Origin of the sequence: Mammaliicoccus sp. N-M50, from assembly GCF_022386995.1 — a bacterium.
GTDB classification, from domain to species: Bacteria; Bacillota; Bacilli; order Staphylococcales; family Staphylococcaceae; genus Mammaliicoccus; species Mammaliicoccus sciuri_A.
This window is the reverse complement of sequence record NZ_JAJNJA010000008.1, coordinates 57,672-115,342: the sequence shown is the minus strand read 5'-3', so window position 1 is coordinate 115,342 and position 57,671 is coordinate 57,672. Positions and strand designations below refer to the sequence as shown.

Here is a 57,671-nt window from a genome sequence, read left to right as displayed (position 1 = left end):
GACCTTGTGCTTTAAAGATGTTGCCCACTTTATTTGAATTTTGTATAAGTTTAGCGTACGTAATCGTTTCTACGTTGCCATCGACATCTTCGAATATAATGGCTTCTTTCGTTTCATCTGCTGCATGTCTTTCGATTTCATTAACAATATTGTATGTTTCTGGTGCTATTAAGTCTGATCTATTCATGTTAATCTCCTCGTTTGTTTAATATATTGTTTTATTCTAACAGTGAATAATCATTAATACGAATAAATGAAACTATAGAATATTTTAAATAGTCAAACTATTGACATTTGTTGAAAATAAATATATGTTATTAAAGTATATAAAATTTCATAGCATCTAAACTTTAGCAAGTGGCTAATCGATATTGGTTAATTGAAAAAGTAAAAACGGTGCAATGACTTACTATTAAAAATTTCAAAAAGATTACATATAAATAATAAGGAAGCAATTAAAATAACGGTAAGCGTTAGTTTGATTGAAGCCGACAATTAAAGCAAATCTACACGAGAGGTTTGTTTTAAATTGTCGGCTTTTTTTATTGCTTTTAACAGAAAAGGAGCAACCGACATGACAGCTTTATTAGTATTATTTTTTATTTCAATTGGATTAGCGCTTATAAGTAGCATCATATATTTAGCACCAAAAGTGGCAAAGACATATATTAATGTTCACTTAATAATCGCATTTATACCAGTGCTTATCGCATTAATTGGCTTATGTATAACAAGTGGAAATGTATATATAGGATTTTGGCATTTAGATAAATTGTCATGGTTGCTCGCACTATTTATTTTGAGTATAGGTCTTATTATTCAAAGATTTTCTGTACGTTATTTAGATGGAGATGCACAGTATCGTAAATATTTTTCATTATTTACATTTCTAACGGTGTTTGCTTCAGTTGCTTGGTTAAGTAATGATTTAAGATTAATGGCGATATTATGGGGGTTAACGTTATTTTGTTTAACGCGTTTAATCGGTTTAAACAAACAATGGCACATTACGAAACGTTTAGCGAAAAGTACTAGCATGATCTTTATCGTTAGTTGGATCGCTTTAGTAATCGCGATTTTGCTGACATACAATGTAACGGGTGAATGGCAACAGTCTACTATTTTTAGTAATGGTCATCGTGACCAATTTGATTCATGGCAAGGTGTGGTTATTCAGTTGATGTTAGTGTTATCGGTCATCATTCCAGCAGCTCAGTGGCCATTTCACAGATGGTTAATAGAATCTGTAGCGGCTCCAACACCTGTTTCAGCGATTATGCATGCCGGTATTGTCAATGTTGGTGGTGTAATTTTAACGAGATTTGCACCGATTTTTACAAATGAATGGATAATTGGGTTGCTCATCATTATCGCAACGATTTCAGTATTGATGGGAGCTGGCATCAGTTTAGTACATGTGGATTACAAAAGACAGTTAGTAGGTTCAACGATTGGACAGATGGGCTTTATGCTTATCCAATGTGCTTTAGGTGTTTATTCAGCAGCTATCGTTCATCTGATGTTACATGGACTATTTAAAGCGACATTATTTTTACGTTCTGGTTCTGCTGTAAGAACTTTTGATATGCCTTCAAGAATGAATGAAAGTGTGTCGTATATATGGGTTCTTGTTGGTCGATTATTATCCATTATGATTGGTATTATCTTTTGGCTAATGGATCCGACAAGTAGTTACCAAATCATTAGTGCGCTTATATTAGCTTGGTCATTATCTGTTTCATGGACGCAACTGGTTGCATATGGTGAAGGTAAATTAGGTAGAATCATTGGATTATTAGCACTGTTAATTGTTGGTTTATCTTACTTTGGTGTACATCATTTATTCCATGATTTGTTACATCAGTACGCAACAAATGTGAATCATACACCTATATTTGCAGTCATTATCATGATTGTATTGCTGTTAATAGGAAGTGCACTGAACTTGTGGGTTGCAAGAAATCATTCATCTAAAATCGTCACGATTATATATTTATGGATTGTACATTTAGGTGAATCGAAAGTGCAAAATATTGAAACACATCCACGCTATTTGAAAAATCATACGTTTAAAGGAGGTTATCAGCATGACGCAAACAATTGAATCACAAAATGACATTACATATTCAATTAAAGAGGCGAGTCGTGTCATAACACCACTTTCTCCTATTAATATATTTGCAGCAAGACATCCTTGGGCGGGTTTAGAAGATCGTACTTTTGAAGATGTTGCGAGATGGTTTCAAAAGGTACAGAATGTCGATTTGTATCCGAACAAAAGTTTACTATTTGCTGCAATTGAAAATGGAGAAATTAAACAGGAATATATAGAAGAACGATTATCGGCATGGCTATCGAACGATAATACGCCATTAAACAAAGTGATGTTAAGAGAATACGCTGAAAGCATCTTGTTTAATAGAACTCACAAAGTAAATCTTACAGAAAAAGAGCAACAACAATTAAGAACGTCATTAGAAAATGTTGCACTAAATAATCAACAAGATGATGACATTATTTTAAGTACACGTATTGAACAATATTCTGGACAGGCGTATTTAGATAATTTGAATGCACAAGTGATTAAGTGGAGTAAATTATATCTTGATGATAATCAATCAGGATGGGCAATCCATAAAGATGGTAAAGGTTTCTTTAAAAACTGGAAGAGGTTAGCTCATTTGGATCCATCTTTATCGAAGGCAGAAAGGCATAAAATAAAAATGCTACCATCAACATCTATTGAAACAATAGAAAGCTGTTTAGACAAACTTGGTATATCAGAAGCACAAGTACAATCATATCTTGAAATACACTTGTTGGCTTTACCAGGATGGGCAGGTATGATGCTTTGGAAAGACGAACGTTTAAACTTGCTGACGGATTTTTTAGCCATAAGATTAGCTTTGGAATGGACGTTGATGAGTGAGCATGCTCAAGAACAACAACATACTGACTATGACATTTCTCAAGTGCGATCTTGGTTTGAAAGTGGCATTTTAACGTTGGAAAATTGGTTCGCATTATCTCAAGGTGAACGAGAAGATTATATAGCATTTGCACATCAATTTGATCGTATTACACAACATAAATTATTGCTAGAAGCTTGGGAAGATACGTATGCGTCACAACTACAAAGTGAAATTCAATCTCATATCCATCATGAAGATGATAAAGCACCTGTCGAGGCACAGCTCGCTTTTTGTATAGATACGCGTTCGGAACCTTTTAGAAGACAATTAGAAATGGAAGGTCCTTTCGAAACAATTGGTATTGCAGGATTCTTTGGACTACCAATTGAAAAGTGTGAACTCGGACATCAACATACACATAATGCTTTACCAGTAATGAATAAACCGCAACATAAGATTTATGAATACGAAGATGCACATCAATCCAATCATTACGTTGAAAAGAAAAAAAGTGTTTCGTCAATATTTTATACATTTAAAAAAATGAAACAAAATGTATTACCAAGTCTATTACTTCCAGAATTAACAGGCTCATGGCTAAGTGTACAAACGATTGCGAGAAGCTTTATGCCTAAACGTACGGGAGATTTGGTCAATCGATTTAATAAAAATCTTATGAATAAACCGGATACGAAACTTTCTATAGATTATGCGCCCAATCGGTTTGGTGATTTACCTATTGGGTTTACGAAACAAGAACAGCTTACTTACGCACGAGAAGCATTGAAATTAATGGATTTAACGGAAGATTTTGCGCCGTTAGTGGTCATATGCGGACACGGTAGTCATAGTGCAAACAACCCTTATGCAGCTTCATTAGATTGTGGCGCGTGTGGTGGTTCAGCGAGTGGTTTCAATGCGAAAGTATTAGCGACTTTATGTAATTTGCCTGAAGTTAGAGAAGGTCTCAAAAGCAATCACATTATAATTCCTGAAGAAACCGTATTTGTTGCAGCTCAACATAGCACGACAACTGATCAATTAGAATGGCTATATGTGCCACAACTTTCAAATCAAGCTGAGCGTGCTTTAGAAAAATTAAAATCAGCTTTGCCTAAAGCTGGACATCAAGCAAATCGTTTAAGACTTGAAGAGATTCCAGGTATGGAACATTCAAACGAACAATCGACAACTAAAGCAGAACAATTGGCAAGTGACTGGAGTGAAATTCGACCAGAATGGGGATTAGCTAGAAATGCAACATTTGTTATTGGTAAGAGAACATTAACAGAGCAATCTCAATTAAATGGTCGCGCATTCTTGCATAATTATGACTGGACGAAAGATCATGACGGTGAAATTTTAAATACGATTTTAAGTGGGCCGGCGACAGTTGCTCAATGGATTAACTTACAATATTATGCTTCAACAGTAGCACCTTACTATTACGGAAGCGGCAATAAAATCACCCAGACGGTGACGAGCGGCATAGGTGTTATGCAAGGAAACGGTAGTGATTTACTGACAGGTTTACCTTGGCAATCAGTTATGAAAGCTGATGGGGAATATTATCATGCACCGATTCGATTATTAGTTGTGATACAAGCGCCGAATGATTACATTCGTAAATTGCTCAATGAAAATACTGCGCTTAACACAAAAGTAAAAAATGATTGGTTATTGCTATCAAGTATAGATGAAAATGGTGAATGGCATAAATGGTAAATAAATGAGCAGGACAACAATTTATGTCCAAGACTCGAGAGGATGTATAATATGAATGATGAAAAAAATATACTCATACTATCTGATTTAAATACACATCTAGAAAGCCAACTTGTTGAATCTTTAAATTTCAACCCAAATCATGTCATGTCGATACAAAGCTTTCAGGCAGAAATTGCGCATGCATATGGTGATGTGATGCGATCTATTATTATCGCGATTTACGAATATGATATAGAGCATGTATATATCATTAGAAAGTCAGATGATAAACAAGTAATCGCATTACCTGAAAGTGTCAAAAGTCATACAGAAAAAATTAAAACACTTGATTACTTATTTGAAAATTGTAAGCCTGAGTTTAGTAGTGACAATATTCATGAATGGTTAAATGGTGAAAGTGATATTCATCAAAGTATTAAACAAAGCATTCATCAAGTGTCTAATCATCCACTTATACCATCTGGTATTACAATAAACGGTATGACCATCAATCAAAACAATATTGAAACAATTGCTGAACATTTAACATAAAGCAAAATTAGCATTAAGGAGAGACAAATATGGAAATGACTAAAGGAGCATGTGAATCAAAAATTAGTAAAGCCATTACGCAATGGGAAAAAGAATATCTAGGTAGAGGCTCTCTATCTGTTAAGACAGATATTTTAAGAGATATGATTATTGTTGATTTACAAGGTGTCCTTACACCTGCAGAATATAGCGTATGTGAAACACAAGAAGGTTTATTGAGTATAAAACGTACACGTTCAAAATTAGTAGAATCAGACATGGATCATTTATACCAAATGATATTTGATATTACCCAACAAGACGTCAAAAGTTTCCATACAGATTTAAGTTCAAGAACTGGTGAACGTATGATGATTTTTAAAATGCATCATAATATTGAAGAACTTTTTAATAAATAATTGCCAGAAATCGATATGAAAACCCTTTAAAAATAAAAAATAGAAAGATAATCATAATTTTAATAAAAGTTAATTAAAAATTTACATTAGCTTAACAATTATAGTTTATTATTCACAATGGTTACAATAACTTTAAAGAGGTGTGTTATGGAACTCTCGGCATTACAAATGATTTTTACATTCATCGGTGGTTTAGGTATCTTCCTATACGGGATTAAACAAATGGGCGATGGCTTACAAGCAGCAGCAGGCGACAGATTAAGAGGTATATTAAATAGATTTACAAGTAATCCTATTATGGGTGTACTTGCAGGTATGATCGTGACAATTTTAATACAAAGTAGTTCAGGAACAACAGTTATCACAATCGGACTCGTAAGTGCTGGATTTATGACGATGCGACAAGCAATAGGCGTTGTTATGGGTGCCAATATCGGTACGACGGTCACAGCGTTTATTATTGGGATTAACATTGGTGAATATGCTTTACCAATACTAGCATTAGGTGCGTTTTTAATTTTCTTCATTCAAAAAAGAAAAGTTAAAAATATTGGTATGATTTTCTTCGGATTTGGATCGCTATTCTATGGTCTAGAATTAATGAGTGGCGCGGTGAAACCACTTGCTAATTTAGAAGGCTTTAAACAAATTATGTTAGATATGTCTTCTACTCCGATATTAGGTGTACTTGCAGGTACATTTGTGACGTTAATCGTTCAAAGTTCAAGTGCAACGATTGGTATTTTACAAGGTTTCTATGCCAATGATTTAGTATCATTGCATGGTGCATTACCTATCTTATTAGGTGATAATATTGGAACGACGATTACAGCTGTATTAGCAAGTTTAGCAGGCTCTATCGCCGCTAAGCGTGTTGCGATGGCGCATGTTATGTTTAATGTTATAGGTGCAGCAGTATTTCTATTAATATTACCATTCTACGAAATGACGATGGAATGGATTCAACACGCTATGAATTTAAATCCAAAAATGGTTATAGCATTTGCACACGGCACATTCAATGTAACAAATACACTTATACAACTACCATTCATCTTCGCATTAGCTTGGATTGTAACGAAAATCATTCCAGGTGAAGATGTAAATGAAAAATATAAACCGAAATATCTTGATAATAATTTAATTAATCGAGCGCCTAGTATCGCGCTTCAAGAGGCTCAAGATGAAATTCAAAATATCGGTAAAATGACTGTTTCAATGTTGAATAATGTTGAAAATATTGATGAAAAAGCAATTAAAAAGCATAAAGATAAGCACCTTGCAGTAGATAATATGTATGATAATGTACGTCAATATTTAAATAAATTATCTGAGAAGAAACTATCAGCTAAAGATGCTGAAAGGCTATCTGTTTTATATGATGTTAATAGAACAATATTGAAAGTATCTACATTAACAGAATCATACTTAGAAGAATTGCAGAAGAAACAATCAGCGGATATTCAAATTTCATCAAAAGCAGAAGAAAGCATCGAACGATTATATGATCACGTAAAAATTTCATATGAAAAAACGTTTGAAGTATTTGATGTTTATGACAATTTGAAAAAAGACGAAGTTGTGAAACGAAGCCAAGATTCATATGTACTAGAGCATGACTTACGTAAAAAACATATCAAGAGATTAAGCTCTGGAGAATGTTCACCAGAAGGTAGCCTTGTATATATCGACATGATATCAATCCTTGAAAGAATTGGTTACCACTCACGAAATATATCAGAATCTATGATTAACCTCGGAGAACATTCATACACACAAACAACTGAAGTGAAAATATAAATAAGTACCACCTCATTTCGCTGATTTAATCAGGTAGAAATGAGGTGGTATTTTTATAATATGCGATTTTGTTTGTGGTCATTTATTTCATATAATTCAGTTGTTTTTCTATTTATCATACTGAAAATATTTTTAACTTATGAAAATATATTCAGATGTAAAATATAAGTGTCTTTACAAGTGTTATTCGTTGGTGTTTATTGTTTTTTATTTTAACATAGTTATATAAACAAAAATGTAAGCGATTGCTTAATATTATTAACTGTCGCATAAATACATAAAAGGGGTTGTACATATGAGTTTGAATGTAGGAATTATTGGTTGTGGTGGTATTGCGAATGGTAAGCATTTACCGAGTTTACAAAAAATAAGCGAAGTGAACATTGTTGCTTTTTGTGATATTGATATTGATAAAGCACAAGCAGCAGCTAAGGAATACGGTACGGAGAATGCGAAAGTTTACGAAGATTACCAATCACTTTTAAAGGATGATGCTATTGATGTCATTCATGTATGTACACCGAACAGTTCTCATAAGGAATTAACGGTTGCGTCATTAGATGCAGGTAAACATGTTATGTGTGAAAAACCTATGGCTAAGACGACAGAAGAAGCACAAGAAATGATTGAAGCGGCTAAACGTAATGGCAAGAAACTTACGATTGGTTATCAAAATAGATTTAGACCTGACAGTCAATATTTACATAAAGCAACAGAGCGTGGTGATTTAGGGGATATTTATTTCGGAAAAGCACATGCTATTCGTCGTAGAGCAGTGCCGACTTGGGGTGTCTTCTTAGATGAAGAACAACAAGGTGGAGGTCCTTTAATTGATATTGGGACACATGCACTCGATTTAACGTTATGGATGATGGATAATTACGAACCAGAATCAGTAATGGGTTCAACTTTCCATAAGTTAGGTAAGAAAGAAAATGCAGCTAATGCATGGGGACCATGGGATCCTGAAAAGTTCAAAGTAGAGGACTCAGCTTTCGGTTTTATTAAGATGAAAAATGGTGCGACAATCATGCTTGAATCAAGTTGGGCGTTAAACTCTTTAGAAGTAGATGAAGCAAAATGTTCATTATCTGGTACTGAAGGCGGTGCCGATATGAAAGATGGCTTAAGAATCCACGGAGAAGACTTTGGTTCTTTATATACAACGCAAGTAGAACTTGAAAATAAAGGCGTTGACTTTTATGAAGGTGAAAAAGTAGACGAAGCTGAAGTAGAGGCACGTAGTTGGATTGACAGTATTCTTAATGATACAGAGCCTGTTGTGAAACCAGAACAAGCAATTGTGATTACACAAATATTAGAAGCACTTTATGAATCAGCTAAGACTGGTAAAGCAGTATATTTTGACTAAGAAGGGGTTTTATTAATGAACATAACAGTATGGAATGAATATAGACATGAAGTAGAAAGTGAAGAAATTAAAGCAGTTTATCCTAATGGTATTCACAATGTTATTGCTGAATTTTTAGGTGAAGAACATGACGTTAAAACAGCAACATTAGATGAAGCGGAACACGGATTAACGGATGAAGTATTAGCTGAGACTGATGTCTTGTTATGGTGGGGTCATAAAGCACATGATGAAGTGAAAGATGAAATCGTCGAAAAAGTAAAAGCACGTGTACTAGATGGTATGGGTCTTATCGTGTTACATTCTGGACATTTCTCTAAAATATTCAAAAGTTTGATGGGTACGACATGTGATTTGAAATGGCGCGAAGCAGATGATAGAGAGCGACTTTGGGTAGTTGATCCAACACATCCAATTACAGATGGATTAGGGCAATATATTGAATTAGAAAAAGAAGAAATGTACGGCGAACACTTTGATATACCGGCACCAGATGAAACTATATTTATTAGTTGGTTTGAAGGTGGAGAAGTGTTTAGAAGTGGTGCAACATTTAAGCGCGGAAACGGAAAGATTTTTTATTTTAGACCGGGACACGAAAGTTACCCTACTTATTATAATGAAGAAATTCAACAAGTTATTAAAAATGCTGTTAAGTGGGCGAAAAATGACCGCACACCAAAACATCAATATGGTAACGCACAACCTTTAGAAGAAATTAGTAAGAAATAAAATAGGAGATTATATTTATGGATAAACTTAAACTAGGTGTTATAGGTGTCGGCGGTATCGCACAAAACAGACATATACCAGCTTTACAAAAATTAAATCACTTAGTTGAAATTGTGGGTGTACAAGATATTAATGAAGAACTCGCTAAAAAAGTGTCATCACAATTTCAAATTCCAAATGTCTTTTCTGAATATGAGGAGATGTTTAATAGTGTAGATGCGGTCGTCATATGTACACCAAATAAATTTCATGCAGAAATAACTGTTGCAGCGTTAAATGCAGGTGTACATGTATTTTGTGAGAAACCAATGGCTATGAATCGCAAAGAATGTGATGCAATGATTGAAGCGGCAAATCAATCCGGTAAAGTGCTCGCAATAGGCTATCATTACCGCTTTACAGATGCCGCAATAACAGCTCGTCGTGCAATTGATGAAGGTGTTGTAGGTGATGCGCTTGTAACGAGAGTACAAGCATTGCGTCGAAGAAAAGTGCCAGGTTGGGGTGTGTTTACAAATAAACAACTTCAAGGTGGCGGCAGTCTAATTGATTATGGATGCCATTTATTAGACCTTGCTTTATGGTTACAAACGGATGCGAAACCAGTCGAAGTATTAGGTAAGACGTACAATCGTTTGAGTAAGACACCTAATCAAATCAATGATTGGGGAACGTTTGATCATGAAACGTTTGAAGTAGATGACCATGTATCTTCATTTATAACATTTGAAGACGGTTCAACGATGCAGTTCGAATGCTCATGGTCTGCGAATATTAAAGAAGATAAAATTCACTTAAGTATGTCTGGTGTAGATGGGGGTATTAACCTTTATCCATTTGAAATTTATCAACCTCGATTTGGTACATTTTTCAACGAACAAGCATATGCTGAACATAATGAAAATATTGCTGCAGAACGTCAGACTTTAAACTTTGTGAATAGTTGTTTAGGACTAGAGTCGTTAGTCGTGAAACCTGAAGAAGCTAGACGCGTGAGTGCATTAATAGATGCAATTTATGAAAGTAGTGAACAAGGAATGAGTGTTAAAATAAAATAAGGGGTGTTACATATGAAAATTGGTGTATTTACAGTACTTTTTCAAGATAAAACGTTTGAAGAAATGTTAGATCATGTTGCAGATTCAGGATTGAAAATGGTCGAAATCGGTACAGGTGGGAATCCGGGTAACCATTTTTGTAATGTAGATGAATTGTTAGAAGATGAAAGTAAAAGACAATCATTTATGGATGCTATCAAGAAACGTGGATTAGAAATCAGTGCATTTAGTTGTCATGACAATCCTGTTTCACCAGATAAAGAACATGCTAAACAAGCACATGAAACATTTATTAAATCGGTAAAATTAGCTTCGATTCTAGGTGTCCCAGTTGTTAATACATTTTCAGGTATACCAGGATCAGATGAAGACGCTAAACATCCAAACTGGCCAGTAACACCTTGGCCAACAGCATACTCAGAAATATTAGAGTGGCAATGGGAGAAGAAGTTGATACCTTATTGGAAAGAAGCGGCGCAGTTTGCTAAAGACCACAACGTTAAAATAGGTATTGAACTACACGCTGGATTCTCAGTACATACACCACATACACTTTTAAAACTTAGAGAAGCGACAAACGATGCGATTGGTGCGAACTTAGATCCAAGTCATTTATGGTGGCAAGGCATTGATCCGATAGCAGCTATTAAAATTTTAGGTAAAGCTGGTGCGATTCATCATTTTCATGCAAAAGATACTTATATCGACCAAGAAAATGTCAATATGTACGGATTAACAGACATGCAGCCGTATAGTTCAGTTCAAACACGAGCTTGGACATTCAGAACAGTCGGTTATGGACATAGCCCACAAGTATGGGGAGATATTATAAGCGCATTGAGAATCAACGGATATGATTATGTCGTGAGTATAGAACATGAAGACCCAATCATGTCAGTAGAAGAAGGATTCCAAAAAGCAGCACATAATTTACAAGCAGTAAATATAAACGAATCATTAGATAATATATGGTGGGCATGAAGAAAACCATGGTTTCAGCTTGAGGGCTGATACCATGGTTTTTATTTTTGAGGGGGGTGAATCTAGGGGGATGGGGTCTGTGAGTGGAGGGCGACGATTTTGAGGTAAAAATCTTAGTTAACGTCGAAATATACTCACGAGAGCCCCGAAGATGTGAGTTAAAGTTGAAATAAACTCACGAGATTCGTAAAAATGTGAGTTAAAGTTGTAATAAACTCACGAGATTCACAAAGATGTGAGTTAAAGCTGAAGTAAACTCACAAGATTCGCAAAGATGTGAGTTAAAGTTGAAATAAACTCACGAGATTTGTAAAGATGTGAGTTAAAGTTGAAATAAACTCACGAGATTCGTAAAGATGTGAGTTAAAGCAGAAATAAACTCACGAGATTCACAAAGATGTGAGTTAAAGCAGAAATAAACTCACGAGATTCGCAAAGATGTGAGTTAAAGCAGAAATAAACTCACGAGATTCACAAAGATGTGAGTTAAAGCAGAAATAAACTCACGAGATTCGTAAAGATGTGAGTTAAAGTTGAAATAAACTCACGAGATTCACAAAGATGTGAGTTAAAGTTGAAATAAACTCACGAGATTCACAAAGATGTGAGTTAAAGTTGAAATAAACTCACGAGATTCACAAAGATGTGAGTTAAAGCAGAAATAAACTCACGAGTTACAAACAAACATACATTTTAGTTGCCTCATAAGAAGTATCGGTACATATAATCACCTTCTTTCTTAAAATATTTATTACATATTTGCCTAATTGCCCATTTATCCCCACCACACCACAATTCTGCTTCTTTCAATGTAAATGGCCCATTCTTTAATACGTATAATTCTTTTAAATTTTCTAAGTAGAGTAACTGTCTCTGTATATGTCTTGAGCAATACATACAATGACCGAATCGCATTCGTTTATCTAATTGTATTTGGTTGATATTACGGCAATGTGGGCATCTTAAGCCTGGTTTGATTTGTTCGAATGGAATTATATGTCTAGGGTAGGTCTTCGAAAAATCTTGTTTAAGTGTTTTGATTTTATTGAGGATGGCTCTATTTTCGTCTACTTTAAAATTATTAAATAACTTAGGAATTTTGTGTAACTCTGTTGGTAACAGTACCTGTTTACGATTAGGTATGTCAGAGTGAAGTGTAAATGTGGGGTTTGTAAATACGAGATAAGATATAATATCTCGTTTAATATTGAGATGTGATTTAATCAATTCGAGTTCATATTCGGCTCTTTTCATTTGTGAAAAGGGGGTTTGGAATATGTTCCCGTAACTATTTTTCATTTGATTATCGATGATATAATAGTCGCCTTTATAGTGTTTGACTTCTAAATTAATCATCTTATCATCATCTACAATGAGGAAATCGAGTTGAATTTGGTTCTTTATATTTAATTCAATGTTATGTACATAATTTAACTTAAGTTCTTTATCTAACATTTGTTGTACAATTTGTTCACCTTCTTCTCCTTGGATTTGTCGATAAATTTCCTGGGTGTCTTGATTGGCATCTATTCGACCAAAGATTGCCTTATTATATCGTGTGAGTACCATCTATCAACCTCCTATTTTTTTACATTTATTATATATAATATTCCACTAAAATACAAATAAAAACATTTTAGAAACCGATTATCTTGATTTCCAAAATGTTTTTATTATAACTTATTTGAGTTTTTCTGCTAATTCGATATAAATACCTTCTGGACCTTTGATATAACACAATTTGTAGATGTCTTCGAATTGCGTAATTTCTCCAATCACTTGAGAGGATGTTGTGGCCAATTGTTCTACAACTTGTTCAATATTTTGAACTGAAAATGCAAAATGACTAGCACCTACATTTCTTGGGAAATGTATAGATTTGTTGGTCGTTGATGATTGGTCACGAAATTGTATGAGTTCTATAGCTGTTTCATCGTGAGGAACTTTCATCATAGCAATGCTTGCTTCTAAAGCATCTACACCATAAATATTGCCGATCCATTCACCGTTAATATTTTGTTCTCCAATCAGTTCCAATCCTAACGTACTAAAAAATGCTTTAACAGATTCTAAATCTTCAACGATTATACCTACATGGTCCATTTTATTTAATTTCATGTTTACATCTCCAATTCAGTTAATAGTTATATTATAACTATTATATCTGTTGAGACGGTTATTTCCTAACAGCATGAACAATATAATTCATATCTTTTTTATATCGTTTCATTGTTTTAAACATATTAAAGAACATAGAGCGATTTTCTTTTTTTAAGGCATTTTTTATAATTTTAAGCGTACCCAATACACCTTCATCTCGTATCATGCCAGCTGGCGTCATCAGTGTTAACGCGCCAATGTGCGATTCTATTTGTTTGAAGCCAGCATCTTGATAAAGTTTATACCATTCTGCTGTTGGTAATGGGGTTACTTTAACGTTAATGGCATCACTTAAATGATGGATAATTTCATCTTTAGATTTAACATTAATAATGGCGATATCATGTGTTAATACGATGCCACCTGGTTTCAAGACGCGGTAATATTCTTTTAATGCTTGTTCTTTCGCTTTAATCGGCAACATTGTAAGCATCGCTTCATTTAATACGATATCAAATTGTTCATCTTCAAAAGGTAAGTTCATGGCATTAGCTTTTTGAACATTTATTAAATGAGATAAGTTTGCAGATGATACATTTTTAATACCTTTTTCTAAAGCTTTAGCATTTAAGTCGACACCTTCAATTCTACATCCGTAAGTTTTCGCAATTTGCATAGCTGTTGTACACATATTGCATCCAACTTCTAATACATATTTATCTCTCGTGAAATGGCCTTTTTTAATAAGCCAATCTGTCGCAATTTTTCCACCAGGTCTTAATCTTTTCTTACCTAACTTCGCTAAAAATGTATGTCCAGCTTCTTTTTTCATAATGAATCATTCCTTTAAAAAGTTTTTAAAGTAGATGTTTGTATTTTTTAAATAATACGTGGTTTTCTAAATGAACATGTTCATGTGTGTCGCGTTCTAATTGTTCTAAACGTTGATAGACAAGTCTCCATGTACCACATGCTTCTAGAGGCGGTTGGTAATCGTTTGTGATGGCACGTATTTCTCGTAATAATTGTCCAGCTTCATCATGTTCATCAACTAAAGATGTAATGGTTTCATTTAATTGTTCAACTTGTTTACCTGCTGATACATCTAAAAGTTTAGGGAACGACTGATGATCTTCTTCGTCAATATGTTCTAATAATGCAGACTTCAATTTAGTATATAAGTCCTTTAGTTCTAATAAATATGGATGACTTGGACCGTGAACTTTAGCCAACTTTGTAACATAAGGTGTTAAGTTTTGGAACTCAGTTCTCAATCCTTCATGATATCGAGATTGAATGTACTGAATAAGTGAAGCAGCATCTAAATATTTAATATCAATTCCGCCATTTTGTTGATCGGCAGGTATGCTATTGAGTTGATTTAACAATGTTTCTAAATCGACCTTTTTATTATTAGACACGGCTTCATCAATGGATACATCACCTCCACAACAAAAGTCGATACCGTATTTACGAAAAATATCAGCAGACTTTGGAATATCTGTTACGACATCAGCAACATGACGCTCTTTAGTAATCATGTAATGACCTCCTTTAAAATATTTACCTTCTATATATCTCAATTATATTATATGAGAAACATTCTCAGTATTAGGGAATTCCATGAAAATTACATAAAATTGTAAAAAATATGGTATGAAAAGATGTCGATAAAATTTATTCCGATATATCGCTTGGCTCTTTTCGATATATCGGATAATATAACGATATATCGAAAAGGAGAAAGGTGATTATATGTTTAGAAGAAATTTTGAGGGAAGATTTAACAATCACAGAGGTCATATGATGAATCGTGATGGCTTTGATTTTGGCAGAGGTTTTGGCGGACATCCGGGAAGAGATCGTTTCTTTAAGAAAGGGAACTTACAATTTATTATTTTAAAAATGTTAAAAGAAGAACCAAAACATGGTTATCAAGTCATTAAAGATTTAGAAGAAAGATTCAAAGGATTCTATGCACCAAGTCCAGGTTCAGTTTATCCAATTTTACAAATGTTAGAAGATAGAGACTTTGTATCAATTTCTAAAGATGGTAATAAAAAAGTTTATACAATTACAGATGAAGGCGAAACATTTTTAAATGAAAACATCGATCAAGATGAATTTACGAAACGATTAGAAGGATTCCAAAATGTTGATATTAAAGCGATGGAAGATGCACGAAATCAACTTAGAGATTTATTTAAAGAAATTATGTTAGCGGGAAGAGAAGCAGTGGAAGATGATGAGAAAAAAGCGAAATTCGAATCATTTATAAATGAAACAAAAGAAAAAGCGAAAAACTTATATAAAAAATAAAAAGAAGGTAAACATGTTGAATAGCAATAAAAATAATAAAGTCGCAATTATAGGTGGAGGTCCTGGTGGCTTAATGCTCGGTTTGTTATTACAGAAACAAGGGATTCCATTTACGATATTTGAAAAAGGTGAGCGCAATATTAATGGCAATAGAGGGGGTTCGTTAGACATTCACGAAGAATCCGGTCAATTGCCGATTAAAGAAGCTGGTCTTATTGAAACATTTAAAAGTATGGCAAGATTTGAAGGCGAAGATACAAAAATACTAGGACCAGATGGCACATTGTATTTTGAAGATGATGCAGAAGGTGAGGGTGGAAGACCAGAGATTGACCGTGGTGAACTTTGCGATATGATTCTTAACGAAATCAATCCAGAAAACATCCGCTATCATTATGAATTTAAAGCAATAGAAACGTTAGATAATCATAAAGTTAAAGTCACTTTTAATCATAATATGAGTGAAATCTTTGATGTTGTAGTTGGTGCAGATGGATCATTTTCTAAAGTGAGACCATTTATAACAGAGCAAGAAATCAGCTACACAGGTATTTCAATGGTCGAACTAAATATTTCTGATGTGAAACAACAATTTCCAGATTTAGCTGCTTTTAATAAGAATGGTAAAATCATGGCGCTTGGCGGTGATCAAGCTATACTCGGGCAATTGAACGGTGATGGATCAATTAAAGTTTATGTCACTTATCGCATGCCTTATAAAGATTTAGATACGTATAAAGCTTTGTCTTCTGAACAACTAAAATTACGTTTATTACAAGATTTTAAAGATTGGGATAAAGACCTTTTAAAATACATTTCATACGCTGATGATCAAGCTTTATTTAGAAGAATTTATAAATTGCCAATTGGTTTCAAATGGAAACGTCAATCGAATATCACATTATTAGGTGATGCCGCTCACGTTATGAGTCCATTCGCAGGTGAAGGTGTTAATACAGCTTTATATGACGCGTATTTATTAGCACATGCATTTAAAAATCATGACAACTTAGAAGATGTCATAAAAGCTTACGAAGATGAAATGTACAAAGCTTCTGAAGAACATGCACAAGAATCTCAAGATAATTTAGATTTAATGTTTTCGGATAATGCTGCTGAAAAAATGGGCAGTATATTTACAGATGTAGAACAAATGTCATAAAAATTCTTACTGTGTAGATGATTAATTTACGTTATACTTCAATTAAGGAAGAACTGAATGGAGTGATAACATGGTCAAACAAAGAGATCAATGGTCATCTAAGATAGGATTTATTATGGCATCAGCAGGTGCTGCAATCGGTATTGGCGCAATATGGAAGTTTCCTTATGTTGCAGGTCAATTCGGTGGTGGCGCCTTCTTATTGTTATTTATTATATTTACATTATTTATTGGATTACCGATGTTGATTTCGGAATTTATCATTGGACGTGCAACAAACAAAGAAGCTGTTGCGGCCTATGATACGCTAGCACCTAAATCACCATGGAGAATAACGGGAAGACTTGGTGTTATTGGATGTTTCTTATTATTATCCTTTTATAGTGTTGTAGGTGGTTGGATTACAATCTATACAGCATTGGGATTAACAGGCAATCTTATATCAGATGGCACAAACTACGGTAAAGTCTTTGAACAGATTATAGGAGAGCCTTTTACTGTATTAATCGGTGTGTTTGTCTTTATATTGATGAATGTTGTTGTGTTAAACTTTGGTATTAAAAAAGGTATTGAACGTGCCAATAATGTATTAATGCCTTTATTATTTATATTCTTTATTATTCTTGTTGTGAGAGCAGTAACTTTAGAAGGTGCGTCTGAAGGATTATCGTTCTTCTTTAGTTTCAACTTTGAAGACTTCTCAGCTGAAGGCGTATTGTATGCGTTAGGTCAGTCATTCTTCGCGTTAGCTGTTGGATTCTCATGTATGGTTACTTATAGTTCGTATTTAAGTAAAAAGGAAAGCTTACCAACGTCAGCTATGTCGGTATCGATTATGAATATTATCGTGTCTATATTAGCGGGAATGGCGATATTCCCAGTTGTATTTGCTTTTTCATTAGAACCTACTGAAGGTCCTGGATTATTATTTATCGTATTACCTAATGTATTTGGCCAAATGGCATTTGGTTCAATATTCTTAACGTTATTTTTACTGTTATTCTTATTTGCGACATTGACTTCTTCATTTAGTCAATTTGAAATTATCATTTCAGCTTTCGAAAAAGAAGGCAAAAGATCACGTTCGAAAATAGTGTGGATATTAGGATTACTGACATTTATCGCTTGTATTCCATCATCACTGTCATATGGTGTTCTTGCAGATGTTTCGATTTTTGGAAAGTCTATATTTGATGCTACAGATTATTTAGTGAGCAATATATTATTGCCAATTGGCTGTTTACTAATTGCTATATTTATTTCGTTTAGAATGGATCAAGCTATTGTAAAAAGAGAATTCCAAATGGGGAATCAACTGTCTTTAAAATGGTTTAAATTATGGAAGTTCTTAATGAGATATATCATTCCAATTATTATACTTATCGTATTTATATGTTCGCTTTAATTCTGTCATGAAATTCATGAAATGAGGTATAGCAAATGGAGTTTAAACAGTTAAAATATTTTGTGGAAATTGTTAGAAATGGTGGTATGACCCAAGCTGCAGAACATTTATTTGTAGCGCAATCTACAATTAGTAAAGCTGTGAAAAATCTTGAAAATGAATTTGATGTCACGCTGTTTGATCGTTCACAAAAACACATTAAACTAACAGATACTGGCGAAGTATATTACGATAAAGCGGTAGAATTCTTAACATTATTTGATCATTTGACGCTCGAATTGAATGATATCTTTGAAGTGCAACGTGGACATATTAGATTAGGTTTGTCGCCTATGATTAAAGTGGATCTTATAACAGATAGTCTCGAGAATTTTCATGGTAAATATTCTAACGTCACATACGAAGTTACTGAAGGTGGCGGTAAAGCGGTAGAACATTATATTAATAAAGATGAAGTAGATATTGGTGTGACGACATTACCAGTAGACTCATCTAAATATAACAGCGTGCCACTTTATAAAGAGGAATTGTTTTTAGTAGTGAATAAGTCACATAAACTTGCCAAGAGACATCAAGTATCAATCAGTGAATTAAAAGATGAAGAATTTGTCTTGTTTCACGATGACTATTATTTAAGAGATATGATTATTGAGAACTGTCGGAAAGAAGGTTTCTATCCAAAGACAGTTGCTAAAATATCACAGCTTACCTTTATCAGCAATATGATAGAAAGAGGACTTGGTCTATCTATTGTGCCACAAAGTATTGCTGAACAAATGAGTGATGATGTAACAATGATTGAACTTGAAGGTGAAAAGATATATTGGCATCTCGGATTAATTTGGAAAAAAGGTGCCTATGTTAACAGAGTTACGAAAGAATGGATATTATTTCTAAAAGAATCATTAATCAAGAAGCAGGCCGGAACATAATGTTCTAGCCTGTTTTTTGCTTTGAGCAGTAATGACATGTTTAAACTATTCCAATACAGAATATGTTAAATCGATAATATGTATTTTATTAATACTTTGAACCGTCCTATAATATTGTCTATAAGTCTTATTAAAAGGATGAGCGCATATGATCAAATTGTTTATAAAGATACTATTTCAAGTATCTCTCATATATATGATTACTCAAATTGGTAAATGGCTTCAAGAAATATTACATATACCAATTGCAGGTAGTATTGTTGGACTAGCATTATTATTTTTATTACTTCTAACAGGTATTTTACCTGAACGATGGATAGAAGTCGGTGCTAATAAATTAATTAATGTTATGATTTTATTTTTCGTGCCTTCCATCGTAGGCATTATGGATATTGCAGATCAGATTGGACCAGGTTATATCATTATGATCGTGTTACTCATTGTGAGTACAAGTTTAGTAGCACTGTCATCTGGTTATGTTTGTGAGAAGTTTTTAAATATTAATAAACCGGATAAGGAGAATGCATCTTGATTATACAATCTTTATTGATGGTACTTTTAACATTAGCTTGTTTTATCATCGCTAAGAAACTACAAATTAAATATAAACATCCTATACTCAATCCAGCACTGATTGCTTCAATTATGATTGTCACAATTTTATTAGTGTTAGGTATGAATTACAAAGACTACATGGTAGGTGGTTCATGGATTCATCAATTTTTAGATTGTTCAGTTGTGAGTTTAGCTTATCCGTTATATAAATATAGAAAGTTGATTGTTGCGAACTTCAAAATTATTATTTCAAGTGTATTAGCTGGTATCATGGTTAACTTTGTCCTCATTTATGGCGTTCTATATATAATGGGATATCCGAGTTCAACGATTGTCACAATTTTACCTAGATCGATGACAGCAGCAGTAGGTATTGAAGTGTCTCACCAAATGGGTGGAACAGATACAATAACGGTAATGTTTATTATAGCAACAGGCTTAATTGGTAGTATTTTAGGTAATTTTTATATTAGTAAAGCGAAGTTTACAAGTGATTTAGCAAAAGGTTTAACGTATGGTAATGCTTCACATGCGTTTGGTACAGCAAAAGCTTTGGAATCTAATATTGAAGCAGGTGCGTTTAGTACAATTGGTATGATTTTAACAGCTGTACTCAGTGCGATTATGTTACCAGTACTTTATTTAATGACCACTTATATTTAATGAGATATAGAAGGAGATATGGCAAAATTCATGTCATATTTCCTTCTTTTTTATATAAATTTATATTCATAAAACATGTATAAAAATACATAATAAAAGTACGTTAGATTTGTTATGTTCGTTAAATTTTAACTTAACACAACCGTTGTAGCAATATTTATAATGATTATAAAATGCGTATTATATATATTTATTCATAAGTAATGATGCTTTTCATTGTATGTAATTTGCATTTTTATTAAAACTTCTATATCGTCTTCATTGTGATTTAAATCATCGTGTTCATTAAAAATGATTATTTAACGATGTACATTAATCGACAACGAGGAGTGTTCAGAAGTGAAGAAACATAAAGTAATGGACTGGTGGACATTTTATGGGACGGTTGCAGTATTACTTATCGCTGTTATACCGATGATGGTATTCCCTAAAGCTAGTCAAGAAGTCATCACAAGTATCAATGATATTATTTCGGATTCATTAGGTGCATGGTATCTATTACTTGGATTGATTGTTTTTGCATTTGTATTATACATAGCGTTTGGGAAATACGGGAATGTCACTTTAGGTAAAGCAAGTGATAAACCTGAATTTAATAATTTTAGTTGGATTTCGATGCTGTTTTGCGCGGGTATCGGTTCAGACATTCTATACTGGGGTGTCATCGAATGGGCATACTATTATCAAGTGCCGCCGTATGGTGCGGGTAGTATGACAGATGAAGCACTCGAGTATGCAACAATGTATGGCATGTTTCATTGGGGACCAATAGCTTGGGCGATTTATGTGTTACCTGCTTTGCCAATTGGTTATTTAGTATTTGTTAAGAAGAAACCAATCTATAAAATCAGCCAAGCATGTAGACCAATTTTAAAAGGTCAAACGGATAAATTACTCGGTAAAATTGTAGATATTTTATTTATTTTTGGATTGTTAGGCGGTGCAGCGACATCATTAGCACTAGGTGTGCCAATGATTTCTGCAGGGATAGAGCGACTCACAGGACTTGACGGTGAGAATATGGTTATGAGAAGTATTATCTTACTCATCATTACGGTCATCTTTGCATTTAGTTCTTATACAGGTCTGAAAAAAGGTATACAAAAATTAAGCGATATTAACGTTTGGCTAACATTCTTAATTTTAGGAATCGTACTGATTGTTGGACCAACGATATTTATTATGGAAACGACTGTATCAGGATTAGGAAATATGTTGAAGAATTTCTTTAGAATGGCTACATGGTTAGAACCATTTGGCGGTATTGGTGATAGAAAAGAAACAAACTTCCCTCAAGATTGGACGATATTCTATTGGTCTTGGTGGTTAGTATATGCACCATTTATTGGCTTATTTATTGCCAGAATTTCCAAAGGTCGTACGTTAAAAGAAGTCGTATTAGGTACAATTATTTATGGGACTTTAGGGTGTGTATTATTCTTTGGTATCTTTGGTAACTATGCAGTGTTCTTGCAAATTTCAGGACAATTTGATGTCATTCAATTCTTGAATCAACATAGCGCTGAAGCCACTATAATAGAAGTGATGCATCAATTACCATTTCCAAAAGTAATGATTGTCCTATTCTTAATCTCAGCATTCTTATATTTAGCAACAACATTTGATTCAGGATCATATATATTAGCAGCAGCAACTCAAAAAGAAGTTATAGACGAACCATTAAAAGCAAATCGTTTATTCTGGGCGTTTGCATTATGCTTATTGCCATTTTCATTAATGTTAGTAGGTGGAGAACGCGCCTTAGACGTCTTGAAGACGGCATCCATATTAGCGAGTGTGCCACTAACCGTTATATTTGTGATGATGATGGTTTCATTTATCCGGACACTAGGCGGAGATCGAATTAAATTAGAAGAACGAGCTGAAAAATTAAAAGCAGTTGAACGACGATCATTAAGAATCGTTCAAGTACGAGCAGAAAAAGAAGACGATAACTTATAAAGAAAATTCCAACAAAATCACATGATTTTGTTGGAAATTTTTATATCTTAATTTTGTTAATAGCAATTTTAGTGAGAAATGTGAATAACGACATGAGTAGTTACAAATTGGAGTAGTTTTGTAACTAAGGGTGCCGTTAGTAACAAATTCAGGGAGTTTTGTAAATAAGGAGCCCGTTAGTAACAATTTCAAGGAGTTTTGTAAATAAGGAGGCCGTTAATAACAAATCCAGGGAGTTTTGTAAATAAGGGTGCCGTTAGTAACAATTCCGAGGAGTTTTGTAACTAAGGGTGCCGTTAGTAACAAATTCAGGGAGTTTTGTAAATAAGGGTGCCGTTAGTAACAAATCCAAGGAGTTTTGTAAATAAGGGTGCCGTTAGTAACAATTTCAAGGAGTTTTGTAAATAAGGGTGCCGTTAGTAACAATTCCAGGAAGTTTTGTAAATAAGGGCGCCGTTAGTAACAATTCTAAGAAGTTTTGTAACTAAGGAGGCCGTTAGTAACAAATCCAAGGAGTTTTGTAAATAAGGGTGCCGTTAGTAACAATTCTGAGAAGTTTTGTAACTAAGCTCCTCAGTTAAAACAAACTAACACTGAAGTGTTCGCAACAACTATCATTTTGAGTGAATAATTTCTTCATTAAATTGACTGAAAATTTAAAAAGAACAGTTGACATCATATGCTGTATCGGGTATGCTAATCATCATAATTTATTATTTCTTAGTAAACTTATCTGTTTAAAATAAATTCTGTTAAAAACATTGATTTTAAACTTAAAAAGCTTGTAGAAATAAGCATAAGGAGGACGTTATATATCATGGCCGAAGTGTTAACATATGAACGTTTTGACACTGATCCTTTTAAAGATATTGATATTGACGATGAAACTAAAGGTGCATATCAAATAATTAAATGGGCGTATGAACATTATGGAGATTCTATCGTATATTCATGTAGTTTTGGGGCAGAGGGTATGATTTTGATAGATTTAATATCAAAAGTTAAACCAGATGCCAAAATTGTTTTCTTAGATACTGACTTACATTTTCAAGAAACATACGATTTGATTGACCGTGTGAAAGAAAGATATCCAACATTAAATATTGAACTTAAAAAGCCAGATTTAACGCTAGAGCAACAAGCAGATCAATATGAACCGGCACTATGGACAAGTGACCCGAATCAATGTTGTTATATCAGAAAGATTAAACCGTTAGAAGAAGTATTATCGGGCGCTACTGCTTGGGTCTCAGGATTAAGAAGAGAACAATCTCCAAGTAGACAAAATACCGATTTTATTAATAAAGATGAAAGATTTAAATCTATAAAAGTTTGTCCTTTAATTTATTGGACTTGGGACGATGTATGGGCATATATCGAACACCACGATTTAACCTACAATGAACTTCATGACTTTAATTATCCAAGTATTGGATGTATTCCGTGTACAGCTCAAGTATCTTCTTCAGGTGATTCACGTGAAGGAAGATGGACGAATTTCAACAAAACTGAATGTGGTTTGCATACAGTAAATAATAAACCTAAGTAATCTAATTAAGAGATTTATTAATCTTTTTTTAGCATAAATCAGACTATTCCCATAAGAATAGTATTTAAAACTTAAATAATTGGACAGGATGAGGTGACATCTTTGGAATTATCAGTAACAAATAGCCCTTTTAATCAAGAGCAGTCAGAAAAGTTAAATCAAGTATTTGCAACACTTACAAATGAACAAAAGATTTGGTTGAGTGGTTACTTATCGGCGTCAGTCGTACAAGGTGGTCAAGCAAGTGCGCCTGTAGTTGAGCAATCTACGGCAGTGAGCAGTGAACCTAAGTTTAAGAAAAGAGATATTACGGTATTGTTTGGTTCTGAAACTGGTAATGCTCAAGGTTTAGCTGAAACGTTAGAAAGTAAATTAAAAGAAAAATCATTCAATGTCAATCTTGCATGTATGGAAGATTTTAAGACAAAAGATTTAAAGAAAGTAGAAGACTTATTTATTATCACAGCGACTCATGGAGAAGGAGATCCACCAGATAACGCAATTACGTTCCATGAGTTTTTACATAGTCGTAAGGCACCTAAGTTGAATGATGTAAGATTCTCAGTGCTAGCACTTGGAGATGAATCGTATGAATTCTTCTGTCAGACTGGTAAAGATTTTGATAAGAGATTAGAAGAGTTAGGTGCAGAGAGAATACATCCAAGAGTAGATTGTGATTTAGACTTTGATGAACCTGCTGAAAAATGGATGGAAGACATTTTAAATTCAATTGGCCAAGTATCAGGTCAAACAGCAGAAGAACCCGTTAAATTAGAAGCTGAAGATTTATCAGCTACTCAAACGTATTCACGCTCGAATCCATACGAAGCAGAAATTTTAGAAAATATTAACTTGAACGGTAGAGGTTCAAATAAAGAAGTTAGACATATCGAACTTTCTTTAGAAGGTTTCAATGATTCATTTGAACCAGGTGATTGTATCGGCATATTCCCGAAAAATGATCCTGAAATTGTATCAGAGTTAATTGAAACACTCGTTTGGGATCCTGAAGAAATCGTACCAATTAATGATTCAGGAGATACGTTAACTTTACGTGATGCATTAACTAATCATTTCGAAATTACTAAATTAACTAAACCAATCGTCACTAAAGCTGCGAATATCTTTGGTAATGGCGTGTTATCTGAAAAAGTTAAAAAAGATCGATGGATATATGGTTACGTTGAAGGTCGTGATTTTATAGACTTATTAAACGATTTTCCACCTGAAGATTTACAACCAGATGCTTTACATCAAATATTGAGAAAATTGCCAGCTCGTGAATATTCAATCGCAAGTAGCCATCAAGCAGCACCTGATGAAGTACATTTAACGATTGGAGCAGTTCGTTACCATTCTCATGATAGAGATAGAAAAGGTGTTTGCTCAGTACAATTTGCAGAACGACTACAACCTGGTGATACAGTACCAATTTACTTGAAGAAGAATCCGAACTTTAAGTTCCCTAAAACAAGTGAAACGCCAGTTATTATGATTGGTCCAGGTACAGGTGTTGCACCATTTAGATCATATATTCAAGAAAAAGAAGAATTAGAGCTTACTAATAAAGCTTGGTTATTCTTCGGCGAACAACACTTTACGACAGACTTTTTATACCAAACAGAATGGCAAGGTTGGTTGAAAGATGGCGTGCTTGATAAATTAAGTGTCGCCTTCTCGAGAGATTCAGAAGAAAAAGTATATGTACAACACAGAATTGAAGAAAACAGTAAAGAATTTTATCAATGGATTCAAGAAGGTGCAGCTATCTATGTATGTGGAGACGAAAAACATATGGCTAAAGATGTGCATCAATCCATTTTAAATGTCATTCAAAAAGAAGGGCATTATAACGAAGAAGAAGCAGAAGCATTTTTAACTGAATTGAAAAAAGAGAGAAGATATCAAAGAGATATTTATTAAGAGGGGGCAATATTGTGAGCACTCAAACTAATTTATCCGACAAATTAGATGAAATGGAACACATTAAGAATAGAAGTAATTATTTAAGAGGAACAATTAAAGAAGGTTTAGCAGATGAAATAACTGGTGCAATAGCTGAAGACGATACTAAATTACTTAAATTCCACGGTAGCTATATGCAAGATGATAGGGATATTCGTGATGAACGTCGTAAACAAAAATTAGAACCAGCATATAGTTTCATGATTAGAGTAAGAGTTCCAGGTGGTACGGCTACTGCTGATCAATGGATTGCGATGGATGATATTTCAACAGAATACGCTAACAACACAATCAAATTGACAACAAGACAAGCATTTCAATTCCACGGCATCTTAAAAAGAAACTTAAAAAGTTCAATGCAAAGTATCCACCATGCTGTCATGGATTCATTAGCAGCATGTGGTGACGTTAACAGAAATGTCATGTGTAATCCAAATCCATATCAATCAGGCGTGCACAAAGAAGTAGATACACTTGCTACAAAAATAAGTGATCACTTATCACCTCAAACTGGTGCGTATCATGAGATTTGGTTAGACGATGAAAAAATAGTCGATACAAAAGAAGAAGTTGAACCAATGTACGGTAAGACATATTTGCCAAGAAAATTCAAAATAGGTATCGCTGTACCACCATCAAATGATATTGATGTTTATTCACAAGATATCGGATTGATTGCAGTTATTGAAGATGATCAATTAGTCGGATTTAATGTGACAGTCGGTGGCGGTATGGGTATGACACACGGTGATACGAAGACATACCCTCAAGTAGGACGTCTATTAGGGTACTTCCCTAAAGAAGAAGCGGTAGATGTTTGTGAGAAGATTTTAACTATCCAACGTGATTATGGTAATAGAGAAAACAGAAAGAATGCACGATTTAAATATACTGTTGATCGTGTTGGTGTTGATTTTATTCGTGAAGAATTGAATAAACGTTTAGGTTGGGAAATTGAAGAGGCGAAACCATTTGAATTTAAACATAATGGTGACCGATACGGTTGGACTGAAGGAAGCGGAAAATGGCACTTTACATTATTTATTCAAAATGGACGTGTCAAAGATACTTCTGATTACAAATTGAAGACAGCTCTTAGAGAAATAGCTGAAATTCATACAGGTGACTTCCGTTTAACGCCTAACCAGAACTTAATTATTGCCAATGTTGCCAAAAGTAAAAAACAACAAATTCAAAAAATTATTGATCAATATGGCATAACAGATGGTGAACATTATACAGGACTTAGAAGAAATTCAATGGCATGTGTAGCATTTCCAACGTGTGGTTTAGCAATGGCTGAATCAGAACGTTACCTTCCAACACTGATCAATAAAATTGAAGGACTTTTAGATGAAGCAGGTTTAAATGAAGAAGAAATTACGATTCGAATGACAGGTTGTCCAAATGGATGTGCAAGACCAGCATTAGCTGAAATTGCATTCATCGGTAAAGCGCCAGGTAAATATAATATGTATCTTGGCGGCGGATTCACTGGAAATCGTTTAAATAAATTATTTAAAGAAAATATTGGTGAAGATGAGATTTTAGAAAGCTTAAAACCAATTCTGATTCAATACGGTAAAGAAAAAAATGATGGAGAACACTTTGGAGACTTTGTTATCCGTAAAGGCATAATTAAAGAAGTGCAATCAGGGCAAGACTTCCATAGTTAATCAGAAAATGGGGTGTAAGAATGGGGAAAGTATTCTTGGTTGGTGCTGGACCGGGCGATCCAGATTTAATAACGGTTAAAGGTATTAAAGCCATTAAACAGTCTAATGTCATATTATATGACCGACTCGTCAATAAAGCATTATTAGATTATGCAACTGAAGACACAAGAATGATTTATTGCGGTAAAAGTCCGAATAAGCATTCTTTAACTCAAGATGAAATTAATGAATTGCTCGTAAAACTTTCTCTAGAAGGTTACACCGTAACAAGACTTAAAGGTGGCGATCCATTTATCTTTGGTCGTGGTGGCGAGGAAGCAGAAACATTAAAGAACTATGATATTCCGTTCGAAGTGGTTCCAGGTATTACTGCTGGTGTTGCGGCACCAGCTTATGCTGGTATTCCAGTGACACATAGAGATTATAGTTCATCTGTTGCCTTTATAACAGGTGTTATGAAAGACAGTGTTGATGAAGATGAATATTGGAAACACTTAGCACTAGGACCAGAAACACTTTGTATTTATATGGGTGTAAAGAAGTTACCTGACATTCAAAAATTATTAGTGAAACACGGTAAAGATATTCAAACACCAGTAGCATTAATTCATTGTGGAACTTCACAAAAACAAGTCACAGTGACAGGGACTTTAGAAGACATCGTAGAGAAATCACATCAAATTACAAACCCTGCAATGATTGTTATTGGAGAAGTCGTCAAACTGAGAGAACGCATGAGCTGGTTTGAAGAAGTGGCATCAGAACAGAACGTTCCACAACTTATTTAATAATACTGGAGGGATACAATGATAGGCGTGTTATATGTCAGTCACGGTAGCAGAATTAAAGAAGCGACAGATGAGGCAATTTCTTTTATTGAATCAGTGAAACAGTCTATTGATATACCGTTACAAGAAATTTGTTTCTTAGAATTAGCACAACCAGATATTCAGCAAGGCGTTGAAAAGCTTATAGCGAAAGGTGCAACCGAGATATCCGTTATACCCGTATTGTTACTAAGTGCAGGTCACTATTTTAAAGATATACCGAAAGAGATAGATGAAATTAAGACACAATATCCAGAAGTAACATTTACTTATGGAGAGCCTTTAGGTGTTCAACCAAGATTAACAGCCATTCTTAAAGAACGTATTGAAGAAACGAAAGTTGCGATTCGAGAAGATGCTAAATTACTTGTTGTTGGAAGAGGCAGTTATAATCCGCAAACGAAGATAGATATTACAGCTATAGGTCAATCCTTATACGAAACGACAGGATTTAAAAATGTTGAAGTGTGTTACTTAGCTGCCTGTGAGCCATCTTTTGAAGAAGCTTTGCAAGATGCATTACATGAAGAATATTCACAAGTATTCATTGCGCCATATCTTTGGTTTACAGGTGTCTTGGAGCGTCATATAGAGCAAACAGCAGCGGAGCATAATACGAAAAGCGACATCATCGTATGCGAACATTTAGGTCATCATCCATCCATACAAGAAGCATTGAAAGATCGCGTGTTAGAAACACTAACGACTCAAACAGTTTAAATATCAGATTAAAGGATGATTTATTGTGGCATACATTCCAATCAATTTAGATTTACAAGATAAAATCGTCAAAGTTATTGGTGGCGGTAAAATTGCTGAACGCAGAGTGAACACACTGATAAATAGTGAAGCGTTGATTCATGTTATTTCACCAGAACTTACTGACAAGTTAAAGCAGTATGAAATTGAAAGGAAATTGAAATGGCACAAAAAGGACTTTGAAATATCTGATATAGAATATGTTGATTTTATTATAAATGCCACGAACTCACCAGAAATAACCGATGTCATTAAAGATAATGCCCCTAAACATTGTCTAATCAACATGGTCGGTGATGCACAAGATGGCAATGTGATATTTCCTGGGACATTAAATAGAGGTAAGTTGCAGATAAGCGTCACATCAAATGGTGCAAGCCCAAAGTTAGTGCGTAATATTTTGAAAGATTTAGAACAACAATATTCAGTGGATTATACAGAATATGTAGATTTTTTATATGAATGTCGCACAATCATTAAATCACTAGAAATAGATCAAACAGAAAAAAACCAATTATTAGAGAACATTTTGTCTCATCAATATTTCGATACGATTGAGCAAAATAAATTCATCAATTGGTTGAAACGACAACTTAAATAGAAAGCCAGAGAGGAGTAGCGTATGCGAAAGTTAACGATATTTGCATTAGTAGGTTTTTTAGCACAACTTATAGACGGTTCTCTTGGGATGGGATTTGGTGCAACCTCTTCATCATTACTATTAACTTTTGGAGTGGCACCAGCAATCGCATCTGCAACCATTCATTTTTCAGAAGTGGCCACAACAGCAGCATCAGGACTTTCACATTTAAAGTTTAAAAATGTTGATAAGTCCATCATTTTAAAGCTTGCTTTACCAGGCGCGATAACTGGATTTATCGGTGCGGGTGTATTGAGTAACTTGCACAGTGATTTTATTAAACCATTCATCGCCTTATTCTTATTATCAATGGGGATTTATATTATTTATCAATTTGTATTTAAAAAACAGCAAAACCAGCAAGTGAAAAACGGCAGATTTTCAGCTTTATTACTTGTTCCACAAGGTGCAATTGCAGGATTCTTAGATGCAATTGGTGGTGGTGGCTGGGGTCCAGTCAACACGCCATTATTACTATCAAGAAATAAAATTGAACCAAGATATGTTATCGGAACAGTTTCAGCGAGTGAGTTCTTTGTGACAATCTCGACTTCATTAGGATTTATTATCTTCTTAGGTTGGAGTCAAATTAACATTTTACTTGTCGTTGCGTTAGCATTTGGTGGCGTCGTAGCAGCACCGTTCTCAGCATGGTTAGTGAAGACTTTACCAGTGTATGTTTTAGCGGTACTTGTCGGTGGTCTAATCATATTTACAAATAGTAGCGTGTTATTAGGTACTTTAATTAGCAGTGAAGCAACAGTCAATATTATAAAAGGTGTTATTATCCTTGCTTGGTTAGGTCTAGTACTATTCACACTTTACCAACATAATAAATTTCCTTTTAATATTCAAAATCAAAAATCAAAAGAAGTAGATCAAATTAATTAATAGGAGTGAATATTGATGGTATCAGCAACTCAAAAGACTAAAGAAACAATCGAAGCTCATGGTGGAGAATTAATTAATCGCCAAGTAACAGGTCAAGAAAGAGCAGAACTTATTGAAGCGGCACAATCATACCCTAAATTAACATTAAATCCTTGGAGTCTATCAGATTTAGAATTAATTGCAATTGGTGGTTTCAGTCCACTGACAGGATTTTTAGGTGAGAAAGATTATATCAGTGTCGTTGAAAATCTACGTCTAGAAAACGGACTTGTATGGAGTATTCCAATTACATTACCGGTTACTGAAGAAGAAGCAAACAACTATGAAATAGGTTCAGACATCGCTTTATATGGTGAAGACAATCATTTATATGGTGTGTTAAAGCTTGAAGAGAAATATACGTATGATAAAGCTAAAGAAGCTCAAAATGTATACGGCACAACAGATGTGGATCACCCAGGTGTGAAACGTGTATATGAAAAAGGTAATGTTTATTTAGCTGGTCCAATTCAATTAGTTGATCGACCAAAACATGATGAATTTAGTGATTTCCATTTAGACCCAAGTGAAACACGTGAATTATTTAAAGAATTAGGATGGAAAACAGTTGTAGGTTTCCAAACGAGAAACCCAGTTCATCGTGCGCATGAATATATTCAAAAAATAGCACTTGAATCAGTTGATGGATTATTATTAAATCCTTTAGTTGGTGAAACGAAGTCTGATGATATTTCAGCTGAAATAAGAATGGAAAGTTATCAAGTTATCTTGAAACATTATTACCCAGAAGAAAGAACACGTCTTGTGATTTATCCAGCAGCAATGAGGTATGCTGGCCCACGTGAAGCCATTTTACATGCATTAGTACGTAAGAATTATGGCTGTACACACTTTATCGTCGGTCGTGACCATGCAGGTGTAGGTGATTACTATGGTACATATGACGCACAAGAATTAATTTCACAATATGAAGATGAAATTGGCATTCAAATCTTTAAATTTGAACATGCATTCTTCTGTACAGTTTGTGACAACATGACAACAGCTAAGACATGTCCTCATGATAAATCAAATCATGTTCATTTAAGTGGAACAAAAGTGAGAGAGAAACTTCGTAACGGTGAACAATTACCAAAAGAATTCTCAAGACCAGAAGTAGCAGACGTATTAATTAAAGGTTTAAGACAAAATTAATTTCTTTAGGAGTGGAATAATGAGCGCGTCAACAAATATTACATGGCATGATTCTGAAGTAACAAAAGCACAAAGACAAGAACGTAACGGTCATAAAAGTGTTGTAATTTGGTTTACTGGTTTATCAGGATCAGGTAAATCAACAATATCTGTAGCATTAGAAAAAGCATTATTTGAACAAAATATCACTTCATATCGTTTAGATGGAGATAACATTCGTCACGGATTAAACCAAAACCTTGGATTCAGTCCAGAAGATCGAAAAGAAAATATCCGTCGTATCGGTGAAGTCGGTAAATTAATGGTAGATGCTGGTGTTGTCACAATGACAGCATTCATCTCACCATATGAAGAAGACCGTAATACAGTTAGAGAAATACTTGAAGACGGTGAATTCATCGAAGTCTTCACTAAATGTAGTTTAGATGAGTGTGAATCAAGAGATCCAAAAGGACTGTATAAGAAAGCAAGAAGCGGTGAAATTAAAGAATTCACTGGCATTAATGCACCATATGAAGAACCATCAAACCCTGAAATAGTCATCGATACAGAAAACGAAAGTGTAGAAGAATCTGTAGAGAAAATCGTTGCATACTTAAAAGAAAATCAATATTTATAAAGAAGAAGCTCACAACGCTAGCTAGTGTTGTGAGCTTTTTGATTTGTGGTGGAGTGCTTATGAACAAGTTTAGCAAGAAGTGTTCATAAGGGTGTCGTTATGAACAAGTTTGGTGAGAAGTGTTCATAAGGCTGTCGTTACGAACAAGTTTGGTGAGAAGTGTTCATAAGAGCGTCAGTATTTACAATTTTTACGAGTTTTGTAAATAAAGCAGTCGTTATTAGCAGTTCTGGCCAAAGGTGCAAATACTGATACCGTTATTAGCAGTTCTGGTCAAAGGTGCAAATACTGATACCGTTATTAGCAGTTCTGTCCAAAGGTGCAAATACTGGTCCCGTTATTAGCAGTTTTGGTCAAAGGTGCAAATACTGATACCGTTATTAGCAGTTCTGGTCAAAAGTGCAAATACTGATACCAACTAAAAATAACAAAAGCGCGGGGTATGCATTGCTACCTCGCGCTTTTACTTATTTGTCTTCTTGACTTGGTATTGGGAAATATTTATATATCTCTCCAGTTTTAATAGCATTACTGATATTTGCTAACCATTCATAATATACTTTTGATTCTTCTAATTGTGTATGAATGGCGATTGCTTCTTCTTTAGTTTCTTCATCGACATCATCTGCGTCTATGATTTTTTGTAGCAAGATTTCTGCGTCTTTAACAGAATCCATATTAATAGAAATTTCTCGATCCCATTTTCTTGAGAAAAAGTTATTGAAGAAGATAAAGAAGTCTTTTTCAGCGATGAAATGTTGTTTTCTACTTCCTCTTGTAAATTGTTGTTTGACGATATCAAATTCTTGTAGTTTCTTAACACCAGCACTCATGCTTGGTTTGCTCATTTGAAGTTGCTCACGCATTTCATCTAGTGTCATACTACCTTCAAATACCATCGTCCCGTATAAATTTCCAACACTTCGATTAATACCATATAAATCCATCGTTTCTCCAATACCGTTAATCACGATGTCTTTAGCTTGGTCTAGTTGTTTTTTGTAGTTATCTGAACGTACCACTACATACACCTCCAATAGTTACCTTAATTGTACCATGAATCCTTTTACATTGTAGTTGCTTTTCCATTACTTGTCTATTTGAAATACCTATTAAAAACAAATCATAAATGGACTTTGGAAATTTGACGCCTTTCATAATTCTATGCTAACATAAAATCTGTAAAGTTCGTTAAATAAAAATTTAACAAAGTTAACGGAGGTATTTTGAATGGGATATATAGAGCATTTATCTAGACGTCAATTTATAAATGGTGAGTGGGTAGAAGCTTCTAATAAAGCGACTCGCGACATTGTGAATCCATATAATCAAGAAGTTGTGATTTCAGTAGCAGAAGGTACAGAAGAAGATGCTGAAAAAGCAATTTTAGCAGCTAGACAGTCATTTGAAGCTGGTGAATGGTCAGGTGAGACGATTGAAAATAGAAGTCGTAAAGTTAGAGAAATTGCAGATTTAATTAAAGAACATAAAGAAGAACTAGCGGAACTTGAAACATTAGATACTGGTAAGACATTAGAAGAATCATATGCAGATATGGATGATATTCATAATGTATTTATGTATTTTGCAGGTTTAGCAGGACATGATGGTGGTGAAATTATTGATTCCCCTATACCTCATTCAGAAAGTAAATTAGTAAAAGAACCTGTAGGCGTTGTAACGCAAATTACGCCGTGGAATTATCCGTTACTTCAAGCTTCATGGAAAATAGCACCTGCTCTTGTAACAGGTTGTTCGTTAGTTATGAAACCAAGTGAAATTACGCCATTAACTACAATTCGTGTATTTGAATTAATGGAACAAGTTGGATTTCCTAACGGTGTCATCAATCTTGTACTAGGTAAAGGTTCTGAAGTTGGTGAAGTATTAGCATCTCATAAAGAAGTCGATCTCGTTTCATTTACAGGTGGTATTCAAACAGGTAAGCATATTATGAAACGTGCAGCAGACAATGTAACGAATATTGCATTAGAACTAGGTGGAAAGAATCCGAATATTATTTTCGATGATGCAGATTTTGATTTAGCGATTGATCAAGCATTAAATGGTGGCTATTTCCATGCCGGTCAAGTTTGTTCAGCTGGATCACGAATTATCGTCCATAACGATATTAAAGATAAATTTGAAAAAGCTTTAGTTGAACGTGTTAATAAAATTAAAATCGGTAATGGTTTTGATGAAACAACTGAGATGGGACCATTAATTTCTGGAGAACATCGCGATAAAGTTGAAAAATATATAGAAGTTGCGAAAGAAGAAGGTACGACAATTGCTGCAGGTGGTAAACGACCAGACAGAGCAGACCTACAAGACGGTTTCTTCTTTGAACCAACTGTCATTACAAACTGTGATACATCTATGAGAATTGTACAAGAAGAAGTATTTGGACCTGTCGTAACAATTGAAGGATTCTCTAATGAACAAGAAGCGATTGAATTAGCGAATGATTCTATTTATGGACTCGCAGGCGGCGTATTTACACAAGATATCGCTAAAGCAAATCGTGTGGCTAATAAATTGAAAATGGGTACGGTTTGGATTAATGACTTCCATCCATATTTTGCACAAGCACCATGGGGTGGATATAAACAATCTGGTATTGGTAGAGAGTTAGGTAAAGAAGGTTTAGAAGAATATTTAATTTCTAAACATATTTATACAAATATTCAATCTGAGCCAGTGAATTGGTTTAGTAAATAAATACAACAAAGAAGAACGAGTATATAGGAGGATTTTGAGATGAAGCAATCTTATGATTATATAATTATTGGAGGCGGAAGTGCCGGATCTGTATTAGGTAATCGTTTAAGTGAAGATAAAGATAAGACCGTATTAGTATTAGAAGCGGGTAGAAGTGACTATCCATGGGATTTATTAATTCAAATGCCAGCAGCACTTATGTATCCATCGGGTAATCGTTTCTATGACTGGAAATATGAAACAGATGGCGAACCTCATATGGGCGGTAGAAAAGTAGCACATACAAGAGGTAAAGTACTTGGTGGTTCAAGTTCAATCAATGGTATGATTTATCAACGAGGAAACCCAATGGACTATGAAGGTTGGGGAGAACCTGAAGGCATGGAAACATGGAAGTTTGCGAATTGTTTACCATACTTTAAGCGATTAGAAAAAACTTTTGGAGCAGATAAATCAGATCAATATCGTGGTCACAATGGTCCGATTAAATTAAGAAGAGGACCAGCAACAAACCCATTATTCCAAGCTTTCTTTGAAGCGGGCGTTCAAGCTGGATACAATAAGACACCTGATGTAAATGGTTTTAGACAAGAAGGATTTGGTCCATTTGATAGCCAAATTCATAATGGTCGACGTGTTTCAGCATCAATTGCTTATTTAAGACCAGCTATGAAACGTAAGAATTTAACTGTTCAAACAAGAGCTTTTGTTACAGAAATCAATTATGAAGGTAGACGAGCAACTGGTGTAACATTCAAGAAAAATGGTAAGACACATACAGTTGCTGCAGGAGAAGTTATTCTATCAGGCGGTGCGTTCAATACGCCACAATTACTTCAACTTTCTGGAATTGGTGACTCTGAACATTTAAATTCATTAGGTATAGAGACACGTGTACACTTGCCAGGTGTAGGTGAAAACTTCGAAGACCACTTAGAAGTATATGTACAACATGCATCTTCTAAACCAGTATCTGAGCAACCAAGTTTAAATAAATTTAGAATGCCTTTTATCGGATTACAATGGATCTTCGGTAGAAAAGGGCCAGCAGCAAGTAACCACTTTGAAGGTGGAGGATTTGTAAGATCTAATGATAAAGTTGATTATCCAAACTTAATGTTCCACTTCTTACCATTAGCAGTACGTTATGATGGACAAAAAGCAGATACGAAACATGGTTTCCAAGTACATATCGGACCAATGTATTCTAACTCTAGAGGTAGCTTGAAGATTAAATCTAAAGATCCATTTGAAAAACCTAAATTTGTCTTTAATTATTTATCTACAAAAGAAGACGAACAAGAATGGGTAGAAGCAATTAGAGTTGCAAGAAACATCTTGAAACAACCAGCTCTAGCACCATATAACGATGGAGAAATATCTCCAGGACCTTCAGTACAAACAGATGAAGAAATTTTAGAGTGGGTTAAAAAAGATGCAGAAACAGCACTTCACCCATCATGTAGTGCAAAAATGGGACCAGCATCAGATCCAATGGCTGTAGTTGACCCATTAACAATGAAAGTACACGGTATGGAGAACTTGAGAGTAGTCGATGCATCAGCAATTCCACGTACAACAAACGGTAATATCCATGCACCAGTATTGATGCTAGCAGAAAAAGCAGCAGACATCATTCGTGGTAAAAAACCATTAGAACCAGAAGAAATAGATTACTATAAACATGGCGTCCACCCTAAAGACGCAGGCGTTGTGAAATAATAGGAAAAATAAGAAGGCTGAGACAGAAATTGTCTCAGCCTTTAGTTGTTATATGGGGATGCGCTAACTACCATAATTCTGAAAAGTGGTAATAAGAACGCGCTAACTACCATAATTCTGAAAAGTGGTAATAAGAAGTCGCTAACTACCATAATTCGGAATAGTGGTAATAAGAAAGCTCTAACTGCCATAATTCGGAATAGTGGTAATAAGAGATGGGTTTCTAAGGGACATTATTCCAAATTGTGTCCCTAACAGCATGTCTAAGGGACATTATTCTGAATTGTGTCTCTAACAGCATGTCTAAGGGACATTACTCCGAATTCTGTCCCTAATTGTTATTTATTTAAGTGTCTATATAATGTTGCTCTACTAATGTTGGTCGCTTCTTTGATTTCTTCTAAAGTATATTTCTTAGAATGGTACATCTCGATGGCATTTTTTAAATTAAGATCGTTTCGTTTTGGTCTTCCGATAGTCTTACCTGCTGTTTTGGCTTTGGCGATACCAGACTTAGTTCTGAATTTAATCATATCGCTTTGAAACTGATTAAGTAGATTTAAAAATTTGTTAAAATTCATTTGCTCATGCTGACTAATTGTTATTTGAGCATTAATAATATGAATGTCCACATTGATTTCCTGGGCAATTGTAATGAGTTCTTCTAATTGGTATGAGGTATCTGCAAGAATACATAAATCAGTTATGTATAATTTATCCCCGCTTTGTAATTTACTATAAAATAAAGTATTTAATTCTTTTCTGATTTCAGTTTGTGCATGAGATTCTTCAATAATTGTTAACGAAAATTTGCTTAACTTTGAATGTTGTTCAGCGACTGTATCATATAATTCGATTGGTCTAATATAGCCATAATTCATAAATTTCACCTCAATAGTTTCATAAATGTATACATATGAAACTCTTTTGTTTATAATAGCACTATTGAAAATATATAAAATAGGAGTATGTATAATGTTTAAATCTTATATAGAAGAATGGCTTTCTAATCCAGGGAAAAATTTACTAGCTGGTATTGTTGTAGCGCTAGCACTTATTCCTGAAGCCATTGCATTTTCTATAATTGCAGGTGTAGATCCAATGGTAGGATTGTACGCTGCTTTTATTATTGCTACGACAACTTCAATAGTAGGCGGTAGACCTGCTATGATATCTGGAGCTGCAGGAGCTGTTGCGCTTATTGTAACACCTTTAGTAAGAGAACATGGTGTCGATTATTTATTTGCAGCAACGATACTCATGGGTATTATACAGTTATTATTAGGAATTCTCAAAATTGGTAGACTCATGAAGTTTATACCAAGGTCAGTCATGATTGGATTTGTAAATGCCTTAGCGATTATGATTTTTATGTCTCAACTTGAGCATATATTCGGTATTTCAATAAGTACATATATTTATATAGCTATTACATTACTCATTGTTTATATTGTACCAAAATATTTCAAAGCCATTCCTGCACCACTTATCGCAATTATTTTATTAACAACGCTATATATGGTAACAGGTTCTAATGTAAGAACAGTTGGCGATTTAGGCACGATAACGAGAGCATTTCCGAATTTCTTAATACCACAAGTTCCTTTTAACTTAGAGACATTAACTATCATTTTGCCGTATTCTTTATCAATGGCAATTGTAGGATTAGTAGAAAGTTTATTAACGGCTAAAATTGTCGATGAAGCAACAGATTCTCATAGTAATAAAAATAAAGAATCTAGAGGTCAAGGTATTGCCAATATTATCACTGGGCTATTTGGAGGAATGGGTGGCTGTGCCATGATTGGTCAATCTGTCATCAATGTAAAATCAGGTGCAACAAGTAGATTATCAACATTTACAGCGGGTGTCTTCTTAATCATTCTCATCCTATTATTAGGAGATGTAGTTGTACAAATTCCTATGCCAATTTTAGCGGGTATTATGGTTATGGTATCTATTAGTACGTTTGATTGGAAATCATTTAAGTACATTAAGCAAGCACCAAGAACAGATGCTGTCGTTATGATTTTGACAGTGATCATCGTGTTATTTACACATAACTTAGCTATAGGCGTTATTGTCGGTGTTATATTTAGTTCTTTATTCTTTGCTACTAAAATATCAAATGTTCATGTTCATCAAACAATAGAAAATCATTTTTATAAATATGCATTCACCGGGCAAATATTCTTTGTTTCAATAGATTCAATGATGAATCAGCTAGACTTTTCTATTGAAAATAGTCAGATTGAATTAGACTTTACACACGCTCATTTATGGGATGACTCAGCAGTCAATGCAATCGATTCAATGGTAAAAAAATTCGAAGATAAAAACAATACAGTATTTGTTAAACAATTAAATACAGATAGCAGAAAAATTATTTCCGAATTAAGTCAGCTCAATGAATCACATTTAACATAAGATTGGAAACTTTATTTAACCCCAATACAAAAAAGGCTCGGACACTAATGAATTGTCCAAGCCTTTTTTTATGTTATTAATTTTTATTGACTGATGCGTCATAGATTGAATCTACTGCGTCTTGTAATCCGCTATTAAATTCTTCTGCTGATTGTCCAGCGAATAGGTCAGTTACTAATGCACGTGAGAAACTTGCGATAAGTCCGTCATTTTCTTTAAGTAATTCATTTGCTTTTTCTCTTGAGTAACCGCCTGATAATGCAACGACACGAACAACGTTAGGGTGTTCGATTAATGATTTATATTGGTTTGGTTTTGTTGGAATTGTTAATTTCAACATAACGTATTGATCGTCGTTTAATTTATCTAATTCTTTCGCGATTTCTTCTTTTAAGATATCTTCAATTTCTTCTTTATCTTTAGCATTAATGTTCACTTCTGGTTCGATAATTGGAACTAATCCTGCTTCGATAATTTGTTTACCAATTTCAAATTGTTGTTCTACAACTTTAGCAATAGCTTCTTGATTTGCTTCAAGAATATTTGAACGCATTTTTGTACCAAATACATTACGTTCTTTTGCACGTTGTAATAACTCATCTAAACCAGGAATGACTTTCATTAACTGAACGCCATTTTCTTCATCTGCTAAACCTTTGTCTACTTTTAAGAAAGGAACGATACCTTTTGAAGCTAAGTAGTCAGAAGTATATTGACCTTCAACTTCACGGTCCATTGTTTGTTCAAATAAAATTGCACCTAATATTTTTTCAGAAGTAAAGGCTGGAGATGTTACGATACGTGTTCTCATTTCATGAACAAGTGTAAACATTTCATCTTCATTGCTGTATTGATTTTCATCAATACCATAATCTTTAAGAGCTTTTGGAGTACTACCACCACTTTGATCTAGTGCAGCTATAAAACCTTTACCATTTTTTATTTTTTCAAATTGTTCTTGGTTCATTTTTTCCACTCCTTTAGATATTTTCACTTATAGTATGATGATTTTTACCATTTATCGCAAGTTATTCAACTTTTAATGGTTTTTTTAAGAGAGAAAATGCTCAATAAATATGTCGAATTTAAGAAGATTGACGCATGATTATTTCATAAAAAGCTTATACGCATTATGATGTACATTAGGGAGGATTCTCAATGAATAAAAAATCAGCAATATTATTAATAGGTGGCTTAGCTATTGTAGCTTTAGCAGTCGCAGCTTTATTATTATTTTCAACGCAAAAAAGTACATACTACGGGTATATGGAGAATAGTACAACTGCAGAAAAAGTAGTCAGTGAGAAAAATAATGAAGTTACGGAAAATATCAAAATCGAATCAACAAGTGATTTCAAACCTAAAAAAGGTGATTTTGTAAAATTAATTTCAAACGATAACGGCAAAACATTTTATAAAAAAGAAGTCGTCAAACATGATGACATACCACATGGTTTAATGATGAAAATACATGATATGGAAATGTAAGAAATATAAAGTCTGAGACAAATGCTAATGTCTCGGACTTTTACTATTTTATTTAATAGTTACATATAGTAAAATTACATTTAACTTCTATAGAATGTGGGTGGTTAAAGTGATGTTAATCAGAAATAAACAAGAATCAGATGTTGAAGCGATTGCTAAGGTTCATTATGAGTCTTGGTTAACGACATATAGAGGAATTGTTCCAGATAGTTATTTGGATCAATTAACGTTAGCGTCATATGTTGAAAGACACCATAAATTTAATGCGCCATGTATTGTTGCAGAGGTTGATGGGGAAGTGATTGGATTTCTAATGTATGGTAAAGACAAAGATGAAGATACAAGTGATACATGTGGTGAAATTATGGTCATTTACTTACTTGAAGCATATCAACACCAAGGAATAGGCACACGTTTGATGCAAGAAGCGGAAAAACAAATGAAGGATAAATATGATGAATTAAGTCTTTGGGTTTTTGAAGATAATCATCCTACGATTAAATTTTATGAAAAACATGGCTTTAAAAAAGATGGTAAATCTGAAATAAGCGATGTTAGTAAAGAATTAAAAGAAGTAAGAATGATGAAAAGAATATGATACATATGGAATTGTGTTTTACGTGAAACGGGCAGATGTTTGGTCATCTGCTCGTTTATTTTTTTAGAAATATTAATTACTTATTCAATTTATTTAGGTTTTCAGAATAGATTTTTAAACAAATCAAAAATTATTCTAAAAAATATGATTAGTATTATTATACTAGGGTAACATATCAAGAAAGGAGGAATTAAATATGAGTAAAATAACAGATTCATTCTTAAATGCTTTAGATAGCATTATAGCATTCATACCAAACTTAATTAGTGCAATTATCTTATTAATTGTCGCTTGGTTAATTGCAGTAATTGTTAAAACAGTTATTGTGAAAGGTTTAAACGCAGTTGGTTTTGAAAAATGGCTAGAGAAAAAGGGGCTAACTGAATCAGGAAGTGGCAAATCAGGGTCTGAAGGCTTAATTCAGACATTTGGTAAATTAGCTTACTTCATTATATTCTTACTATTCTTACCATCAGTGTTTGATGCATTAAATATGACTTCTGTATCAACACCAATTAAGAACATGATGGGTAGTGTATTAGACTTCTTACCTAGAATTATTGTTGCGATTGTTATATTAGTTGTTGGTTTATTTATCGCAAAAGTATTGGGTACATTAGTTAAAAACTTATTAACAAATTTAAATGTTAGTAAATATAATCACTATGTAAACTTTGGTGAGAATAAAGAAAGTATTGATATTCCTTCAGCTGCAGGCTGGGTAATTTCAACAATCATTGGTTTATTCTTTGTTGTTGAATCATTAAATACAGTTAATTTAGAAGTGTTAAATACAATTGGTGAAGCAATTATTGGATACTTACCATTAGTAATTTCAGCAGCAATTATCTTATTAATTGGTTTCATTGGTGGTAACTTACTATCTAAATTAATTAAAAAATCTACAGGTAACGTATTCGTATCTGAAATCGTTAAATATTTAGTAATCATCGTTTCAGTATTTATGACATTAGATCAATTAAACTTTGCTCAAAGCATTGTTAATGTAGCATTCTTACTAATCTTAGGTGCTGTAGCAGTAGCATTTGCTATCTCATTCGGTATCGGTGGTAAGTCATTTGCAGAAAAAACATTATCAAAAATTGAACGTAAAGCTGAATCAGATGACAAATAAAAAATGATTAGAAAAAGCTGAGACATCCGTGTCTCAGCTTTTTTGTGGATATATTTAATGGGTGAGTGAAGGTAAATGATGAGTCAAGTCATGGCTTAAGTAGTGAATAAAGCCAAGAGATCGTCAAAGTCATGGCTTAAGTAGTGAATAAAGCCAAGAGATCGTTCAAGTCGTGGCTTAACGCCTGAATAAAGCCAAGAGATGGCTGAAGTCATGGCTTAAGTCCTGAATAAAGCCAAGAGATGGCTGAAGTCATGGCTTAGCGCCTGAATAAAGCCAAGAGATCGTCAAAGTCATGGCTTAAGTAGTGAGTAAAGCCAAGAGATAGCGAAAGTCTTGGCTTAAGTAGTGAATAAAGCTAAGAGATCGTCAAAGTCTTTCCTTAAACCCTAAACATCCTAACATTTTTCAAAAATCACATTCTATATCGTCACAATGCCCATCAAGATAGCGATAAATAGCATTAGGATGGAGAATCCCCAAACCCAGAAGAATGCGTATTTGATATATCTACCCATATTGATTTCTGCAAGTCCAACGGCTAACCATACTGCTGGTGCGAATGGACTGACGAATGTTCCAATTACGTTACCTATCATAAGTGAAAAGGCTGTTGATTGTGATGGAACGCCAAATTGACTGGCTGTTGATTCTACTATAGGTAAGATAGCGAAATAATAAGCATCTGTACTTGTTAATAAATCTAAAGGAACACCTAATACACCGATTATAATGTGTAAATATGGTCCTACAACTGTTGGTAATACTGCAATTAACGATAATGCAATCGATTCTAACATGCCTGTTTCATTAAGTATTCCTAGGAAGACGCCGGCTGCTAATATAACAGCTGCCATCATTAAGGCATTTGGTGCATGTGCCCGAATACGCTCCATTTGTTCGTCGACATCTCTAAAGTTTAATGGTAACGCGATTGCGACACCGAGCATAAATGCAAATTCAGGCGGTACAATATCTAATAACATCATAGCTACGACGATGACTGTAAGTATTAAATTGAGCCAAAGTATGTAAGTATGCTTAGTAGCTTCACCTTTAATAGTAGCATTCTCTTCTTGGTCTTTTTCATAGTTTGCAATAATTTCATCCATATTGATTTTTACAACATCTTCATTAGTAAAAGCTTTAGCAATACGTCTTTTTTCGCGGATTCCTAAATAGATAGAGAATAGAATTGCGAGTACGATTCCGACTAGTTGAATAGGTATAACTTGATACCATAAGTCGTTGATATTATCGACTTTAAGAACTGAAGCGGTTCTTGCCATTGGTCCGCCCCAAGGTACCATGTTGATAATTGCTGCACTTAATGCAAGAAGTAGTACTAATAAGTACGGGCTCATTTTTAGTGCCCTGTATAATGGTAATAAAGCAGGAATTGCTAGTAAGAAAGTAGTGGCACCAGCACCGTCTAATTGTGCAAAAGTACCGATAATCGTTGTAACAATTGCTACGATAATAATATTACCTCGTGTTAATTTAATCATTCCTCTAACAAAAGGTCTGAATAAACCACTATCTGAGATAATACCGAAATAGATAATTGCAAAAATAAACATGATTGCGACATTAAATACTTGATCAATACCGGATTCGACATATTTTCGAATATCTCCAAATCCATGACCAATGACTAATGCGCCAATTACAGGTATTAAAATCATTCCTACAACTGGACTAATTTTTTTCATAATTAACATTGCGACAATTGAAATAATAATAACGAGTCCAACTATTGTCAGCAGCGTATTTGGTTCTTCCATTTTTATCCCCCTCATTTTAATATAGCGCTTACATTATTAAAAATTAAAAAGCTTTCTACAACACATTAAAGTGTAATAGAAAGCATATGTTTATTATATCATTTTACATTAAAAATTAATATAATAATTTGAAAATTCTAATAATACTTTAATAATCAATTTCAAATCCTAAATCTTGAATCATGTCATAATCCATTTGATTTGGTTGACCACCAGTAATTAAATAGTCTCCAACAAAAATAGAATTCGCAACCATGAGTGATAATGATTGAAGCGATCTTAAATTTACTTCACGTCCACCAGCAATACGTATTTCTTTTGTAGGATTAATGAGCCTAAACATACATAGAATTCTAATACATTTCATAGGTGTTAAGTCATCCATACTACCAAACTTCGTACCTTTTATAGGATGTAAGAAATTGACTGGAATACTATCAGCATCTAATTGATTCAATGTAAAAGCCATATCGATAATATCTTCGTCAGATTCACCCATACCACAAATCACACCAGAACATGGTGAAATATTCTTTTCCTTCATTATATTAATTGTATTTACACGATCATCAAAACTATGTGTTGTCACAACTTCATCATGATAATTAGCACTAGTATTTATATTATGATTATATCGGTCTACACCACTGTTTTTAAGAGACTCTGCTTGTTGTTCATTTGTTAATCCGAGACAAGCACAAATCTTAAGTTGAGGATGATTTCTTTTAATTTGTTCAACAGAATCAGTAATATGAGAAATCTCTTTATCACTAGGACCACGACCACTCATAACAATACAGTAAGTTCCAATTTTATTTTCAGAAGCCACTTTAGCACCTTCAACAATTTGATTCTCCGGAATCAGTGCATATCTTTGAGATTTTTGTTTAACATCTCTTGATTGCCCGCAATAACCACAGTCTTCGGGGCAAATACCACTTTTGGCATTTAAAATCATATTCAGTTTTACTTTCTTACCATAATAATGATGTCGAACTTTATAAGCTTCTTGAACAAGTGTTAATGTATCAATCGATTCATCTTGATAAATTTTTAAAGCTTCATCAAATGTTAAGTGATGACCATTGATTACGTTATTTCCTAAAGTCATTAAAATTCCCCCTCTATAATTATTAATAGAATACTAATAATATTCTTAATTGTAAACCTAAATATTTTTAAGGTTAACAATTAATGATTAATTGCTAAAATATGGTAGAAATTACAATGAACTAGTGATAGCATATATATATTGAAAGGTTTAAATTATACATAGGGGAGATAAAATGAAGGGGTTTAAATCAGTCATTATATATAGTAGTTTAGCTTTATTACTTGTAGGGTGTGGAAACGAAGAAAGTTCAGCAAGTAAAGATAATGAGCACAATAATTCAGAACAGCAGTCAAATAAACATGAAAATGCGAAGTTGCCTACTATTGTATTTGAATCTGAGTTAACAAATGAAAAATTATCAAAATCAGAAATACATAAAAGTATTCAACGTTATTTAGATACAAATGAAAGTATTTATAAAGTGACAACAAAGATTGAAGAAAAAGTATGGGACGAACAACCTTTAACGAAGAGAGAAGCAGATCAATTAGAAGAAGGTAGAAAACTTTTAGAAAAGAATGACCAGAACTTCTCAAATTATATAGAAAATAATACACTCCCAAAAGGCTATCAAAAAGAAACAAATAGAATCAGTCAGTACTTTACAAGTTACAATCAAACAATTAAAAAATTAGATCAACAAGTGCAAAAAATAGAAGATAAAGCAGAAAAAGGTACCATCTCAACAAAAGATATAAAAGATTTCGTACCAGATAGTCAAAATGTAAATGGTAGACAACAAGCAAAAATAGAAAAATTCCTTAAACAAATCAATGTGACGACAAATGCGTTTAAAAGGTAGAAGGTTATTTTGAAAGATGGTGATTGTATGCAGAAGCGATTTTTAGAGAATCAAACACTAATAAGAGGAGCAAGCCTGTTTTTAATCTTTGTAATTGGAGCGCTTCTATATTCATTTATGTCAGTTCCGAAAATGCTTATTTTCATGGTTCCATTGTTTATATTATTGGTGATATTTTGTGATTGGTTAAGAGGTGTAGAAAAAGCTAAGAACATACAACATTTTATGACCTATAGGTTAATTATACTCTTAATAGGTGTTGTATTATTGGTTCAATATTTTTTAAGTATTTATCGAGAAGACGTAAAGTCTTTATACTTGTTTGCATGGCTTATAATATCATTTATCGCTGACATTATTGAAAATAAATATTTCCTTAAACAAAACAATATGAACACGAATTTGGATAAAAGCTAAAAAGTTATTTTGAAAGATGGTGGTCGTATGATGAAACAATTAATAAAAAAATAGAGAGTTATTAACGTTGGTATTTGTATTTATCATGATAGGAATATGTTTGTTGCTGGGTTTATTCCTAAATCTTGAACAAATTTTGATATGTATATCTCCTGTATTAATCATTTTCATGATGTTTAGAGATTGGCTAAAGGGACAAGAGGAAGCAAAAAATTTGAAGCATTTTATGGTATTTAGGCTCATCATTAACATAATAATCTTTGTATTAATGATTCTATATATTTTCAGTTCATACCAAAGTGATAGTGGCCCAAATATTTTGTATATGCTTGGCTGGTGTATTGTTATCTTTATCGGCTTTATTATTGAAAATAAATATTTCATAAAAAAAGAATCAGACAAATAATAATCAAGAAACTTAAAAGGCTGGGACAGTATGATCTGTCTCAGCCTTTTGGATATTTTAATATTTCATCTTTAATTGTTCTTTTTCAACCTCAGATATAAATGCATGGTCTATTGCTTTAATATTAATGTCTTTCATTTCTGCTATAGATAATAACTGATGGTTGTACAAGAGTTGATATTCTTTGTTTAAGTTTGTATTCGAAACTGTTCTATTATCTGTATTAATATTAAATGGAATGCCTTGTTCTATAAGCTTTCTAATATTAAGTTCTTCTACTGATTGAATTGCTTTTGTTTGTAAGTTGCTCGTTGGACAAATTTCTAATAATGCGTTGTGTTGTTTAATGTATGATAATGCTTGATTGTCTTGAATTGCTGCAACGCCATGTCCTATTCTTCGTGCACCGAGTTCGATTCCTTCTATTATATTATGTATACATCCACATTCACCGGCATGCAATGTTAAGTAATGGCCAAAATCTGTAGTATGTTGAATGGCTTCTTGTATGACTTTTGTAGGAAATGCTTCTTCAGGACCTGCAAAATCAAAACCTACAATGTGACGATTGGTTGTATTTAACTGATCTACTGATTTAAATAGTTCAATGTTTGTTTGGTTATCGTGATGTCGCATTCCACAAATTAGCAAATTGACTTTAATATCATATGTATCTTCAGCTTCGATTGCTCCGTTGTTAACAGCTTCTAAAATTTCTTCAATATTTAATCCTTTATCTGTATGGAAAAGTGGCGCAAATCGTATTTCTATATATTTAATGTTGTCATGATGTGCTTGTTGCGCGACATCGACAACTGCCTTCTCTAAACTATCTTTTGTTTGTAAAACTTTTAAAATGGTGTCGAAAGATTTTAAGTAGTCATCTAAGCTTTCGCAATTTTGGTCTACTTGAATATCTTCTAAATTAATAGATACATGTTGTTCTCGTGCGAGTTGCTGGATTAATTCGATACTAACAGAACCGTCTAGGTGACAGTGTAACTCTGTTTTTGCTACTTCATTTATTGTAGACATTGGGAATATCCTTTCTTTATCTATTGGTATGATTTTTAAATATAGTTATATATTATAAACAAATTCAGAAATATCTGGTAGTATTTAGCACAAATGTGTAGATTTTGTGAGAAAGTTTATAAAAATATTATTTTTTTATCTGAAAATTCTTGGTTTCGAATTATTAAAAATGCTATATTTATAGAATATTTTTAAAATTACAGTTTGAAAATTTAGTACATACATATTAAGAAGGGTCAGACATGAATAATAATTTGAAAAGAGCGTTAACGTCAAGACAAATGCAAATGATTGCGATTGGTGGCACAATTGGTGTTGGTTTATTTATGGGGGCATCAAGTACGATTAAGTGGACAGGACCATCCGTGTTATTAGCATATGCGATTGCAGGTGTATTTGTATTTTTAATTATGAGAGCGTTAGGTGAAATGGTTTACGTTTATCCAGACACGGGTTCATTTGCTAAGTTCGCAAATGATTATATTCACCCGTCATTTTCATTCGTAACCGCTGGAAGTAGTACATTTAACTGGATTATTGTCGGTATGAGTGAAGTTATAGCAGTAGGGTCGTATTTTAAATTTTGGTGGCCAGATTTACCTTCATGGATACCAGGTTTAGCTGTCGTTCTTATATTGCTTTCTGCAAACTTAGTTTCTGTTAAGTGGTTTGGTGAATTTGAATTTTGGTTTGCCGCTGTAAAAGTTGTAACGATTATATTAATGATTATTGCAGGGTTAGGGTTAATACTTTTTGGAATAGGTAATAACTTTAATCCGATTGGAATCAGTCATTTATGGGATCGTGGTGGTTTCTTCACAGGTGGTCTAAGTGGTTTCTTCTTTGCATTATCGATAGTATTTGGTTCTTATATTGGTATTGAATTAATTGGTATTACTGCAGGTGAAACGAAAGATCCACAGAAAAATATAGTAAAAGCGATTAACGGTGTTGTATGGAGAATATTAATTTTCTATATCGGTTCGATTTTCGTTATTGTAACTGTTTATCCATGGGATGAAGTGAATCAAATTGGTTCACCGTTTGTTGCGACATTTGCAAAAGTGGGTATCACTGCAGCTGCAACTATTATTAACTTTGTTGTAATTACAGCAGCAATGTCAGGGTGTAACTCTGGTATATTTAGTACGAGTCGTATGCTTTATACGTTATCTAAACAAAAGCAAATTTCTCAAATATTCTATAGAACGAATAAAAATGGTGTCCCACATATCGCTGTTATCGCAGTATCAATTGGTATCTTCTTCGGTATCGTCTTAGATATTGTATTACCTCTGATATTAGGTAAAGATACGAATATATTTGTATATGTGTTCAGCGCAGGTGTGCTTCCAGGTATGGTACCTTGGTTTGCTATTCTAATTAGTCATATGAATTTTAGAAAGAGAGAACAAATTAAAGATCATCCATTTAAGATGCCATTCGCACCAGTCAGTAATATAATCACAATTATTATGCTTGTATTAGTTGTTATTGGCATGTTGTTCAACGTTGAAACAAGAATCTCAGTCATTATTGGTATCGTATTTATTGCGATCATTAGTTTGTACGCATTTATTAAAAAGCCATAATATATGAATAAAAATACATGTACATTTCAGGATGTATATGTATTTTTTATAGTCTAAATCAAAATATAGTAAATCTATTTTATAACTATGAGTTGTTATATAACAGTTAAATAAAGGGATTTATAAATTAAATATTCAAAATTGACTATAGACATTATTTTATGAATATAATACAATTGATAACAGTTATCAATTAATAGGAGGGCATCATGAATAAATATTCAAGAATTTTTATGGCAGTATTAGTTGTTTCAGCAATGTTTCTAGCAGCATGTGGCAATAATAAAGGTAGTGAAGCAGGTGCTAAGAAATCTGAAACAATAGAAATAAAAGACGAATTAGGTACTCAAAAAGTTAAAAAGAATCCTAAAAACATTGTCGTGTTAGAGTATTCTTTTGCAGATGCAGTTAAAAATCTTGGCAATACACCAGTCGGTATTGCGGATGATAATAAGAAAGAAGTTATTAAAAAATTATATGGTGAAGATGTGAAATATACATCAGTTGGTACGCGTAAACAACCAAACTTAGAATCAATCAGTTCGCTTAAACCAGATTTGATTATAGCGGATGTTCAACGTCATAAAGGAATAAGTGAAGACTTGAAGAAAATTGCACCAACACTTGTATTGAAAAGTAGAGAAGCAAGCTACGATGATGTGAACGGCTCATTTAAAACAATTGGTAAAGCTTTAGGTAAAGAAGATAAAGCGAATCAATTACTTGAAGAGCAAGATGCAAAAATTAAAAAAGCTAAAGATAAAATAGATACAAAAGAAAACGAAGGTCAAAAAGTGATGATAGCTGTTGCGAGGGAAGATGCATTCCAAGCGCATACTTCTACTTCTTATGCTGGTCAACTATTAACGAAATTGGGATTAGACAACGCTGTAGAATCTAAAAATGCATATGAAGATATTAATTTAGAAAATTTATCTAAAATTAATCCGGATAAAATCATTTTTACAACTGACAAAAAGCATCCAATAACAGATGATTGGAAAGAAAAAGCGATTTGGAAAGATCTTAAAGCATATAAAAAAGGTCAAATATATCAAGTAGATAGAGACTTCTGGACAAGGTTCAGAGGTATTAATGCAAATGACTATATCATAAAAGATTTAGAAAAATATAACGAAGAGAAATAAATACTTGAACAATGAACGTACATACAATTGTCCGTTCATTGTTTTATTTCTGAGTTGAGTTGGTGATGTTATGAAAAAAGAAACGATAATCATTATAGCAACAGTCATAATTTTAATAATAGGCATTTTTATAAATTTAAGCTTTGCTTCATCAATTATGAGTTTTAAAACGATATTTCATGCTTTATTACATAATGATCATTCGAAAGATACATTAATTATTAGAACAGTAAGACTACCAAGACTATTAGTTGCGATTATGGTTGGTGTGAGTTTAGCGCTAGCAGGTGCAATCATGCAAGGTATTACGAGAAATGCACTTGCTTCACCTCAAACATTTGGTATTAATGCCGGTGCTTCGTTAGTGCTTGTTGCGGCATTAGTTTTCTTTCCTGATTATAATGGTAATCAAAGTGCGTATATTGGATTTATTGGTGCGATTTTAGGTGGCGTGATTGTGTATACCTTTATTTATGGACATGAGAATAATCAAGTTCGTTTAGCATTAGCGGGTATGACCATTCATTTATTACTATCTTCAGTCACTGAAGTGTTGATATTAATGAATGAAAACGCCACAGATATTCTATATTGGTTAACAGGGTCGTTAAACGGTAAAGATTGGGATAGTGTGGAAGTCTTATTACCATGGTTTGTAATCGGTACGATTATCACAATTATGTTAGCGAGACATTTAACGGTTATTTCACTTGGTGATGATTTAGCTACAGGTTTAGGTGTTTATAAGAAACTGATTTATATCGTATTTGGATTGATGGTTATTATTCTAGCTGGTTCATCAGTATCTGTTGCAGGTCCAATTGGCTTTGTAGGCTTAATTGCACCTCATATTTCTAAGAGGTTGATTAGAGGCGGTTATGAAAGACATATTATATTAACAGCACTTATTGGTGCAGTGTTACTTGTTTATTCAGATGCGTTATCACATATTATTGCATATCCTTATGAATCGCCTGTCGGAATTGTAACAGCTTTAATAGGCGGACCGTTCTTCCTTTACTTGTGTAAAAATGGAAGGAGTGTTCAAAAAGGATGAAACTTAAATGGAAATATATCATCGTTTCACTCGTACTATTGGTCGCATTATTCATTAATCTACAAGTAGGTTCTCAGTTTATAGGTACATCAAAGATTATATCTACATTTTCTGGCTTTTCAGATGATTATGATTTTGTTGTATATAATTATCGATTGCCAAGAATGATTATTTCATTGATTGGTGGAGGCTTATTAGGTGTATCAGGTGCTATTGTCCAAAGTTTACTGAGAAATCCTTTAGCATCACCAGATATCATAGGTGTTACAAAAGGAGCAGGATTATTTGCAGTCGCACAAACATTATTGTTACCAGCACTACCATTTTATTTCTTAGGTATTGCTTCATTTATAGGTGCAGTTGTACTCATCATGCTTATTATGCTTATCGGCAAATTGTTCCAAGCAAGTACATACACCATTGCATTAATAGGTGTTGCTTTAAGTGCGATTTGTCAGGCAGGTCTTCAATATTTCATGATTAGATATCCAGACAATATCAATACGACATTATTGTGGTTGTCAGGAAGTGTATGGGGACGTAATTATGATGACTTATGGTTCTTTATACCTGGCATAGTGGTGTTGCCATTTATTTTCTTATTTGCTCGTAAAATTGACATATTAAGTTTAGGTGATGAATCTGCTGTCAGTTTGGGTGAAAAAGTATCTCTTATTAGAAACGTATATCTTGTGATGGCAGCAATTTGTGTTGGATCTGTTGTGTCAGTAACAGGAACAATTGGCTTTATAGGCTTAATTGCACCTCATATTGCAAGACTATTAGTTGGGCCAAAAGCCATTAAATTGTTACCATTGTCAGCTTTAATAGGGTCAATATTCTTATTAGTAGCAGATGCAATAGGTAAAGGGTTGTTTCCACCACTCGAAATTCCTGCAGGTGTAGTAACAGCCATTATAGGTGCACCTTATTTCTTATATTTATTAAAAAAATCTCAAAGAGTGTAATGAGTTATTTAGCCGAAACAGTCATGATTGTTTCGGCTTTTTGATAGGCATAATTATTTCTTGAGAAATATGGCTGTGATAACATTGCATTAAAAAGAATATTAAGGAAGTGTAAGTATGTCTAATCAATCTGCTTTATTAGTTATGGATATGCAAAATGGTATTGTTGGTAGTTTATCTAATTCGAGTGAAATTATCGATAAAAACAAAAAGGCTATCGAAAGTGCTAGGAAACATCAAATTCCAGTCATTTTTGTGAGAGTCGCTTTTTCGAAAGGATTTCATGAAGTGTCACCTCACAACAAATCATTTTCACGAATTAAAGCAAGTGGACAACAAATGAGTGTGAATGATGCAGCAACTCAAATTATAGACGAACTTGCACCAAATGAAGATGAAGTTGTTGTTACAAAACATCGCTTTAGTGCTTTTACAGGTAGTAATTTAGAAGTGTTATTGCGTGGTATGCAAGTTGATCACCTTATTTTAACAGGTGTGGTAACGAGTGGTGTTGTATTATCTACTTTAGTTGAAGCGGCAGACAAAGACTTTGAATTAACGGTCTTATCAGATGCGATGACAGACAGAGATCTTGAAACACATCAATTTTTAATTGATAAAATTTTTCCTAGGTATGCGGAAGTAACTGAGACGATAGATTGGTCAAATACAATCGTATAGATAGGAGATAATTTATATGCTTCAAGTTTCGAGTGAGGAAACCTTTAATACGAAACTATATCCTCCAATGATTTTAGGGTCAATATTGAATCCTATCAACTCTTCTATGTTAGCTGTTGCACTTATACCAATTGCACAAGCTTTTGATATACCTTTTTATCAAACGACATGGCTTGTGTCATCGTTATATTTAGCAACGAGTATTGGTCAACCAGTGATAGGTAAACTTATAGATATATTTGGCCCTAGAGGGTTGTTTTTATTTGCTACAAGTTTAGTAGGTGTAGCAAGTTTGATTGCGATTTTTACACCATCTTTTTATGGATTAGTATTAGCAAGATTTCTTATAGGTATTGGTACTTGTGCAGGTTATCCTTCAGCAATGTATTTAATCAGTTATGAGGGCAAGCGCACAGGTAAAGATAGTCCAAGTAAAATATTAACAATGTTATCGATATCCAATCAGACGATTTCTGTTATTGGTCCAACAATCGGTGGTTTATTAATTCACAGTGGCGGTTGGCAAGCAATATTCTTAGTTAATGTTCCACTTTCCATTCTGTCATTCGTATTTGGATTTTTATATTATCCAAAAGTTGAAAGTCCGAAAAAATTAAATGCATTAAAAGAACAGATAGACTTTATAGGTATAACGTTGTTTACGATTACTTTAACAACATGGATGATTTTCTTTATGGAGCCAGATCAATCCATTTTTTATCTATTTATAATTGGACTGTTCAATTTAGTTGCTTTTGTTATTGTTGAACTCAAATCTAAAAAGCCATTCATTGATTTAAGAGTACTTGGACACAATGGTGCCTTAAACAACACGTATGTAAGATCTCTACTTACAGCAGTTATTTCTTATAGTGTGCTATATGGATATGTTCAATGGTTAGAAGAGGGTAGGGGGTTGACTGCTGCACATGCAGGACTCATGATGATACCTCAATTCTTAGTTGGGATTTTTATGGCACAGTTAACAGGCACAAGGCTATCAATCAAGTTCAAACTATATTTAGGAACAATTTGTGCACTCATTACGATGATAGGGTTTCAATTCATACAAGCTGATACACCATTATGGATATTAATATTATTAGCAGCAATTTTCGGTGTGCCACAAGGATTACTAAATTTAGCAAACCAAAATGCACTTTATCATCAAGCACCAAAATCAATGATAGGCATGTCTGCAGGATTATTAAGAACTGCGATGTATATCGGAGCAATCGTATCATCCACTCTTATCAGTACATTATTCAAAGGTGACCACATCACAAATGGTATACATGAACTAGGCTTATTCTGTATGCTGATAGGCGTAGTTATCATTATTCTAACCTTTGTAAGCAGACGTTCATTAAGCGCAAGGTAAGACTGCGGGTTGTCTGAAGTTAGAGAGAGGGAAGGGTGAGTTTTGGAGTGGATGCATAGAGTTAGAAGTCGTGGCTTAATGTGTGAATAAAGCCAAGAGATGAGCCAAGTCGTGGCTTAAGTAGTGAATAAAGCCAATAGATAGCCGAAGTCATGGCTTAACGCCTGAATAAAACCAAGAGATAGTCGAAGTCGTGGCTTAATGTGTGAGTAAAGCCAAGAGATAGCTAAAGTCGTGGCTTAATGTGTGAGTAAAGCCAAGAGATCGTCCAAGTTATGGCTTAAGTACTGAATAAAGCCAAGAGATGGCCCAAGTCTTGGCTTAACACCTGAGTAAAGCCACAACTCCAAACAATTCCACATTCTCCATCAAAAAAAGAGCTAGGACACGTATCCTAGCTCTTTTCATATTTATTTCATTTCTTTAAATGCTTTTAAGAATATTTCTCTTTGTTTTTCTAATGAAATTGGGTCGTTATATTGTGTTTCTGATACATCGAATTTAACGACGTGATCATTTTTCTTAGCTTCTGTATTTGCCCAAACATTTGTATCTTCGAATGGTGCTTTTTGATCTCCGTTTGCTGCGATTACAACAAAGTCACCTAAATATTTATCGAATTCTTCTGGTGTTATTGAGATAGCATTTGTTTTTTCTGTTGCTTTCTTAAGGTCTTCTGGTTGTTTTAATCCCCAACCGCTATATAAGATTTCAGTACCTCGACCTAATTCATCACTGAATGCCATTAGTCCCTTTGGTGTTTGTTGTAAGACTGTCGCTGTTTTTCCTTTAATAAGTGGATCTAATTCTTCTTTATCATTTTTAAGTTTTTTATCCCATTCTTTAATCCACTCTTTAGCTTTATCTTCTTCGCCGACTAATTCTGCTAATTTAGTTGTATTATCTTTATATGTAGAAGTCATTGCATCAAAAGTAACGGTAGGTGCAATTTTTTTAAGTTTATTAAGGTTTTTGTCTTGTGCACTCGTAATAATTAAGTCTGGTTTAGATTTCGCAACTTGTTCAACATTTGTTTGATCTATTTTCTTAGCATCTTTCGTAACATCTTTAAGTACTTTATTTTGATTAATAAATTCTGGTACCACTACTGGAGTATGATCAAATTTAACTAATGCGCCGACATATGTTGGATGTAATACTGCAATTCGTTTAGGATCTTTTGGTACGTCAACTTTCTTACCATTATCCATCGTAAATGATTTTGTATCAGAGTTTGAATCTTTCTTACTACTTGAATCTTTATTGTCATTGTTGTTCCCGCATGCTGCAACAAATAAAATTAACGTTAATACTAAAATTAATACCTTTTTCATTAAAAGGCCTCCCCTTTGTTATTGATATTGATAATCTTTCTCAATTGTATCAAAATATAGTGATATTACAATAGGTTTTGCGAAATTTAAAGAGTGTAATTATTTGAATATCATATTTTTACCATGTATATTGAACGTAGTAAATTCAATTGGAAAGGAGTGAAGGCGTAATGGAATGGCTCATAGGGTTGTTAGGTGAAGAGATATTAATTAATTATGTTGCATTTAGCATACATTATTTCATTCCTGTGTTATTAACGCTCTTGTTTGTTTACTTGCAAATGCAGGCAAACATCAAGCTCCACAAAGATTGGATTGTAAGGTTTTCAACTGAAGTAGAGGATCAATACATTTTCGAATGGATAGTCCCTATTTTAAGGTGGAGAACACGTTGCTTATCCAAAACCGTCGATGAAGAAGACGCTAGTCCAATATATTAACGCATAATTAATATATTGGAGGAGAAATTTTGAAAAAATTATATACAGTTTTAGCATTTTTAGCAGTATCGATATTACTAAGTGGATGTGCACCACAAGAAGGTGGTGTATTTTATAATTCATTAGTAGAACCATTCATTTATTTGATTAAATTCTTTGCATCATTCTTTAATAATAGTTACGGAATTGGCATTATCATCGTTACTATATGTGTAAGACTAATTGTTATGCCGTTTATGTTGCGTTCTTTTAAAGGACAGAAGAAAATGCAATTTAAAATGAAGAAAATAAAACCACAAATGGATGAAATTAATGAGAAGATGAAATCAGCTAAAGATGAACAAGAACGTGCACAATATAGCCAAGAAATGATGGCTTTATATAAAGAACATGGTATAAATCCTTTAGGTATGGGATGTTTACCAATGATTATACAGATGCCGATACTAATGGCGTTGTACTTTGCAATATCTCATAATGATGCACTTGCAAGCCATAGTTTCGCTTGGTTTAACCTAGGTACACCAAATATATTTATGGCACTGATTGCCGGAGCACTCTATTTATTACAAGCATATTTATCCACAAAATATTTACCAGAAGAATCAAATGGACAAATGAAATACATCATGTATATAAGTCCAATTATGATATTTATTGTGAGTATGAGCACACCAGCAGCACTGCCATT

General features: G+C 33.6%; 53 protein-coding genes (2 of these 53 cut by a window edge). 41 read left to right on the top strand and 12 right to left on the bottom strand.

Annotated elements, in window-relative coordinates:
• Window positions 1–187, bottom strand: partial view of an acyl-CoA synthetase MbcS gene (mbcS, locus tag LQ622_RS12515; RefSeq protein WP_126477815.1) — the 5' end (the start) only. 1,400 nt of this gene lie to the left of the window's left edge; the window shows 187 of its 1,587 coding nt (coding positions 1–187); the start codon lies at window positions 185–187; its stop codon lies off the left edge, out of view.
• A gap of 387 nt (window positions 188–574) precedes the next feature.
• Here mbcS and LQ622_RS12510 point away from each other — a divergent pair, with 387 nt between their 5' ends.
• The 9 genes from LQ622_RS12510 to LQ622_RS12470 all read left to right on the top strand — a co-directional run bounded on the left by LQ622_RS12510 (window position 575) and on the right by LQ622_RS12470 (window position 11,512).
• A complete protein-coding gene (locus tag LQ622_RS12510) occupies window positions 575–2,104 on the top strand; it encodes an NADH dehydrogenase subunit 5 (protein ID WP_126477816.1) in 1,530 nt (509 codons plus the stop codon).
• Window positions 2,088–4,637: a DUF2309 domain-containing protein gene (locus LQ622_RS12505; RefSeq protein WP_239775324.1), complete on the top strand. Its 2,550-nt coding sequence runs from the start codon at window positions 2,088–2,090 to the stop codon at window positions 4,635–4,637. The genes LQ622_RS12510 and LQ622_RS12505 overlap by 17 nt, the downstream gene beginning before the upstream one ends.
• A gap of 51 nt (window positions 4,638–4,688) precedes the next feature.
• Entirely contained in the window at window positions 4,689–5,171 is a 483-nt protein-coding gene (locus LQ622_RS12500; RefSeq protein WP_107590451.1) for a carbonic anhydrase, read from the top strand.
• Between the two features lie 29 nt (window positions 5,172–5,200).
• Entirely contained in the window at window positions 5,201–5,569 is a 369-nt protein-coding gene (locus LQ622_RS12495) for a Na-translocating system protein MpsC family protein (RefSeq protein WP_126477819.1), read from the top strand.
• Window positions 5,570–5,716: 147 nt separating this feature from the next.
• On the top strand, window positions 5,717–7,369 hold the full coding sequence (locus LQ622_RS12490; protein WP_058612102.1) for a Na/Pi cotransporter family protein: 1,653 nt from the start codon (window positions 5,717–5,719) through the stop codon (window positions 7,367–7,369).
• Between the two features lie 295 nt (window positions 7,370–7,664).
• Window positions 7,665–8,741 (top strand): Gfo/Idh/MocA family protein, encoded by a 1,077-nt coding sequence (locus LQ622_RS12485; protein ID WP_129407440.1) that lies wholly within the window; start codon window positions 7,665–7,667, stop codon window positions 8,739–8,741.
• 15 nt (window positions 8,742–8,756) lie between these two features.
• Window positions 8,757–9,473: a ThuA domain-containing protein gene (locus tag LQ622_RS12480; protein WP_048540505.1), complete on the top strand. Its 717-nt coding sequence runs from the start codon at window positions 8,757–8,759 to the stop codon at window positions 9,471–9,473.
• 17 nt (window positions 9,474–9,490) lie between these two features.
• Window positions 9,491–10,531, top strand: a complete 1,041-nt coding sequence (locus tag LQ622_RS12475; RefSeq protein WP_204255541.1) for a Gfo/Idh/MocA family protein — start codon at window positions 9,491–9,493, stop codon at window positions 10,529–10,531.
• Between the two features lie 12 nt (window positions 10,532–10,543).
• Window positions 10,544–11,512, top strand: coding sequence for a sugar phosphate isomerase/epimerase family protein (locus LQ622_RS12470; protein WP_239775322.1), 969 nt, complete (start codon window positions 10,544–10,546; stop codon window positions 11,510–11,512).
• 702 nt (window positions 11,513–12,214) lie between these two features.
• On the opposite strand, the gene LQ622_RS12465 is transcribed toward LQ622_RS12470, so the two are convergent.
• The 4 genes from LQ622_RS12465 to scdA form a co-directional block, all read right to left on the bottom strand.
• Window positions 12,215–13,081, bottom strand: a complete 867-nt coding sequence (locus LQ622_RS12465; protein ID WP_239775321.1) for a nuclease-related domain-containing protein — start codon at window positions 13,079–13,081, stop codon at window positions 12,215–12,217.
• Window positions 13,082–13,192: 111 nt separating this feature from the next.
• Window positions 13,193–13,630: a VOC family protein gene (locus LQ622_RS12460; protein ID WP_051575467.1), complete on the bottom strand. Its 438-nt coding sequence runs from the start codon at window positions 13,628–13,630 to the stop codon at window positions 13,193–13,195.
• A 58-nt stretch (window positions 13,631–13,688) separates the two neighbouring features.
• Window positions 13,689–14,444, bottom strand: coding sequence for a class I SAM-dependent methyltransferase (locus tag LQ622_RS12455; protein WP_126477967.1), 756 nt, complete (start codon window positions 14,442–14,444; stop codon window positions 13,689–13,691).
• Window positions 14,445–14,469: 25 nt separating this feature from the next.
• Window positions 14,470–15,153 carry an iron-sulfur cluster repair di-iron protein ScdA gene (scdA, locus tag LQ622_RS12450; RefSeq protein WP_239775317.1) on the bottom strand — a complete coding sequence of 228 codons (684 nt, stop codon included), beginning with the start codon at window positions 15,151–15,153 and terminating at the stop codon, window positions 14,470–14,472.
• A 214-nt stretch (window positions 15,154–15,367) separates the two neighbouring features.
• Here scdA and LQ622_RS12445 point away from each other — a divergent pair, with 214 nt between their 5' ends.
• The 16 genes from LQ622_RS12445 to cysC all read left to right on the top strand — a co-directional run bounded on the left by LQ622_RS12445 (window position 15,368) and on the right by cysC (window position 32,730).
• Entirely contained in the window at window positions 15,368–15,931 is a 564-nt protein-coding gene (locus LQ622_RS12445; RefSeq protein WP_204173496.1) for a PadR family transcriptional regulator, read from the top strand.
• 16 nt (window positions 15,932–15,947) lie between these two features.
• Window positions 15,948–17,093 (top strand): FAD-dependent oxidoreductase, encoded by a 1,146-nt coding sequence (locus LQ622_RS12440; protein WP_424353196.1) that lies wholly within the window; start codon window positions 15,948–15,950, stop codon window positions 17,091–17,093.
• A 70-nt stretch (window positions 17,094–17,163) separates the two neighbouring features.
• Window positions 17,164–18,498: a sodium-dependent transporter gene (locus tag LQ622_RS12435; protein ID WP_204173494.1), complete on the top strand. Its 1,335-nt coding sequence runs from the start codon at window positions 17,164–17,166 to the stop codon at window positions 18,496–18,498.
• A 35-nt stretch (window positions 18,499–18,533) separates the two neighbouring features.
• Window positions 18,534–19,430: a cidABC operon transcriptional activator CidR gene (gene cidR, locus LQ622_RS12430; protein ID WP_239775315.1), complete on the top strand. Its 897-nt coding sequence runs from the start codon at window positions 18,534–18,536 to the stop codon at window positions 19,428–19,430.
• Between the two features lie 148 nt (window positions 19,431–19,578).
• Window positions 19,579–19,962: a CidA/LrgA family protein gene (locus LQ622_RS12425; protein WP_037590202.1), complete on the top strand. Its 384-nt coding sequence runs from the start codon at window positions 19,579–19,581 to the stop codon at window positions 19,960–19,962.
• Window positions 19,963–19,979: 17 nt separating this feature from the next.
• Window positions 19,980–20,648 (top strand): LrgB family protein, encoded by a 669-nt coding sequence (locus tag LQ622_RS12420; protein ID WP_191092307.1) that lies wholly within the window; start codon window positions 19,980–19,982, stop codon window positions 20,646–20,648.
• A 339-nt stretch (window positions 20,649–20,987) separates the two neighbouring features.
• A complete protein-coding gene (locus tag LQ622_RS12415) occupies window positions 20,988–22,610 on the top strand; it encodes a BCCT family transporter (RefSeq protein ID WP_126477972.1) in 1,623 nt (540 codons plus the stop codon).
• An 817-nt stretch (window positions 22,611–23,427) separates the two neighbouring features.
• Window positions 23,428–24,159, top strand: coding sequence for a phosphoadenylyl-sulfate reductase (locus tag LQ622_RS12410; protein WP_126477973.1), 732 nt, complete (start codon window positions 23,428–23,430; stop codon window positions 24,157–24,159).
• A 102-nt stretch (window positions 24,160–24,261) separates the two neighbouring features.
• Complete coding sequence (locus tag LQ622_RS12405) at window positions 24,262–26,082, top strand: assimilatory sulfite reductase (NADPH) flavoprotein subunit (RefSeq protein WP_126477974.1); 1,821 nt, start codon at window positions 24,262–24,264, stop codon at window positions 26,080–26,082.
• A 14-nt stretch (window positions 26,083–26,096) separates the two neighbouring features.
• Complete coding sequence (cysI, locus tag LQ622_RS12400) at window positions 26,097–27,800, top strand: assimilatory sulfite reductase (NADPH) hemoprotein subunit (RefSeq protein ID WP_371683279.1); 1,704 nt, start codon at window positions 26,097–26,099, stop codon at window positions 27,798–27,800.
• A 20-nt stretch (window positions 27,801–27,820) separates the two neighbouring features.
• Window positions 27,821–28,588, top strand: coding sequence for a uroporphyrinogen-III C-methyltransferase (gene cobA / locus LQ622_RS12395; RefSeq protein WP_107633859.1), 768 nt, complete (start codon window positions 27,821–27,823; stop codon window positions 28,586–28,588).
• 18 nt (window positions 28,589–28,606) lie between these two features.
• Window positions 28,607–29,347, top strand: a complete 741-nt coding sequence (locus tag LQ622_RS12390; protein ID WP_239775313.1) for a sirohydrochlorin chelatase — start codon at window positions 28,607–28,609, stop codon at window positions 29,345–29,347.
• Window positions 29,348–29,372: 25 nt separating this feature from the next.
• Complete coding sequence (locus tag LQ622_RS12385) at window positions 29,373–29,987, top strand: NAD(P)-binding protein (protein ID WP_239775311.1); 615 nt, start codon at window positions 29,373–29,375, stop codon at window positions 29,985–29,987.
• Window positions 29,988–30,008: 21 nt separating this feature from the next.
• The gene (locus tag LQ622_RS12380; RefSeq protein WP_239775309.1) at window positions 30,009–30,917 is read left to right on the top strand and encodes a sulfite exporter TauE/SafE family protein; all 909 of its coding nucleotides are present in this window, start codon (window positions 30,009–30,011) and stop codon (window positions 30,915–30,917) included.
• Window positions 30,918–30,932: 15 nt separating this feature from the next.
• Window positions 30,933–32,111, top strand: coding sequence for a sulfate adenylyltransferase (gene sat / locus LQ622_RS12375; protein WP_107577344.1), 1,179 nt, complete (start codon window positions 30,933–30,935; stop codon window positions 32,109–32,111).
• Window positions 32,112–32,130: 19 nt separating this feature from the next.
• On the top strand, window positions 32,131–32,730 hold the full coding sequence (gene cysC / locus LQ622_RS12370; RefSeq protein ID WP_037590188.1) for an adenylyl-sulfate kinase: 600 nt from the start codon (window positions 32,131–32,133) through the stop codon (window positions 32,728–32,730).
• A 467-nt stretch (window positions 32,731–33,197) separates the two neighbouring features.
• On the opposite strand, the gene cudC is transcribed toward cysC, so the two are convergent.
• Entirely contained in the window at window positions 33,198–33,752 is a 555-nt protein-coding gene (gene cudC / locus LQ622_RS12365; RefSeq protein WP_037590187.1) for a choline uptake/conversion transcriptional regulator CudC, read from the bottom strand.
• A 208-nt stretch (window positions 33,753–33,960) separates the two neighbouring features.
• Here cudC and betB point away from each other — a divergent pair, with 208 nt between their 5' ends.
• Window positions 33,961–35,451, top strand: a complete 1,491-nt coding sequence (betB, locus tag LQ622_RS12360) for a betaine-aldehyde dehydrogenase (protein WP_239775307.1) — start codon at window positions 33,961–33,963, stop codon at window positions 35,449–35,451.
• A gap of 39 nt (window positions 35,452–35,490) precedes the next feature.
• Window positions 35,491–37,173: a choline dehydrogenase gene (betA, locus tag LQ622_RS12355; protein ID WP_239775305.1), complete on the top strand. Its 1,683-nt coding sequence runs from the start codon at window positions 35,491–35,493 to the stop codon at window positions 37,171–37,173.
• Window positions 37,174–37,511: 338 nt separating this feature from the next.
• Here betA and LQ622_RS12350 read toward each other — a convergent pair whose 3' ends face one another.
• Entirely contained in the window at window positions 37,512–38,054 is a 543-nt protein-coding gene (locus LQ622_RS12350; protein ID WP_239775302.1) for a recombinase family protein, read from the bottom strand.
• A 94-nt stretch (window positions 38,055–38,148) separates the two neighbouring features.
• On the opposite strand from LQ622_RS12350, the gene LQ622_RS12345 reads away from it, so the two are divergent.
• Window positions 38,149–39,600, top strand: a complete 1,452-nt coding sequence (locus tag LQ622_RS12345; RefSeq protein WP_239762263.1) for a SulP family inorganic anion transporter — start codon at window positions 38,149–38,151, stop codon at window positions 39,598–39,600.
• 76 nt (window positions 39,601–39,676) lie between these two features.
• Here LQ622_RS12345 and LQ622_RS12340 read toward each other — a convergent pair whose 3' ends face one another.
• Window positions 39,677–40,567, bottom strand: a complete 891-nt coding sequence (locus LQ622_RS12340; protein ID WP_037590178.1) for a fructose bisphosphate aldolase — start codon at window positions 40,565–40,567, stop codon at window positions 39,677–39,679.
• A 191-nt stretch (window positions 40,568–40,758) separates the two neighbouring features.
• Here LQ622_RS12340 and LQ622_RS12335 point away from each other — a divergent pair, with 191 nt between their 5' ends.
• The 3 genes from LQ622_RS12335 (at window position 40,759) to LQ622_RS12325 (ending at window position 42,821) form a co-directional block, all read left to right on the top strand.
• Window positions 40,759–41,088, top strand: coding sequence for a DUF4889 domain-containing protein (locus LQ622_RS12335; protein ID WP_025907313.1), 330 nt, complete (start codon window positions 40,759–40,761; stop codon window positions 41,086–41,088).
• A gap of 112 nt (window positions 41,089–41,200) precedes the next feature.
• Window positions 41,201–41,686 carry a GNAT family N-acetyltransferase gene (locus tag LQ622_RS12330; protein ID WP_159315978.1) on the top strand — a complete coding sequence of 162 codons (486 nt, stop codon included), beginning with the start codon at window positions 41,201–41,203 and terminating at the stop codon, window positions 41,684–41,686.
• A gap of 196 nt (window positions 41,687–41,882) precedes the next feature.
• On the top strand, window positions 41,883–42,821 hold the full coding sequence (locus LQ622_RS12325; RefSeq protein ID WP_239775300.1) for a mechanosensitive ion channel: 939 nt from the start codon (window positions 41,883–41,885) through the stop codon (window positions 42,819–42,821).
• A gap of 422 nt (window positions 42,822–43,243) precedes the next feature.
• Here the strand turns inward: LQ622_RS12325 and LQ622_RS12320 are convergent, their stop codons facing one another.
• Both LQ622_RS12320 and bioB read right to left on the bottom strand, forming a co-directional pair.
• Window positions 43,244–44,605 carry a CitMHS family transporter gene (locus tag LQ622_RS12320; RefSeq protein ID WP_204255560.1) on the bottom strand — a complete coding sequence of 454 codons (1,362 nt, stop codon included), beginning with the start codon at window positions 44,603–44,605 and terminating at the stop codon, window positions 43,244–43,246.
• A 148-nt stretch (window positions 44,606–44,753) separates the two neighbouring features.
• Window positions 44,754–45,716 (bottom strand): biotin synthase BioB, encoded by a 963-nt coding sequence (gene bioB, locus LQ622_RS12315; RefSeq protein ID WP_126477985.1) that lies wholly within the window; start codon window positions 45,714–45,716, stop codon window positions 44,754–44,756.
• A 175-nt stretch (window positions 45,717–45,891) separates the two neighbouring features.
• Here bioB and LQ622_RS12310 point away from each other — a divergent pair, with 175 nt between their 5' ends.
• Entirely contained in the window at window positions 45,892–46,521 is a 630-nt protein-coding gene (locus LQ622_RS12310) for an NDxxF motif lipoprotein (RefSeq protein ID WP_239775298.1), read from the top strand.
• A 9-nt stretch (window positions 46,522–46,530) separates the two neighbouring features.
• Window positions 46,531–46,938 carry a hypothetical protein gene (locus tag LQ622_RS12305; RefSeq protein ID WP_239775296.1) on the top strand — a complete coding sequence of 136 codons (408 nt, stop codon included), beginning with the start codon at window positions 46,531–46,533 and terminating at the stop codon, window positions 46,936–46,938.
• 463 nt (window positions 46,939–47,401) lie between these two features.
• On the opposite strand, the gene add is transcribed toward LQ622_RS12305, so the two are convergent.
• Window positions 47,402–48,379, bottom strand: a complete 978-nt coding sequence (add, locus tag LQ622_RS12300) for an adenosine deaminase (RefSeq protein WP_239775294.1) — start codon at window positions 48,377–48,379, stop codon at window positions 47,402–47,404.
• Window positions 48,380–48,621: 242 nt separating this feature from the next.
• Between add and LQ622_RS12295 the strand changes: the two genes are divergently transcribed.
• The 6 genes from LQ622_RS12295 (at window position 48,622) to LQ622_RS12270 (ending at window position 55,206) form a co-directional block, all read left to right on the top strand.
• Window positions 48,622–49,971, top strand: a complete 1,350-nt coding sequence (locus LQ622_RS12295) for an amino acid permease (RefSeq protein ID WP_239775292.1) — start codon at window positions 48,622–48,624, stop codon at window positions 49,969–49,971.
• A gap of 209 nt (window positions 49,972–50,180) precedes the next feature.
• The gene (locus LQ622_RS12290) at window positions 50,181–51,119 is read left to right on the top strand and encodes an ABC transporter substrate-binding protein (protein WP_239775290.1); all 939 of its coding nucleotides are present in this window, start codon (window positions 50,181–50,183) and stop codon (window positions 51,117–51,119) included.
• A 70-nt stretch (window positions 51,120–51,189) separates the two neighbouring features.
• A complete protein-coding gene (locus LQ622_RS12285; protein ID WP_103361815.1) occupies window positions 51,190–52,176 on the top strand; it encodes a FecCD family ABC transporter permease in 987 nt (328 codons plus the stop codon).
• A complete protein-coding gene (locus LQ622_RS12280; protein ID WP_239775288.1) occupies window positions 52,173–53,144 on the top strand; it encodes a FecCD family ABC transporter permease in 972 nt (323 codons plus the stop codon). Before LQ622_RS12285 ends, LQ622_RS12280 begins: the two co-directional genes overlap by 4 nt.
• Window positions 53,145–53,261: 117 nt before the next feature.
• Window positions 53,262–53,825, top strand: coding sequence for a cysteine hydrolase family protein (locus LQ622_RS12275; RefSeq protein WP_239775286.1), 564 nt, complete (start codon window positions 53,262–53,264; stop codon window positions 53,823–53,825).
• A 16-nt stretch (window positions 53,826–53,841) separates the two neighbouring features.
• Complete coding sequence (locus LQ622_RS12270) at window positions 53,842–55,206, top strand: MFS transporter (protein ID WP_239775284.1); 1,365 nt, start codon at window positions 53,842–53,844, stop codon at window positions 55,204–55,206.
• Between the two features lie 410 nt (window positions 55,207–55,616).
• Here the strand turns inward: LQ622_RS12270 and LQ622_RS12265 are convergent, their stop codons facing one another.
• Complete coding sequence (locus tag LQ622_RS12265; protein WP_239775283.1) at window positions 55,617–56,540, bottom strand: ABC transporter substrate-binding protein; 924 nt, start codon at window positions 56,538–56,540, stop codon at window positions 55,617–55,619.
• 170 nt (window positions 56,541–56,710) lie between these two features.
• On the opposite strand from LQ622_RS12265, the gene LQ622_RS12260 reads away from it, so the two are divergent.
• Together LQ622_RS12260 and yidC are read left to right on the top strand one after the other, a co-directional pair.
• Window positions 56,711–56,980 (top strand): hypothetical protein, encoded by a 270-nt coding sequence (locus LQ622_RS12260; protein WP_037590157.1) that lies wholly within the window; start codon window positions 56,711–56,713, stop codon window positions 56,978–56,980.
• 29 nt (window positions 56,981–57,009) lie between these two features.
• A protein-coding gene (yidC, locus tag LQ622_RS12255) for a membrane protein insertase YidC (RefSeq protein WP_037590155.1) crosses the window boundary here: on the top strand, window positions 57,010–57,671 show its 5' portion. 97 nt of this gene lie beyond the right edge of the window; only the first 662 of its 759 coding nucleotides appear in the window; its start codon is at window positions 57,010–57,012; the stop codon falls past the right edge of the window.

Bases quoted from the DNA above. Each gene is read 5' to 3' on its own strand.
- bioB (WP_126477985.1), bottom strand. From the start codon at position 45,716: ATGACTTTAGGAAATAACGTAATCAATGGTCATCACTTAACATTTGAT.
- LQ622_RS12275 (WP_239775286.1), top strand. From the start codon at position 53,262: ATGTCTAATCAATCTGCTTTATTAGTTATGGATATGCAAAATGGTATT.
- cobA (WP_107633859.1), top strand. From the start codon at position 27,821: ATGGGGAAAGTATTCTTGGTTGGTGCTGGACCGGGCGATCCAGATTTA.
- LQ622_RS12500 (WP_107590451.1), top strand. From the start codon at position 4,689: ATGAATGATGAAAAAAATATACTCATACTATCTGATTTAAATACACAT.
- LQ622_RS12510 (WP_126477816.1), top strand. From the start codon at position 575: ATGACAGCTTTATTAGTATTATTTTTTATTTCAATTGGATTAGCGCTT.
- cidR (WP_239775315.1), top strand. From the start codon at position 18,534: ATGGAGTTTAAACAGTTAAAATATTTTGTGGAAATTGTTAGAAATGGT.
- add (WP_239775294.1), bottom strand. From the start codon at position 48,379: ATGTCTACAATAAATGAAGTAGCAAAAACAGAGTTACACTGTCACCTA.
- LQ622_RS12285 (WP_103361815.1), top strand. From the start codon at position 51,190: ATGAAAAAAGAAACGATAATCATTATAGCAACAGTCATAATTTTAATA.
- LQ622_RS12320 (WP_204255560.1), bottom strand. From the start codon at position 44,605: ATGGAAGAACCAAATACGCTGCTGACAATAGTTGGACTCGTTATTATT.
- LQ622_RS12270 (WP_239775284.1), top strand. From the start codon at position 53,842: ATGCTTCAAGTTTCGAGTGAGGAAACCTTTAATACGAAACTATATCCT.
- LQ622_RS12350 (WP_239775302.1), bottom strand. From the start codon at position 38,054: ATGAATTATGGCTATATTAGACCAATCGAATTATATGATACAGTCGCT.
- LQ622_RS12420 (WP_191092307.1), top strand. From the start codon at position 19,980: ATGGTACTTTTAACATTAGCTTGTTTTATCATCGCTAAGAAACTACAA.
- LQ622_RS12470 (WP_239775322.1), top strand. From the start codon at position 10,544: ATGAAAATTGGTGTATTTACAGTACTTTTTCAAGATAAAACGTTTGAA.
- LQ622_RS12465 (WP_239775321.1), bottom strand. From the start codon at position 13,081: ATGGTACTCACACGATATAATAAGGCAATCTTTGGTCGAATAGATGCC.
- LQ622_RS12435 (WP_204173494.1), top strand. From the start codon at position 17,164: ATGGTCAAACAAAGAGATCAATGGTCATCTAAGATAGGATTTATTATG.
- sat (WP_107577344.1), top strand. From the start codon at position 30,933: ATGGTATCAGCAACTCAAAAGACTAAAGAAACAATCGAAGCTCATGGT.
- cysC (WP_037590188.1), top strand. From the start codon at position 32,131: ATGAGCGCGTCAACAAATATTACATGGCATGATTCTGAAGTAACAAAA.
- LQ622_RS12310 (WP_239775298.1), top strand. From the start codon at position 45,892: ATGAAGGGGTTTAAATCAGTCATTATATATAGTAGTTTAGCTTTATTA.
- LQ622_RS12290 (WP_239775290.1), top strand. From the start codon at position 50,181: ATGAATAAATATTCAAGAATTTTTATGGCAGTATTAGTTGTTTCAGCA.
- LQ622_RS12295 (WP_239775292.1), top strand. From the start codon at position 48,622: ATGAATAATAATTTGAAAAGAGCGTTAACGTCAAGACAAATGCAAATG.
- LQ622_RS12280 (WP_239775288.1), top strand. From the start codon at position 52,173: ATGAAACTTAAATGGAAATATATCATCGTTTCACTCGTACTATTGGTC.
- LQ622_RS12325 (WP_239775300.1), top strand. From the start codon at position 41,883: ATGAGTAAAATAACAGATTCATTCTTAAATGCTTTAGATAGCATTATA.
- LQ622_RS12485 (WP_129407440.1), top strand. From the start codon at position 7,665: ATGAGTTTGAATGTAGGAATTATTGGTTGTGGTGGTATTGCGAATGGT.
- LQ622_RS12330 (WP_159315978.1), top strand. From the start codon at position 41,201: ATGTTAATCAGAAATAAACAAGAATCAGATGTTGAAGCGATTGCTAAG.
- LQ622_RS12410 (WP_126477973.1), top strand. From the start codon at position 23,428: ATGGCCGAAGTGTTAACATATGAACGTTTTGACACTGATCCTTTTAAA.
- LQ622_RS12380 (WP_239775309.1), top strand. From the start codon at position 30,009: ATGCGAAAGTTAACGATATTTGCATTAGTAGGTTTTTTAGCACAACTT.
- LQ622_RS12345 (WP_239762263.1), top strand. From the start codon at position 38,149: ATGTTTAAATCTTATATAGAAGAATGGCTTTCTAATCCAGGGAAAAAT.
- LQ622_RS12425 (WP_037590202.1), top strand. From the start codon at position 19,579: ATGATCAAATTGTTTATAAAGATACTATTTCAAGTATCTCTCATATAT.
- LQ622_RS12390 (WP_239775313.1), top strand. From the start codon at position 28,607: ATGATAGGCGTGTTATATGTCAGTCACGGTAGCAGAATTAAAGAAGCG.
- LQ622_RS12340 (WP_037590178.1), bottom strand. From the start codon at position 40,567: ATGAACCAAGAACAATTTGAAAAAATAAAAAATGGTAAAGGTTTTATA.
- LQ622_RS12505 (WP_239775324.1), top strand. From the start codon at position 2,088: ATGACGCAAACAATTGAATCACAAAATGACATTACATATTCAATTAAA.
- LQ622_RS12460 (WP_051575467.1), bottom strand. From the start codon at position 13,630: ATGAAATTAAATAAAATGGACCATGTAGGTATAATCGTTGAAGATTTA.
- LQ622_RS12455 (WP_126477967.1), bottom strand. From the start codon at position 14,444: ATGAAAAAAGAAGCTGGACATACATTTTTAGCGAAGTTAGGTAAGAAA.
- LQ622_RS12495 (WP_126477819.1), top strand. From the start codon at position 5,201: ATGGAAATGACTAAAGGAGCATGTGAATCAAAAATTAGTAAAGCCATT.
- LQ622_RS12490 (WP_058612102.1), top strand. From the start codon at position 5,717: ATGGAACTCTCGGCATTACAAATGATTTTTACATTCATCGGTGGTTTA.
- LQ622_RS12480 (WP_048540505.1), top strand. From the start codon at position 8,757: ATGAACATAACAGTATGGAATGAATATAGACATGAAGTAGAAAGTGAA.
- scdA (WP_239775317.1), bottom strand. From the start codon at position 15,153: ATGATTACTAAAGAGCGTCATGTTGCTGATGTCGTAACAGATATTCCA.
- LQ622_RS12445 (WP_204173496.1), top strand. From the start codon at position 15,368: ATGTTTAGAAGAAATTTTGAGGGAAGATTTAACAATCACAGAGGTCAT.
- betB (WP_239775307.1), top strand. From the start codon at position 33,961: ATGGGATATATAGAGCATTTATCTAGACGTCAATTTATAAATGGTGAG.
- LQ622_RS12335 (WP_025907313.1), top strand. From the start codon at position 40,759: ATGAATAAAAAATCAGCAATATTATTAATAGGTGGCTTAGCTATTGTA.
- LQ622_RS12475 (WP_204255541.1), top strand. From the start codon at position 9,491: ATGGATAAACTTAAACTAGGTGTTATAGGTGTCGGCGGTATCGCACAA.
- LQ622_RS12265 (WP_239775283.1), bottom strand. From the start codon at position 56,540: ATGAAAAAGGTATTAATTTTAGTATTAACGTTAATTTTATTTGTTGCA.
- LQ622_RS12260 (WP_037590157.1), top strand. From the start codon at position 56,711: ATGGAATGGCTCATAGGGTTGTTAGGTGAAGAGATATTAATTAATTAT.
- betA (WP_239775305.1), top strand. From the start codon at position 35,491: ATGAAGCAATCTTATGATTATATAATTATTGGAGGCGGAAGTGCCGGA.